This window comes from Acidicapsa dinghuensis (assembly GCF_025685685.1).
In the GTDB taxonomy this organism is placed as follows: domain Bacteria; phylum Acidobacteriota; class Terriglobia; order Terriglobales; family Acidobacteriaceae; genus Acidicapsa; species Acidicapsa dinghuensis.
In genome coordinates, this window is the sequence record NZ_JAGSYH010000002.1 from 1,094,508 (window position 1) to 1,152,178 (window position 57,671).

Here is a 57,671-nt window from a genome sequence, read left to right on the forward strand (position 1 = left end):
GCGGCATCGAACCAAGCGTCGCAATCAAGTTGCCGTCCGCGTATAGCTGATAGTTCGTGGCTACGGCTGGAATATAAAGAGCGAGTGGCGGCGGATGCTGTGGCAGAACGATGTGAACGCGATACCACGCTGAACCGCCGTAATCTCGATAGCCCTGAGCGGTCCATGATTTGTCGGAGCGGATGATGGACCACGAAGAATCGTCGTAAGTAGCGTCAGCCCAGCCACTGGTTCCGTACAGATCGTCGCCGGTGTGAAAACGCCATTGCCCATCGAGAGAAGTAACCGCGATGCGGCTGTCCTGAAAGTCGAATGTTGCCGGAGACGTCTGGGCACGAGTCTGAGGCGCGAATAAAAACAGTATGCACGCGAGGAGTCGGACGATTCGCGTAAGGTGTCGAGACATAACTGGGACCGCTTCGAACCGGGATCGTAGATGCAAGAGTTGCACACGAAGACGTGGCGGGCAAGCAGATTTGCACGTCGGCATGTGTGCGTGCGCAATCGGGTTGAAAAATTTTACTGCGCCTGCGTAGAAAGATTTATGGAAGGTTCAGACCAGAGGCCTCAAGCATCGTAGCCACCAGCGAAATCGGCAGCCCCACCACATTGAAGTAGCATCCATCGATACGCGGAATCCACCGCGCCGCATAGCCCTGAATGGCATAAGCCCCAGCCTTGTCCATCGGCTCGCCAGTCGCAATGTAGTCCTGGATCTCGGCATCACTCAACGAGAGAAACTGCACAGCCGTAACTTCCGCCGCCGTTTCCGTGCGCACCGAAGAGACCAGCGACACACCGGTGATAACGCGATGTGTACGCCCACTCAGAATACGCAGCATGCGCGCGGCATCCTCGGCAGATTCCGGCTTGCCCAGAATCTCTCCATCAACCGTTACAGTCGTATCCGCGCCCAGCACCACAATCCCCGGCTCGGCAGCCACAAGCTGCCCATAAACCGCCTCAGCCTTTTCCCGCGCCAGCCGGCAGACATAAGCAATTGGGTCCTCGTCAGGCCGAGGATCTTCTGGAATATGCGCCGGATGGATGCGATACGTGAAACCGGCCTGCGTAAGCAGTTCACGTCGTCGCGGAGATGCGGAGGCAAGAATAAGCTGCATTAAAAAGTATTTTAGCTATTGCTACTTCACCGATCGGTTAATGCAATCGAAATGAGTTTCCGATGCTTACCAAAATTTGGTTAACGAGCCGGCAACATGACGCTCAAGCCTGAGTTTGGCCCAGGCGGAAGCCCCAATGCTGTATCTGTGCCCTGGTGTATCCGCAAATCTTCAAGGAGTTTATCGACAAGCATCTTCGATCCAATTAATTGAATGGAGATGGAGCGGGGAGTTTCCACTTCTTTTGCTCTGTAAATTTCGAGATGAGTTATATCCGAGGCCATTGCCAGCAAACACAATCCTCTTGCATAGAAGCGATTGAACTCGCCTTCAGCTAAGGTTTGTGGAGCAGTAATCGGCACTGCCGCTGAAATGAGACCCTTCTTTGTGTTTCTTGTTTCAGACAAGTTCAAGCGACCGGGCACACTTAATTCTGACGCGAGAGACGAATCGTCTCCTCCGATTACTGAATCCCTGAGCAGTTGCGGATACTCCAAAGCACCTCGCGAACTCAGGCGCGAACTAATATAAAGCTTGCCAATTTGTATGTCGCGCTCGACCTCGACCAACATATATTTTCTGGTTAGTGTGTCGAGATTTCGCAGAACCAGAGCCATTGGATGCCTCCATGGTTTAGATGACACTGAGATCAGGTTTCGAATGATAGAGTAGCACTCATCTGGCGAGAGTGGTTCTAGCAGATAGCAAAGTAGCACTCGATCGCGAATTTTAGATAAGTCCAATGGTACGCCAGCACCCCTGATTCTTCTCTTATATTCTGGCTCATATAGCATCCGATATAGAGTCTTGGGAATTTCTTCGACACGCTAAACGCGTAAAAAATATTTCAAAAGCTAATATTTTAGATCACGCAAAGCAGTTGATTCTTCCTTAAAATCTAGTGCCTATGCGGCGTCGCCTTCACGCTGTTGCTCAACATCTCCTGATATTCCCCGCGCGCGACATATTCGCCAAAATTGCGCACCTGCTGGCAGATACCAGAGACATCGATCCGATGCAGCTCCAGCGGATCACCCAGCGCCAGGTTGATCACGATCGCGACGCAAGTGACGATCAGAACATACTTGAGCACGGCGATCCTCCGCAGGTCAGAGTCCACCGGGGAGGGATGATGGCGACGGTGACAAGATCATAGCGCGATTTCACACGCCACGGAAAAACTCAAAAACTAATTGACCGCCCGAAACTTCACCGGGCAATGCCCTGTAGCGGCGCACGAGTTCACTCGCGCCGTAAAAGCTGCAAAAAGGAATACGGCTTTAGCTGCCCGCAGACGCAGTGCTACCTCACGAAATTTGCCATCACATCAACTGCACATGTACCCGCGTTCGAAGCGCGTGAAGGCCTGGGTCAGCTTGCAGGGTGTCCCATATCTCTCCGAAATATAGAACCAAATTCACGTAAAACCGCGAACCCACCAGCTATTCCCTAAGTCCCCTAGTCCCTTGGTCCCTTTAGTCCCTCAATTACTGCTTCACCGCAATCGCCGAAATCTCAATCTTCGCGTCATCGATCAGCCCCGCCACCTTCACCGTAGCCCGCGCCGGCTTCGGATTCGGCATCAGCCGCTTGTACACCTCATTCATCTTCGGCACATCGTTCAAGTCCGTCACATACACTGTCACATTCACCAGATCCGTCATCTTGAACCCAGCCTTCTCCACCACGCGCTGCACCGCCGCAATCGCATGCTCCGTCTGAAACTCGATCGTCGTTCCCGTCACCTTCCCATGCTCATCCGGCCCCTGCTGCCCGGCAACATATAAAGTGTTCCCCGCCACAAACCCATCCGAAAACGGCATCTTCGGATTGAAATCAATCGCCCTGTTTTGAGCCTGAGCAGTCAATGGAGCAGCCACCAGCAAAGCCATCCCCACGCGAACAAGAAACTTGGTCATCGATGTAAAACCCTCCAGTTCGGAATGCCTCTATTCTCCCATCCCCCAACCGCCGGGTACCTTTACTCTTGCTTTTATCTCTGAACCCGCTTGACAACCGATAGTCGAATGTCTACCATCACCTTTCAACGAGGGTAGAACGTCTTCTATGGCGAAAAAAGAGCAACCAAGAGCCAATCTCCTCCAGGGCACGCTCGACATGCTCGTCCTGCGCACTCTTCTCTACGGTCCTGCGCACGGCCACGAGATCGGTAAGCACATTCAGCGGACGACAAATGACTTTCTCCAGATGCAGCACGGCTCACTCTATCCGGCATTGCACCGCCTCGAAGAAAGAGGCTGGGTCACAGCCAAATGGGAAAAGGGCCCTAACCAGAACCGCGAATTCAAGTATTACCGTCTGACAGAAAAAGGCCGGAAGCAGCTCCTCGTCGAAGAATCCCAATGGAAGCAGATGGCCGAAGCCGTGGCCCGCGTCATGTGGCCCGCCGCCGAAGAAAGCTGACCCCAGGAGATCGGACATGAAGTGGTGGCGGATGCGCGAGCGCAACGACGACTTGGAGCGTGAGCTTCAGTCCGATCTCGAGCTCGAAGAAGAAGAGCAGCGCGAGCGCGGATTGTCATCGGAAGAAGCACGGCGCGCTGCGCGGCGCGCGTTCGGAAATACGACACTGATCCGGCAGCAGACGCGCGAGACCTGGGCCGAGACCTGGGGATGGGCGCGCTTCGAACACATCCGCCAGGATCTTCAATTTGCGTTGCGGCAGTTCTCCCGAAATAGAAGATTCGCAATCGCATGCATTCTCACGCTTGGGCTCGGCATCGGTGCCGAGGCAACCATCTACAGCGTCATCCACGCCGTGCTCATCGATCCGTATCCCTATCGCGGCGCAATGCGTATGGTGCACCTGCATCTCTACGACAAAGACCCGGTTCCCGATGACCTCGCTCTAAACGGGCCGCAGTTCCGCGAGCTGGAGAAGTCGCCAGTGCTCGACGGAGCGATCGCTGAAGACGTCTACACGATGTCGCTCACTGGCGAAGAATTGCCGGAGCAATTGAGCGTGAGCCGCATGTCGCCCAATGCCTTCGAATACTTCGGCGTCTCACCGCTTCTGGGAAGGGAATTCAGCGCCGCCGACGGCAACCGGGTCGCGGTCCTGAGCTATCACTTCTGGAAGTCCCACTACGCCGGCCGCATCGATGTCCTCGGCAAACCGCTGCAATTGAATCGTGAGGATTACACGATCATCGGCGTGCTTCCTCAGCGGTTTGCGTGGATGTGGGGCGATGCCTATGTTCCCCTCGCCTATTCCACTGACCCTCGTCGGATTTCCAATGTGTTTGCACGCACGCGTGAAGGCATAAGTGATCGTGCAGCGGAGCTGGCGTTGCAGCCGCTCCTCGACACCTTCGCAAAAGAGACTCCTGCCGACTTTCCGCAGCATTTCAAAGTACATCTCGTCCACATCAATGAAGTAGCCATTGGGCAATTCCGGGGAGTGCTTGAAGTTCTCTTCGTTTCTGTTTCGTTTCTTCTCGTGCTTGCATGCGTCAACGTAGCCATTCTTATGCTCGCGCGCGGTGAGGCGCGGCAAACCGAGATTGCCATGCGGAAAGCGCTCGGAGCAGGAAAGCGGCGCATCGTCACGCAGCTTCTGACAGAATCAATCCTTTTATCCGCCGCAGGCGGAGCGCTCGGCATATTGCTGGCGTATGCAGGTGTACACGCTATATTGCGCCTGACCCAACCGCTGCCGACGCTCTTCCCCGCCGAGGCAAACATCGCAGTCAATCTTCCCGTGCTCCTGTTCTGTGCCGGAATATCGATGGTGACTGCAATTCTCTGTGGCGCGTGGCCTGCGCTTCGTGCGTCGCGCACTGGCTTCCGCCATGTCATGAACAGTGGAACCAACCGGCTTGCAGGCCGGCGCGGAGGGCGCAACGCGCAGATGTCGCTGCTCACGCTGCAGGTTGCAATCACTATTTTGCTGTTGGTGTGTTCCGGAAGCACTGTGCAAACACTGCTGCGCTTGCTCCATGCCAATCTCGGCTATGACCCGCAAAGCCTTGCCTCAGTTTCACTCGTTTCGCTCGAGGGCTCGCATAACAAGTGGGCCGATAGGGTCCACTACTTTGAACAGATCCGCTCGGCCATTGCCGCCGATCCCGACGTAGTCTCAGCGGCGATCGGCGCGCTTCCCCTCACGGGCTCTGAACCCACACCGGTCAGCATCGCGGGGCAAAAGGAATCGTCCGGATCGGTAATCGCGCAGAACGTAAACGAAGATTATTTTTCCACGTTGCGTATGCCACTACTGGCAGGCCGGATGTGGACCCGCAACGAAACAACGCGCGGCGCACACTTCGCTCTCATCAACGAGGCCATGAGTAAGCGCTACTGGCCGGCAGCCAACCCCCTCGGCGCCACCATCGTACTCAACAACGGCGTGGTGCACGGCACAATGTGGAAGCTCGTCGCACCCGGCAATGACGAGCACTTTCAGGTCATCGGAGTTGTCGGCAATGTGCTGAATCACGGCCTCGACGAAGCAGTCAGGCCCGCGGTGTACGTTCCTTATTCGATGACTCCCTTCGATGGTTTCACCATCTCCTTTCGGGCACGAACCAATCCCGCCAGCCTCCTGCATGCAATCAAGGAACGTGTGCACAGCGTCGAGCCCGACCAGGCAGTAGGCGAGATACTCACGGCAACGGACGTCATCGAGGGGCAGAGCCTTGGCCGCGAAAGCTTCGTAGCCAGCCTGTTTACAGCATTTGCATTTCTGGCACTGGCCTTTGCCGCAAGCGGGCTTTACAGCATCCAGTCGTATCTGGTCGCGCAGAGAACGCGTGAATTGGGAGTGCGCATCGCATTGGGCGCGCGGCGATCGCAGATCGTCGAAGAAGTCACGCGAGCGGCAGCAGTATCCGTCCTGACCGGCGCCGCAGCCGGTATTGTTACCAGCGTCGCATTGAGTGGCGTCTTCGCCTATTGGACAAACGGAAACGCACGCGATCCTGTGTTGTTAGCGATCGTCGCTGGGGTTCTGTTTTCAGCGGCAATGCTCGCATCGGTGGGCCCGGCCCTGACCGCGGCTTCTATCGATCCGATGCAGGCACTGCGCACCGAATGAGACAAATCTCAATGAGATAGATCAAGGAGAGCGAAGATGAAGTGGTGGCAGATCCGAAAGCGCGATGAAGACCTGCAGCGAGAACTGCAATCCGATCTTGAATTAGAAGCAGAGGAGCAGCGCGAGCGCGGCTTGTCACCGGAAGAGGCACGCCGCGCCGCCCTCCGCGCCTTCGGCAATCCCACGCTCATCCGCGAGCAGACCCACGCTTCCTGGTCCACAAGCTGGCTTGAGTCCTTCGCGCAGGATCTCCGCTACGGCATCCGCGGCATGTTTCGCAATCCCGGCTCAACCATATTTGCCATCCTCATCGTCGGCCTCGGCATCGGCGGCGCTTCCACCGTCTTCAGCGTAGTCAATGCGCTGCTGCTGCGTCCGCTACCCTTTCACGATCCCAGGCAACTGGTATGGATCGGCAATGGAGACTGCTGCACCGCGCAGATCGAACAATACGTGGACCTCCGCAACCAGAACAAATCTTTCTCCGATCTCGCCGGCTGGGCCGGTGACTACAGCGCTGGCAACGAAGAGCTGACCGGCAGCGGAGAGTCCCAGCGCATCACCGCCGTTGCCGTCACCGGCAACTTCTTCCCTTTGCTCGGAGTCAACCCAATCATCGGCAGATCCTTCACCGCTGCAGAAGCCGAAGGCATATACAGAGCCCCCACCGCCCTGCTCATAAGCAATAGTTTCTGGCGTCACCATTTCGCCTCTGACCCCGGCATCGTAGGCCGTAAGATCACACTCAACAATCAGCCCGTAACCGTCATCGGCATTCTGCCTGCGTCTTTCGACTTCTCCAGCATCTTCGACCCCGGCACTCCTGTTGATGTCTTCATTCCCTGGCCATTGATCGACCAGAAAAAGCCCAGCGGAAACACAACGAAAATCATCGGCAGGCTAAAGCCCGGAGTCACGGTTCAGAACGCCACAGCCGAGTTAACCACCCTCGCGCAGCAACTGAACACGCAGCATCCAGAGCGCAATCCCGTTCACCCTAGACTCGTCCCGCTTGAGCAATACGTAAGCGGCCAGGTCCGTCCTGCACTCATCGTCCTCATGTGCGCCGTAGGCGTGGTAATGCTGATCGTCTGCGCCAATCTCTCTCATCTGCAACTCGCCCGCATGAGTGCACGGCAAAAAGAGATGGCGGTACGAGCCGCTCTCGGAGCCAGCCGTATGCGCCTGTTGCGTCAGGTCCTCACCGAAAGCATCACGCTCTCGCTCTGCGGCGCAGCTCTAGGCCTCATCCTCGCCATAGCCGGCACGCGTGAGCTCGCGCACCTCACCGCATTCAATCTGCCACTTCTCGCCAGCATCCACGTCGACACCGGCACGCTCGCCTTCACCTTGTCGATGGCCGTCGCGGCAGGCGTCCTCTTCGGCCTCGCTCCCGCGCTCCAGGTTCCCGCGTACAGGCTCCGCGAAGGCCTTCAGGACGCAGGCCGCGAATCCAGCGGCGGCAGCCGGCACAACTGGTTCCGCAACAGCCTCGTCATCTCCGAGTTCGCCCTTGCCTGCATCCTTCTCGTCGGAGCTGCCCTGCTCATCCAGAGCTTCCTTCACGTACTCGACGTCGATCTCGGTTTTCAGCCCGAACGCGCCGCCACGCTGCGCATCGACCCAAGTTTTAAGATGGCCAATCTTCAGCAACAAAATTCCTTTCTCGACGATGCCCTGGGCCGCGTCCGAGCCATCCCCGGCGTCACGGCTGCCGGCGTCGCTGATGTGCTCCCACTCGACGGCGACCGCTCCTGGCAGATCACCGGCAAAGGACAGGTCTACGACAAGAACAACCACCCCGAGGCATATATTCGCGTCGTCACCGATGGATATTTCGCAGCTCTCGGCATCCAGTTAAAGTCCGGCAGGGAATTCACGCAGAGCGACCGCGCAACCACCGAGCCCGTCGTCATGGTCAATGAAACATTCGCGCGCACTCTCTGGCCCGGTCAGAATGCAGTGGGACAAATCGTCACTCAGGATGGCGGTCGTCGCGTCATCGGCGTCGTCGCCGATGTTCATCACGGCGGCCCCGAACTATCCGGCGGCCTGGAAATGTACATCCCCATGCGCCAGAGCAATGATTATCCGTCCATGCGTCTCATCGTCCGCACCGCGCTAACACCCGATAGTCTCGCAGCCGGCATCCGCACCGCACTGCGCCCCATCGATCCCAATCTGCCCGTCACCGAGCTTCAGACACTGCAGCAGTTCGTCGACAGACAAGTCTCGCCGCGGCGCTTTCTCGTCATGCTGTTGACCGGCTTCGCGGCATTCGCCTTGCTGCTCGCATCGCTAGGCATCTACGCGCTCATCTCCTACTCCGTCAGCCAGCGCACCAAAGAGATCGGCATCCGCATGGCCCTCGGAGCAAGCGCCAGCCTCGTTCAGCGCAGCGTCCTCACCCGCACACTGCAGCTAGCTCTCGCCGGTGTTGTACTCGGAACCCTCGGCTCCTTCGCATTAAGCCGGTGGATGACATCCCTGCTCTTCGGCACCACACCCACCAATCCTGCCGTCTTCACCGGAGTAAGCCTGCTTCTCTGCGCCGTCGCCCTCATCGCAGCCTACGTTCCCGCCCGCCGCGCCGCGCGCATTGAGCCACTGCACGCACTGCGAACAGAGTAATTCTTCTACGGATACAGGACCCCAGGTCCGGAACCCACTAAATTGTCATCCTGAGCGCACCGGGGTCCCCGCGGACAGGTCTTCGTCCGTGGGGTGAGAAGCGAAGGATCTGCTTTTGTAGTTGCCCTTGCTTTTCTGTCTGTCATTCCGAAAGGGAATCTCCTTCTCGTTCGAAGCCCTTACCGTCCGTGGGTGCCCCCGGTCTCGATTCTGAGACCGGGGGCACCACCACCGCTCGCGCCACCACAGTCCAGCTCTTGCTTTTGTCTTTGTAGTTGCTTTTCTGTCTGTCATCCCCAAAGGGGATCTGCTTCTCCATGAAGAAACGTCCACCTCCACATCCTCCGCACCGCGCATCAGCCAATGCGCCAAAGGCGCATCTCATACCAGCCCAGGGCAAAGCCAGCCTGACAAAGTCAGGCGCGACGCCCTGGGTTAGCATCCCCCAGCAACCACGCGGGCTGAAGGCCCGCCTCATCCACCCCAATTGGCTATGGCCCTCCAACCTCATCCCCGCTATAGTCAATCCCTAAGCGCTAGATCCCTCTTCCCGCAGGTGAAAGCCTTGGCCACCCTCCTTCAGGACCTCCGCTACGCCCTCCGCATGCTCGTCCGCTCCCCTATCTTCACCGCCATCATCATCGGCACACTCGCCCTCGGCATCGGAGCTAACACCATCGTCTTCTCGGTCGTAAACGGCATCCTGCTCAACCCCTTGCCGTATTCCCACTCCGGCCGCCTCGTCGCTCTCTACGAAAAGAACGCCGGCATCCCCGAAGCTCCCATCAGCTACCTCAACTTCCTCGACTGGCAGCGCGGCGCAAAATCTTTTTCCTCCATGGCCATCTATCGCCATGAGGATTTCAACCTCACCGGCGCCAGCGTCGCCGAGCGCGTCAACGGCCTGATGATCTCCTCCGACTTCCTCACTACCCTCGGAGTGCGCCCAGCGCTCGGCCGCGACTTCGGCACAAGCGACGATCATCTCGGCGCAGCTCCCGTCGCGCTCTTGAGCGATGGCTACTGGCATCGCCACTTCGCCGCATCGCCAGCGATTCTCGGCAACATCATCCAGCTCGACGGCCTCAACTACACCATCGTCGGCGTCCTCCCGCGCGGCTTCAGCTTCTACAACGTCGACCGCGACGTCTTCGTCCCCATCGGCCGCTGGGACGATCCTTCTTTCCGTGATCGCCTCGTCGACATCAGCTCCCACGCCATCGGCCGTCTGCAACCCGGCGCCACCCTCGCCCAGGCACAATCCGAAATGGACGCGATTGCCGACCATCTCGCGCAGGAATACCCCGAAGCCGACAAGAACGTAGGCATTAACGTCCTCTCCATGAAGCAGGACATCGTCGGCAACGTGCAGCCCATCCTCATCCTTCTGCTCGCCGCCGTCGCCTTCCTCTTGCTCATCGCCTCCGCCAACGTCGCCAGCCTTCTGCTCGCTCGCGCCATGCGCCGCTCCGGCGAATTCGCCCTCCGCGCAGCCATCGGCGCACGCCGCAGCCGCATCATCCGTCAGCTTCTTACCGAGAGCCTCCTGCTCGCGTGTACCGGTGGAGCACTCGGCACGCTCCTCGCCATCTTCGGCACCAAAACACTGCTCGCCAGCCTTCCCTCAGCCCTGCCGCGATCAGCAGACGTTGCGCTCGATCTCCGCGTACTTCTCTTCTCTCTCGTTGTGTCGTTGTTGTGCGGTATCGGTTTCGGGCTCGTGCCTGCCATTCGCTCCTCACGCGTCGATCTCCAGCAGGCTCTCCGCAAAAGCACTGCCGGAGCAGGCAACTCGCGCTCTCGCCTTCAGCGGCTCCTCATCTCCGGCGAAGTCGCCCTCGCTGTTGTCCTTCTCGTCGGAGCCGGCCTCATGCTCCGCTCCCTCGCCGCACTCTGGCGCGTCAACCTCGGCTACAACCCCGAGCACGCCATCACCTTCTCGCTCTCGCTGCCCACCAACACCAAAACCACTGAGGCTGAAACCCGCGCCCGCCTCCGCCAGTTCGACGCAGCCATGCGTGCCATCCCCGGCGTCGATGCCGTCTCCGTCACCCTCGGCTCCCGCCCCATGATCCACGACTCAGAGCTCCCGTTCTGGATCAAAGGTCAGCCAAAACCCACCAGCAATAACGAGATGCCGCAAGCCATGTTCTATCTCGTCGAAGACGGCTTCCAGCGCGCCATGGGCATCACCCTCCAGCGCGGCCGCTTCGTCACCGCCAACGACAAAGAAAACTTCCCCATCGTCGTCGATATCGATGACGCCTTCGCCCGCACTTACTTTCCCAACCAGAACCCCATCGGGCAGCACATCCACGTCGTCGGCTTTGATGTCGAGGCCGAAATCATCGGCATCGTCGGGCACATCCGCCAGTGGGGCCCCACCAACGATCCCAAATCAGCCGTCGAGCCGCAGTTCTTCTATCCCTTTATGCAGATGCCGCCCAAGCTCATGCATCTCGCCGCCAACGGAGTAGCCGTCGTCATCCGCACCCGCGAAGGCTCCGGCAACATCCTCCCCGCCGTCCGCAAAGCCACCACCGAATACGACCCCCGCGCCGTCCTCTACAACGAGCAGACCATGGATGAAGTCATCTTCAAGGCTCTCGCCGCCCGCCGCCTCTCCATGATCCTGCTGACCACCTTCGCCGCGCTCGCCCTCGCGCTCTCCGCCGTCGGCATCTACGGCGTCATCTCCTACCTCGCACAGGAACGCACCCGCGAAATCGGCGTCCGCATCGCCCTCGGAGCAAGCCGCGCCGACGTCCTCCGCCTCATCCTCAGCCAGGGAGCAAGCATGACCCTCTTCGGCATCGCGCTCGGCGTCGCGCTCTCGCTCGGACTAACACGCCTCATCAGCAACCAGCTATTCGGCGTCGCGCCCTGGGACCCGCTAACCTTCCTCAGCGTCAGCTTTTCACTGCTCGCCATCGCACTCGCCGCCTGCTATCTACCCGCACGCCGAGCCACCCGCATTGATCCCATCGTCGCCCTGCGCTGCGAATAGATCACAAACCACTGGATCAAATTCGCGCAAAGCGCGAACCCGCCTGTTATTCCCTGGTCCCGGCCCCACCGCATCCCACTCACTCCGCACGCAGCGCCTGCACCGGATCGACACTGCTCGCGCGCACTCCGGGCAGCCACACCGCCGCCAGCGCCACCACGCAAAGAATCACCGGAGCCGCAAAAAACGCCACCGGATCCCACGGCCTCACCCCAAACAGAAAGCTCGACATCAGCCGCGTAAGCCCCAGCGCCGCTGCCATGCCAACCACAATTCCGGCCATCGCCATCCGCATGCCCGACCACACCACCAGCCCGCGAATCGCCACCCGGTCCGCGCCCAGCGCCATCCGTATGCCCATCTCCTGGCTGCGCTGCTCAACCGTGTAGGCCATCAATCCGTAAATCCCAATCGACGCCAGCGCCAACGCCACTACGCCAAAAATCGCCAGCAGCAGCATGTTGAACTGCTCCCGCGCCGTCGACACACCCATCACCTCATCCATCGTCCGCATGTGCGCCGCTGGAGCTCCCGCGCTCGCCACGCGCAATTGTTCCGTCACCGCAGCCATCAGCGCATGCGGATCGCTCCGCGTGCGCACCACCCAAAACAGCGGCTGCACATTCGTGTAAGAAATCGTGTACGCATCCGTGACCTGGGCAATCGGAACCATCACCATCGGATCCGGTGGACGCCCCGGGCCCGCATTATGCGTATCCCCAACCACCCCAACAATCGTAGACGTGGATTCATTCATCCCCGCCCCCAAGCCCTTGCTGGTGATGATTCGCTGTCCCACCGCATCGCGCCCCGGCCAATACCGCTTGGCCAGCGCCTCATTGACAAGCATCACGCCCGGAGCCGACGCCGTATCGTTCTCATTGAAGCCGCGGCCGCGCAAAACCGGAATGTGAAACACATCCAGATATCCCGGCGAAACGCTCATCCACCGGCTGCCATATTCGTGATCCTTATCCAACGGCTGCCCAGCAATCTCAAACGGCAGAGCGTCACCCACATGATTCGGCAGCCAATACGCCACAGCCGAAACCTCTACACCCGGCAGCGCATTCAGCCGGTCGCGCCCATTCCGTGAGAGCTGCGCCACGCCCGCCGTCTTCAGATAGCGTTCTCCCGTCAGCGACATATCCATCGTCAGAACATTCTGCGCGTTGAATCCAGGATCAACCGCATGCAGAGCCGCAAAGGTGCGAATCAGCAGCACCGCGCCGATCAGCAGTACCAGAGCCAGCGAAACCTCGCTGATCACCAGCAGCGCACGCACCCGGCCCTGCCGCATCCCCGTGCCCGACCGTCCCGCACTTTCCTTCAACACCGTGTTGAGATCGGTGCGCGAAGCCGTCACCGCAGGAAACAAGCCAAAGAGAATTCCAGTTCCCAACGAAACCGCAAGAGTAAACACCAGCACGCGCCAGTCAATGCCAACCGCGGAGCCATTCTCCCCAAGACGCGGCAACCCCGCCGGACTCACTGCCAGCAGCGCCCGCACACCGGCAAACCCCAGCGCCATCCCGAGAACACCGCCCGCCACTGACAACAGCACACTTTCCGTCAGCAGTTGACGCACAATGCGCCCATGCCCCGCTCCCAGCGCGCTCCGTATCGCAAACTCCCGCTTCCGCGCCGTGGCCCGCACCAGCAGTAGATTGGCAACATTCGCGCATGCAATCAGCAGCACCAGGCTGACCGCGCCCAGCATCACCAGCAGCGATTTGCGCGCCTCGCCCACAATGCTGTCGCGCAATGGCTGAATATGAAATTCCTGCCTCTGATTCGACTGCGGAAATTCGCGGTGATATCTGACCGCTGCAACCTTCAGCTCGGCCTGCGCCTGCGCCATCGTAACCCCCGGCCGCAGCAGCCCCGCTACCTGGAAGTAGTGGTTCATGTCGCTGGTCACCGGCTCGAATTGAAACGGCAGCCAGATATCCGCCTGCGGATCGGAGTGAAAGTCCTTTCCCGTGACGCCGACAATCGTGTACGGCTCATTCCCCAGCAGCAGCGACTTGCCAACAACCGCAGGATCGCCCGCAAACCGCCGCTGCCATAGCCCGTAACTCAGCACCACGACCTTTCCGCCATTGGGAGAGTCTTCCTGCCGCGTAAACGTCCGTCCCGCAATCACCGGCGCGCCAAACAGACGGAAATATCCCTCCGTCACATGAATCCCGCGTATCTGCTCCGGATGATCGCCGGTAAGATTGAACCCCGGCCCCGCTGAATCATACGCGGCCACCTCCGAGAAGACGCTGCTCGCCGATTGATATGCGTGAAACTCCGGAACCGACGTAAAGAAATTGCCCAGCGTCGTCGAAAACGTCCCGAACTCAACGATCCGCTCCGCATCCGGATAACTCAACGGCTTCAGCAGCACGGCATTCACCACGCTGAAGATCGCCGTGTTCGCCCCAATACCCAGCGCAAGCGCAAGCACAGCCGCAATGGCAAAGCCGGGACTCTTCATCAGCCCGCGAACCGCATGTTTCAGATCGCTCCCCACGCCAGTCATCCTCCGGATGATCAAATCGGCGAAACATGCTTCTTGTGCCTGATCTGCTTCGTTCCTAGAGAGCCATCCTAACAACTTCTGACCGCGCTGCCGGATGCCCCATATCTAAAAGAGATGTAAGTCCAGATGCACGTCACCATGACGGCTACCCATATCTCGAAGAGATGTGAGTCCACATTCGTGCGCAAACACAAACTCACCCGCATCCCCACAAATCGGGGTGCCCCATCCTTTCGGCGTCCCGTGCCAAAAGGGTGGTAACCACCACTGTCCGCACACCACAGATCAGAAAACACCTTCGCGCAAAGCACGAACCAGAGAGAGCAGGGCATTTATGCTCCTGAAATTTCCGCACAACAAAACGCGGTCTCAGCCCTGGGTCCCTGATCTACCGTCCCTCTATGACTAACCGCCATCCACTAGCTCCCGAAATCCGATCAGCAGATAGTCAAAATTCTCCAGCACTCACTCAATCGGCCTGAACGTAGCCGGATCAAGCCCAAACAATTCGCATTGGCTTTCATAAAACCGCCGCACATCCAACTCCGCATCGTGCCCCGTGTTCGTGGCCAGCGCCACGAGCTGCCGGTCAAAATCCTTGAATCGCTTCCGCAATCCTTCAGCACTTTCTGTCGAAGACTCACCCGCCTGCCCCGCCACCAGCCTCAGATAATTCAGGAATCGTCGCACCTCGCGCGGCGCGCGGCAGTTCTCCAAAATTGATCCCGACTTCTCCCTTAGCGCCTCCGCGAAGCTCTGCGGATCCTCTGCCTCCGCCTGCTGCTTCGGTCTGCTGAACCAATAGATCAGAAACCCCGCCGCCAGCAAAACCGCAGTCCCACCAATCACCCACTTGCCGCCTTCCCATCCCACCTCGTCGCGATCAATGTCTGCTGCCACCGTCATAGGCTTCGCAACAGGCTGTTGCGCACTCGGACCATTCTCTGGCGCTGCAACTCCTGCCTCGCCAGGTACCGCCTTCGCTGGATGCTCCGGAACCGCCGCAGTCATCGTGCTTATCTGCGTCTTCTCCGCGTCACTGCCGCTCTGTGGATACAAGAATGCGAAGAACGCGATCGCGCCAAGCGCAATAGCGCCAACAGTCATCATCGCTCTCTGCTTCAGGCGCTCCCATCCGTGAAACTCCTGTGGTCTCGCGCTCAAAAAGTCCTTCAGGTCCAGCGACTCTGAGCGTTTCAGATTCAGCCGCAGGTTGATAATCTTCCGCATGTATAACCGCGCATAATCCACGCGCAGTTGCACCGGGTCCACTTCATTTGGTCCCCCCGCCTGCCTCCTGTTCTTGAACTTCTCCCGGTTCTCAAACTCCTGCACCGCGATCGCTTCAAACTGCTGCGCTGCCAGCGCCTCCACCTTCTCGTAATCCGCGCCTACAAACACGAAGCACTTCGACACAGAACTGAGAAAGTTGATCGCCTCCAGTATCTGAATCACCTGCTCCGGACGGCATCGATCCAGATCATCCAGAAAGATCACCAGCCGCTGCGGCTCCAGCGCCTCCACCACATCTTTCAGATTGGCCGCAAACTCCTCCCGCACATCCGTCTTGCCCACCAGCGACGGCAGCGTCAACAGATCCTTCACCGTCCGCCGCGCCCACTCGCCTGTTCTGTCCATCAGCTTCTCAGGGTCGGTCTTAAAGGCTCGCAACGGCTGCAGCACCAGCCACGTCAGCACCACGGCTCCGCCGCCCCTGGCCCAGTTCGCCCAATTCGAGTGGGGAACATGAAATATCGGCAGCCACAGCGAAGACGACGCCAGAGCACCCAGCGCAAGCACCGTAAGCGCCAGCCGGTCCCGATTCCCAAACAGCCGCACACGCAGCAGATCCAGGCGAAACGAAATTCCCACAGGCGTGAACCACGCAGGCACAGCCTGCTTCTGCACCGCTTCCATCAGGCATGCAAGCAGTTGATCTTCTTTCTGGTGATGCCATGCATTAAACCAAACCGTCAGCGCGGCGCGCTTCTCCTTCAGTTCCGACTCAAGCATCCGCATCATTGAGCTCTTGCCCATGCCCCAGGGAGCCTGCAACGAGAGAACAAGCGGTGGTGACGTTTTAGGATTCTGAATGAACCGCGCTAACCTCTTCACCAGCACGCCATAGTTAAGCGTGTCCTCTTTGAGCGTCGTAATCGGCAGATCAGAGTTGGCAATCTCCTCAATGCTCTCCAGCGCCGCAGGAGGCACAGGCCAGCATCCATAGACCATCCCTGCAGCGCAAATCGCCATCGCCAGATAAAACCACGGAGCCGGCCATCGCCGATACCCCATCCACCGCCAGTGCTTCCCCCCATCCTCCGTATGCAGGATCGTGCCTCCCCATCCCACAACCCATCCCGACTGTGACGTTACAAAAGCTACGGAATGGAGACCTTCCTTGGTATGGCCTGTTTGTCTCGACCAGCTCGCGCCCGCATCGTCGGTATGTAGGATCGTGCCATTGGTTCCCACAGCCCATCCTGACCGAGGCGTAACAAATGTTACGCAATCAAGATTTTCGGTATCAGGGCTTGCCTGTCTCCTCCAGCTCACACCCCCATCCTCGGTGTGCAGAATCATCCCTTCGTCACCCACCACCCAGCCCGACTGCGGAGTGGCAAAGGTGACCGAAGTGAAAATGTTCGCAGTATTGCTGATCTGCCTCTTCCAGCTCACACCCCCATCCTCGGTATGTAGGATTGTGCCGCCGGTACCCACTGCCGACCCCGACTGCGGAGTGGCAAAGGTCACAGAAATGAAATTGTTCGGAGCATTGGCCTGGCTCTTCCAGTTGACGCCCCCATCCTCGGTATGCAAGATCGTACCGTTCAGACCCACAGCCCAGCCCATCTGCGTCCCTGCAAAGGCCACGGAATCAAGACCGGCCGAAGTATAGCTGGCCTGCCTGGTCCAGCTCACGCCCCCGTTCTCGGTATGTAGAATCGTGCCGTTCCACCCCACCGCCCACCCCGACTGAGGCGTAGCAAAGGTGACTGAATTGAGAACGTCCGAATCATTGGTGGCCTGCCTCTTCCAGCTCGTGCCTCCATCCTCGGTATGCAGGATCGTGCCGTTGAAACTTACCGCCCACCCCGACTGAGGCGTAGCAAAGGTCACCGAATAAAGAGAGTCTGAGGAAATATCAGCCTGCTTCTTCCAGCTCGCGCCCCTATCCTCGGTGTGAAGAATTATCCCTTCGTCGCCCACCGCCCATCCCAACTGTGGCGTGGCAAAGTTGACCGAAGAGAGAAGGTACGGAGTTCTGCTGATCTGTTGGTTCCAGCTCACACCTCCATCCTCCGTGTGCAGAATTGTGCCGTTCGTGCCCGCCGCCCACCCTGACTGTGGCGTGGCGAAGGTTACGGAAGTGAGATGGGCCGAAGTATTGCTCGTCTGCCTCTTCCAGTTCGCACCCCCATCTTCCGTGTGCAGAATCGTGCCGCTGCTACCTACTGCCCACCCTGACTGCGGAGTGATGAAGGTTACGGAGTAGAGATAGTTCGAACCACCGCTGGTCTGCCTCTTCCAGTTTGCGCCTCCGTCCTCGGTGTGCAGAATCGCGCCGTTGCTGCCCACCGCCCAGCCCGACTGCGGCGTAGCAAACTTCACCGAACGGAGATCGTCCGAAGCATTGCTGGCTTGCCTTTCCCAGTTCGCGCCCCCATCTTTGGTGTGCAGGATAGTACCATTGGTTCCAACTGCCCACCCCAACTGCGGCGTGGCAAAGGTCACGGAATTGAGCTCGTCAGAAGTATTGCTGGCCTGCCCCTGCCAGTTCGCTCCTCCGTCCTCGGTGTGCAGAATCGTACCGATGCTACCCACCGCCCAACCCAATCGCGGCGTAACAAAGGTCACCGAATTGAGAACATTCGAAGCGTCGCTGGCCTGCCACTTCCAGCTCGCGCCTCCATCCTCGGTGTGAATGATCGTGCCGTTCTTGCCCACCGCCCAACCCAATCGCGGCGTGACAAAGGTGACTGCGGCCAAATTGTTGGAGGTAACCGCAGGTCGAAGCACAGAGCGCTCTTCGAGGAGCATACTCCACCACCGCCAGCTCAGTGGCGTCGGCCTCTCTTCAAATTGCGGTGGAACGGATTGCCTCCACGCCAGCCACGCAGCAAGCGCCAGCATCACCAGCGAACCGGCAAAGACAAAAAGCCGCCTCTGCCCAGCCCGGTCCGCAGGCATCAGCGCCGCACCGAAACTCCAACGTCTTTTCCCACTCTGGCTCGCCATACGTTCCAAGCTCCGCCAGCAATCGCAGATTCCGGTAACTCAGAAATAACAACGAGCCTAACCCGAACAAAGCCCCCGCGCAACGCCCCAATCATCTGGTCGCAGTTCTGCGTCTTCAGGAGAGAACAGGCCATTCACGAGCATGCATCGTCAACCTTGGCTTTTCACACTTCACACCCGCGGATGCCCCCATTCTCGATTCTGAGACCGGGGAACCACCACCGTGCGCACCACCACCAAGATTTGTCATCCTGAGCAAACCGGGGCCCCGCGGACAGGTCTTCGTCCGTGGGGTGGAGAAGCGAAGGATCTGCTTTTGTCTTTGCATTTGCCCTTGCTTTTCTGTCTGTCATCCCCGAAGGGGATCTGTTTCTCCCTCAAACAACATCAAACTCCACAACCGCGCATCAGCCAATGCGCCAAAGGCGCATCTCATACCAGCCCAGGCAGTAACAGCCGCACGGAAAGCCAAAGGCGTTCCGTGCGCGTGAAGGCCTGAGTTAACATCCTCCCGACAACCCACGCGGGCTGAAGGCCCGCCTCATTTTCATCTCGCTGAGTTCCCCATCTCCCGAAGAGATATGGGTCCACATTCGCGCGCAAACACAAACCGTTTTTGCCTTTCTTTCTGTCATTCCCCTCAGGGGAATCTGCTTTTTCCTGAAGAGGCAGGGTGCCCCATCCTTTCGGCTTTCCGTGCCGAAAGGGTGGGAACCACCACCGTCCGCACCACCACACATCAGAAAACACCTTCGCGCAAAGGCGAATCTCCAATATCTCTCTGCTGCGAACCAGGCCGATGCCGATTCACTGCGGCCAAATTGATCTCTGACCCCTGATCTCTGACCCCTGGCTCACACTAAAATCTCCTTATGGCTCCCGTCGCCCGCCTCAACCAACTTCTCGCCGAGGCCAACTCCCCACCCCTCACCGAAGACCAATCCGCAAGATTCACCGCCTACCTGACCCTCCTCCAGAAATGGAACGCCCGCACCAACCTCACCGCCATCCGCGACGAGGACGGCATTCTGAGCCGCCACTTCCTCGAATCCATCCTCGCCGCCCATTTTCTTCCTGAAAACGTTTCCAATTTACTCGACTTCGGTTCCGGCGCCGGTTTTCCCGGACTTCCCATCGCCATCCTTCACCCAGAGCTGCCTGTCACCCTCGCCGAGTCGCAGCACAAAAAAGCCGCCTTCCTCCGCGAAGCCGTCCGCACCCTCGCACTTCCCAACGTCACCATCCACGCCGCCCGCGCCGAAACCCTCCCCACAAAATTCGCCTGCATCACCCTCCGCGCCGTCGACAACATGCAACAGGCCATCTCAGCAGCCATCCAGCTCCTCGCCCCTTCCGGTTGGTTAGCCATCCTCACCACCCGCTCCGACGCCGCCACTATCGAGTTGCTGGCTGCACAATCCACTCAGCCCAAATCCCTCCGCTTCACCTGGCAGCCCCACCATTCGCTCCCACCCGGCACTGACCGAATCCTCCTCCAGGGTCAACTTCTCCCCTCTTCCTGATTGCTCCACATTTAATTAAAGAAAGCGTATTTACCGTTTAACCCAATATTTTCCCCATTCAATGCAGTTTATTGCCGTTCGCCGTGCATTGCTCTACGTAGAGCAATGCACTAGCCATCGTACCTCGTTCAGCCAGGCCACAAATTGCTCCACGTGGAACACTCCAACATCCAAAACCCAACTCCGGAATTGCTCCACGTAGAGCAATTTCACCTTTCGCATCTCTACGCAATTGCTTCACATGGAACATCACCCCTACCTGGATTGCTCCACGTGGAGCAATCCGTTCCGTTTCCTTCCACCCTTCCCTGTTTGCCAAAAATGTTCCCCATGGAACATTTCCCTGCCGTTGCATCTTTTCTGCGTCACAAGCAACCGACATTTCCACCGCCGTCCACAGCCCGGCCTGCGTTCCTGTGCGTTCCAGCATGCCCTGCAACTCACATCATTTCCATTACTTACAACCGGTCCGCCGTTAGTTACAGAAAGTTCTCCACAAAATTCGCAAATCCATCCAATGTCAACCCCTCAATCCAACCGGATACTCTGGATTCCCATGGGTAAAATCCTCGGAATCGTCAATCAAAAAGGTGGCGTCGGTAAAACCACCACCGCCATCAATCTCGCCTCGTGCCTCGCTCTCAACGGATTGAAAATCCTGCTCGTCGATTGCGATCCGCAGGCCAATGCCACCAGTGGCATCGGCTTTCCGCGCGACGATGAGCGGCACTCTATATATGACGTGCTCACCGGCGACGCCACTGCCAAAGAAGTGCTGCTGCCCACGCAGGTCGAAAATCTTACGCTGCTGCCGGGCAGCAAGAATCTGACCGGCGCCAACATTGAACTGGCCAACGCGGAAGATCGCGCACTGCGTCTTCACAAAGTACTGGAGCCATTGCAGGGAGAGTATGACCTGATCGTGCTCGACTGTCCGCCGGCATTGGATCTGCTGACCTTAAATTCGCTCTCCGCAGCCGACAGCCTGATTGTGCCCATGCAGGCCGAATACTTTGCACTCGAAGGCATTTCCGAACTAGTGTCGACCCTGGAGCGTGTTCGAGCCAGCTTCAATCCGCGGCTCACGATTGAGGGTGTGTTGCTGACGATGTATGACGACCGCACCAACCTGGCCCAGCAGGTGACGGAGACGCTGCGGGAGTTTTTCAAAGAACGGCTGTTCAAGACGGTAATTCCGCGTAATATCCGGCTGGCGGAGGCGCCGAGCCACGGGAAGCCTGTGGCACTGTACGATCCGCGGTCGCGTGGGACCGAAGCGTATTTTGAGCTGGCGGCTGAATATATGGAACGGAATAATATTCCGAATCCGAAGGCGGAGGCGCGCAAGGCGGCTGCAGCCGAAGCGGCAGCTGCCGGAAAAACGTCGAAGACGGTGCGTTTCTGGCCTTATGGATGATGGTCAGAGGCAAATTGCTCCACGTGGAGCAATTGATGGCGGGGCTGATGTTGGATTGACCCGAAAATGTTCCACGTGGAGCAAATTTGGTGAGGCTGCCCTTGGGAGAATGTTCCACGTGGAGCAAAATGAGGATTTGGGACAGGGGGAAATTGCTCCACGTGGAGCAATTTGGTTGGTGGGATCGGGAGGATAGAGCCGGTCCGGGGTTAGTTTAGCGGATTTTGGGGTAATTGCAGGCAAGTTGGAAGCGGATTTTGGATGAATTAGAAGAAAGCAGATCTCCTTCGGGGATGACAGACAGAAAAGCAAGGGCAACTCAAAAGCGACGGAACGGCAAGAACGATTCGCGCTTTCGCGCGAAGAGGGTTTTACGGCGTGGGTGTGCGAGCTTAGGCTGTTTCCCACCCTTTTGGCATAGAACGCCGAAAGGATGGGGCACCCCCATTTAGAGTTAGGCAGGATTTTGGATTTTGAAGCTTGAGATTTAAGGGTGAAAGGCGGAGCGGTGGCCGGTTTGGTGGCCCGGCTCCGAGGGTGATGTGGTGAGTTCGGTGGATGCGAAGCGTCGGGCGTTAGGTAAGGGATTGGATTCGTTGCTGCCGCGGGTTGCGCCGGCGGCGGGAGCGGTTACTGGTTTGAAGGCGGAGGCAGAGACGGGGAAGCCGCTGGAGATCCCTATTGGGGAAATTGAGCGGAATCCCTACCAGACGCGGACGCATTTTGACGAGAAGCTGCTGGCGGAGCTGGCCGAATCGGTGGCGGTGAATGGAGTGATCCAGCCGATCCTGGTGAGGACGATGCCGGGTGGGAAGTACCAGTTGATTGCCGGTGAGCGGCGATGGCTGGCTTCGCAGCGTGCGGGTAAGGCTACGATTCCGGCGATCTTGCGGCAGGTTTCGGATGAGCAGGCGATGGAGATTACGATCATCGAAAACCTGCAGCGTGCGGACCTGAATCCCATAGAACAGGCGCGGGCGTTTGAACGCCTGGGGCGCGAGTTTGGAATGACGCAGGAGCAGATGGCGCATCGGACGGGCAAGGATCGGGGAACGGTCTCAAATTTTCTTCGCCTGCTGAAATTGCCGGAATCGGTGCAGGACAAGGTTTCGTCGGGAATCCTGAGCTTTAGTCACGCGAAGGTTTTGTTGGCGCTGGAGCACGGAGAGGATGTTGAGCGGGCTGCAAAACAAATATTACAACTTTCGCTTAATGTTCGCCAGACGGAGACGATGGTGCAGAATATGTTGTTTCCGGAGCGGCCTGCGAGGCCGGACGAGATTATCAAGCAGCCGGTGATCGATCCGAATGTGCGGGAGGCGCAGGAGCGTTTGCAGCGGGCGCTGGGGCTGCGGGTGAAGATCGAGGACAGGAACGGGCGCGGGAGGGTGATTATCGAGTATGGGCGGCTGGAGGATTTTGATTCGCTGCTGGAGATGATCGCTTCGCGATAGTGTGGGTGTGCAAGGCCCTGGGCTGAAGCCGCTGTTTTCTCCGGTCCGCGCTTTTTTCTCTGTGGTGGTGCGGGCTTTGGTGGTTCCCAGGTCTCAGAATCGAGACTCCCCGCAGATAAGAAAAGGTGACAGCGGTTATCGGAGTGGACGCTCGGTTGAGTTGTACTTATGCTTGACGCATGTCCTTCGATCCGCGAATTGTTGAAGCAAAGCTTGCGCTGGGGATGATTGGTGCGGAGGAGATGCCGGAGCTTGCGTGCGATGCTCTGGAGGCCGGGCTGGATGGCGCGAACATTCTTCGGATGGCAGCTCTGATACGACCGTCGGGGTGGGAAACGGATCAGATATTGCCGCGGTTCATGATAGAAGCGGGCCTAAAGAGGATTTCGTACGAGGAGGCATGTATTCGCTTGGCCCGGCAACTGGCACGCAGGATTCTCGCGGAAGAGCTTGATCCTTTGGACTACACGCGCGACTTTGAACTGCTTTGGATACGAGCGAATTATTCAGCGGCTATACAGGATGCTGGATTACTCGATGATCAAAAGGCGACTGCGGAATATATTGGCCAAACGAAAGCCGAACTTCGAAATTACGCCACAGATATCCTTCGTGCGCTAATCACGCCAGGCGAGCCAGGGGTGGAAATTTTATGCTAGGTCAGGCTTCTTGAGGGATTGCGCACCTAGGGTGCCGCGATTCGTCGAACTCTGGCGCTCACGAATGCACTTTGTCCTGGGCTGGGATTGTACACGCCTTTGGCGCTTGGCCTCAGGCCATCGGTTGGCGGGGATTGGTGGTGAGTTTATGCGGAGGTTGAAACTCCTGCCTCTCTCTGGTTCGCGCTTTGCGCGAATTTGATTCCTGGGTTGGCGGTGGTGCGGAAGGTGGCGGTTCCCAGGTCTCAAAATCGAGACCTGGGGCATCCAACTTCCGAGGCTACTGAGACGATTGAGATGCTCGCCTCGGGGGCTGAAGCCCCTCGTTGATGGCGTGGGTTGATGCCGGGGATGAATCCCCGGCCTACCTTTTTGCTTTCTGTGCGGCCGGTCTTCTTCTTTCTGAGGGGTTTGAGTGCTGCTCGCTTCTTTGGGTTCGTGCTGCACATGAATCTGGGTTGTGAACGCCTGCGTTTTCCGGTGAAAATTCTTGAGTGGGCAGTGGGATGAGGCGGCCCTTCAGCCCGCTTGGGATTTTTGGGATGCTAACCCAGGGCGTCATGCCAGCCGAATCTTGCGATTCGTCTGGGCTATTTTGCCCTGGGCTGGTATGAGATGCGCCTTTTGGCGCATTGGCTGATGCGCGGTTGTGGAGTTTGATGTTGTTTTGGGGAGAAGCAGATCCCCTTCGGGGATGACAGACAGAAAGGCAACCGCAACTACAAAGACAACAGCAACTACAAAAGCAATAACAAGAACAAAAGAAAAAGCAGATCCCCTTCGGGGATGACAGATAGAAAAGCAAGGGCAACAACAAACCAAGTGCTGGACTGTAGTGACGCCAGCGGTAGTGGTTCCCCGGTCTCAGAATCGAGACCGGGGGCACCCTGCGCATCTTTGGGCTACGTCTGCGCTGATTTAGAAATGCTTTAGTGGCCGGCTGCTTCTGGTGAGGGGAGTTCTCTTGGCTGGGGTTTGCGCATGATGAAGGGTAGTGGGGCGAGGAAGAACAAGGCTGCTGCTAGGACGACGAAGGCGTTTTTGTAGCTGAGCATCGTTGACTGTAGTTGCAGCTCGCGATAGGCCTCACCTACTGCCGCTTGTCCTGCCTGCGCGACAGAGAGGCCGCGCATCACTAATAGCTGGGTGATGCGATCGATGTATCCCATGTACGCCACGCTGCCTTGTACCGCATGCGCGCCGAGTGACTGCTGGTGTGTCTGTGAGGTGCGGGCGATGAATGTGGTGAGCAGCGCTGTGCCGGCGCTGCCGCCGATGTTGCGTGCGAAGTTTGAGAGGCTCGAGATCTGGTTGTTCTTTTCGAGCGGCACGCCTACGTAGTTGAGCGTGCTGATAGGGATGAAGATGAAGGGCAACGCCATAACCTGCAGCATGCGCCACTCGGTTGCCGCGCCGAAGGAGGTCAGCAGGTCAAGCCGGGTGAGGTTAAACACGCCAATCGCCGTACAGAAGTAGCCAAAGGCCGCGAGTGCTCGCGCGTCTACCTTGCCCACGATGCGCCCTGCGACCATCATCATGAACATGAGCACAAAGCCTGCGGGCGAGAGGACCATGCCCGCCTGCTGCGCTGTGTATCCGAGCAGCGTTTGGAGATATTGCGGAATGAGCACGGTCGATCCGAAGAGGACCATGCCGAGGATCAACTGCAGAAATACTGCTGTGCCGAAGTTGCGGTTTTTCAGGAGACGGATATCGACGATTGGGTCGGGATGACGCCACTCCCACCAGACAAACAGGATGATCAGCACGATGGCTGTGGCAAATGTGGTGCGGATGCCGATGTCGCTGAACCAGTCTTTTTCCTGGCCTTTGTCGAGTGTGTATTCAAGCAGGCCGACGCCGATGCCGACGAGGCCGAGTCCGGCGAAATCGACCTTTAAGCCTTTTGAGGCCTTGCGCTGCTCGATGAGGTGCGGCGGATCTTCGACCATTCGATTTGACAGCCATAGGGAGAGCAGGCCTACGGGCAGGTTGATGAAGAAGATCCAGTGCCAGTTGAAGTTGTCGGTGATCCATCCGCCGAGCGTAGGCCCGATGGCGGGGGCGAAGACGACTGCCATGCCATAGACGGCAAAGGCCTGGCCGCGCTTTTCGGTGGGGAAGGTGTCGGCGAGAATGGCCTGTTCACTTGGCGCGAGGCCGCCGCCGCCCAGCCCCTGGAGTACGCGCGCGAGAATCAGGATGGGCAGCGTGGGCGCGAGGCCGCACAGCAGGGAGCAGAAGGTGAACATCATGACGCAGGCCATGTAAAACCGCTTACGGCCGAAGCGCGTGGCGAGCCATCCGGAGATGGGCAGGATGACTGCGCTGGCGACGAGGTAGCTGGTGAGCACCCATGTGGCTTCGTCTTCGCTGGCGCCGACGGAGCCGGCGATATGCGGGAGGGCTACGTTGGCGATGGAGGTGTCGAGCACCTCCATAAACGTGGCGAGCGTCACCGTCAGGGCAACGGCCCAGGGATTATGCTTCGGTTTCCAGTTGGCAAAGGCGGAAACGTGTTCAGGCATATCAGTCTCCTGATACTATATCAGGAGACTGATAATGACGAAACGAACGGCCGGTGAATTCGAAAACGAGTTGGACGAGGACGAGCGCAGGGTCACAAAGCTCATGAAGCGCATCATGACGGAGTTTCGCGCGCGGATGAATGAGCGGCTGCAGCCTTATGGAGTGACTACGGCGCAGGTGCGGCTGCTGGGGACGATTCGTCATGCGCCGGGCAGCTCGGGTGCTCAGCTCTCTCGTTTATGTGAAATTACGCCGCAGTCCGCGCAGGCGCTGATTCAGCGGGCGGAAGAGGCTGGGTGGATTGTTCGTGAGAAGGATCAGGTTAATGACCGCATCCTTACGGCCACGCTGACTCCCGAGGGGGAAAAGATTTTGAAGACGGCGGATCGGGTTTTGCGCAGCATTGAGTCGAAGCTGTGGCAGGATATTCCTCCGCAGAAGCTGGCGGCGGTTATTAAGGTGCTGGAGACCTGTCTTGGGAATCTGACCGAAGAGGGATGAGGCGGGCCTTCAGCCCGCTTTGGTTGATGGGGGATCTCAACCCAGGGCGTCGCGTCTGACTTTGTCAGGCTGGCTTTGCCCTGGGCTGGTATGAGATGCGCCTTTGGCGCATGTGTGCTGTGAGGGATCGGGAGAAGCAGATCCCCTTCGGGGATGACAGACGGAAGAGCAAGTGCAACCGCAAAGACAAAAGCAAATCCTTCGCTGCGCTCAGGATGACAAACGTTTGCGGGTGACAAGCATTAGTGGATGATGAACTTTTGCTGTAGTTGCTATTCGGCTCTGAGTGCTTCTACGGCGTTGACTCGTGCTGCGCGTATTGCGGGGACTGCGGCGGCGATTACGGCGCTGCTTAGAATCACGAGTGCGGAGACAACGAAGGCGAGCCATCCGGGCTGCTGAATTCCTGCTACGTAGCGCGCTACGATCTGGGCTGCCGCGAAGCCGGTCACTACGCCGACGGCTACTCCGATGGTTGCCATGGTTATGCCCTCGCTTAGGACATTGGTAAGAATGTCTTTTGGCTGCGCGCCCATGGCCATGCGTATGCCGAACTCGCGCGTGCGGCTGCTTACGGAGAAGGCGAGCACGCCGGCGACGCCGACGACGGAGATGAGCAGCGCGACGGCGGCGAATCCGCCGAAGACTACAGCATTGAGCTTGTCAGGCGTGAGTACTTCGGCGCGAATATCTCCGAGGGTGCTGGCGCGCTCGATGGGCTGGTCCTGATTCATCGAGTGAATGGTCTGGGTGATCTGCGGCACCATGGTGTAGGGATCGGCCTTGGTGCGGACGAACAGCCGACCGCTCCATCCCTCCTGATCGGAGGGTTGATAGATGGTCATGCCGGGGTTAGGGATGATGTTTTCGTCGTCGAGGTCGGGTACGATGCCGACGATTCTGCGCGGCTCATAGCCGATGCCGATGAACTTCATTACGCCATCGGTCCATCTGAGCTCGCGGTTGAGTGCTTCCTGCCCTGGAAACAGGGTCTTTGCGAGGCTCTGGTTGATGATGACAACTTTTTCTGTGCCGTCGCGGTCGGAGTCGCGGAAGTCGCGGCCCTCGATGAGGGGCATGCCGAGCGTGCCGAAGAAGTTTGGCGATACGGAGCGGAAATTCGCTCGCCAGTCCGCTTTACCGTTGAGCTGTTTCGCTCCATCGACGGCAAAGGCGAACTGAATGTTGAGTGCCTGCCCATCGCGCCACGGAACGCTGAAGCCGGTTGCTACATTTTCAACTCCGGGCAGATCGCCGACGCGCTGTTTGACGTCGCGATAGAACTGCTGCACCTGCTCGGGGGTCTTGCCATAGGAGAGGACGGGCAGATTGACTGCGAGTACCTTTGCCGTGTCGAACGGGGGTTGCACCTGCTCCAGCTCGTAGAGGGTGCGCAGCAGAACTGCTGCACCGGCGAGCAAGAGGAACGAGGCTGTAATCTGCGCTACCGCGAAGGTGCGCAGCTTGCGGTTGCTGCCGCTGGTCACTTTGCCGCCGACCGCGGCGAGTCCCGCGCTGCGCAGTGCGTCTTGTGCGGGCAGCCGCGGAATGTAGGCCAGGAAAAATGCAGCCGCCAGAGCCAGCGCGACGCCAAACCATACGAGGCTTGCATCGAGTGTGAGGCCGTCGGCGCGCACGGAGAACCGCGCGGCATACTTGCCCAGCACCCTGACCATGGGCCACGCGAGCAAGAGGGCAGCGGCTACTCCGCTTACGCAGAGCACGAGGCTCTCGGCGAGCAGCGACCGGCGCAGCGCAGCGGTTGTTGCGCCCAGCGCTGAACGTACTGCCAGCTCGGCCTCGCGGCGTACTGTGCGCGCGAGCACGAGATTTGCCACGTTGGAGCAGGCGATTACGAACAGCAGCCCCGAAGCAGCGAACAGCACCCAGAGAATCATGTTGGCGCGGGAGTTGATCTGGTCATGCATGCGCGTGACAGCGATCGTGTAGTGATAATCCGGCTTGTAAATCTCCGGATACGACTTCATCATGGCTTCGTCTGTTGCGGTCAGCTCTGCGCGTGCCTGCTCCAGCGTTGCATTCGGCGCGAGCCGGGCGAATATCTCGGTCATGCGGTGCTCGCGTCCCTGCACCATTGTTGCCGAGAGGTGATGCGGGCTGGTCACGACGTTGGCGATGATTTCGGTTGCGACGGGATAGGGAACCGAAGGCTCCAGGACGCCGACAATTGTCGCGTTCCGGGCGCCCATGGTGCTCTCAAGGCGCACTACTTTGCCCAGAACATTCGGGTCTGAATGCAGCGAGGTCTTCCAGAACTTGTATGTCAGCACGACCGCGCCCTGTGCGTTCGGGCCATCATCTCCGGGACCGAGCAGGCGTCCCAGAACCGGCCGCAATCCCATTACCTGGAAGTAGTTTCCATCGACGACGCCGGCAGGTACTTCGCGCGGGGTTCCCAAGCCAACGATGGTGAAATCGATCTCGGAAAAAGTGCCTACCTGCGAGATGGTCTTCAGCCCTTTGCTGAGGTCGGCAATCTCGGGTATCGAAAAGTCTGTATTTGCCTCGTGCAGTCCGGGGGCGCTCTGACGTACGTAGAGCAGACGGTCCTCATCGCGATTTGCGAGCGGCTTCAGCAGCACTCCACGCACTACGCTGAAGATGGCTGCATTGGCGCCGATGCCCAATGCGAGCGTCAGCGCTACCGTTACCCACACTGCCGGCACGCGCGCCAGCGAACGAACCGCAATCTTAAGATCCCGCAGAAAGCCCATGTCAATCTCCAATGTTTGGCTCCAACGTTTCGCTCCGAAGCGTTGCTTTGCCGTTATAGCTCCGCCGTCATATAAGGGGAAGAAATTTGTGACAAGCTTATTCGGGCAGCTTCTGGAAGCTGCCTGACCGGACTTTATGTTGATATCAACTGAATGGGCTGATGTCAATCGCCGATTTCGTATGCGCCGGCATGGCCACCGGAAGTCTATCGACTACGGATTTCTCTTCAGGAACTCATTTCGCATCGAAGCTGAGAGGCGAAAGTTTGTTGTTTCGAGCTTTGCGAGAGCGGTTCGAAAGTCGATAAGTCCGCGCGGTCCTGTTCGAGATCTTCAAGACCATACGCATGCTCCCACACGTTATGAGCCTTTAAAAAACCATCGAACTCATACCGTGTCGTAAATCCCAGCATGCAACGCGCCTGGAAAGCGGATAAAACTCCAGAGCGGTATCCCTCAAGCGCAACGGCCTCCAATGCCGCGCGCGAAGGATACTGTCCTTGCGCCACAAGCTTTTGCGCAAAGTCTTCCGGAATTTCTAGCGTTACCTGCATATCCAAAGGGTAGTCTGTTCACTGTGCCAAGTCCATAAATCCGACCAGTAGAGAGGCGCTTCAGCTCACCCGTAAATCGCTCGTCACGACTCCAAACGCAGTTCGCAGGCGCTGGGTTTCGTCTACTGGTGAATAGCCGAAGAGGCGCTTGAACTCGCGGCTGAACTGGGAGGCGCTCTCGTATCCGACTCGATCGGCGGCGAGCGCCACGGGCAGCGATTCCTGCACCATGAGCATGCGCGCTTTGTGCAGGCGCACTGTTTTCAGATATTGCAGCGGCGAGCTTCCTGTGACTTCTTTGAAGTGGTGATGCAGGGCCGAGACGCTCATGCCTGCATCCGAGGCGAGCTCGGGCACTTCGAACCGACGGGTGTACTCCGAATGCATCTTGTGCAGAATGCGGTGCATCTGCAGCTTAGTGCCATTCATCTCCAGCAGCGCGTGCAGTGCGCCGCCGCGCCGGCCTTGCAGCACGCGATAGATAATCTCCCGCACTATCTGCGGTCCAAGGACTGCCGCATCGACGGGGGACTGTATGCACTCGAGCAGCCGCACGGCGGCGTCACTCAGCGCCTCGTCGATCTCTGTCGCCGTGACGCTGCTTTCACCTGTTCCCATGGCATTGCGTCCTGCTGTCCCGAGCTTCATGGTCAGCTCGCTTAAGACGGACAGATCGATCCGAATGCCGATTCCGAGAAATGGCCCATCCTCGGCCATTTCGGTCGAGCACTCAAAGGGCAGCGGCACGGTGAGCGTGAGATAGTGCCTGGAGTCATAGACAAACCGCTGATCGCCCAGATAACCACGTTTTCTTCCCTGCGCCACAATCACGATGCAGGGCTCATACATCACCGGAATCCGCTTTGTGGCGCAACCTGCCCGTAACAATTTCACCCCGTCCAGCAGGGACTCGCGTATACCGTCCTGCGTGGCCATCTGGCGCAACAGCTCTGCCATTCTGCGCCGGTGTTTCTCCAGTCCGTCCATGTATTCCAGCCTATTGCATTCCGATTTCTCATGCTGAATCATGGGCGCACGGCCGGGAAGGCCGTAGCCGGCTTCTACCAACCGGCCACAGCCGTCTCCGCGAGCCTCGGCGGTGTTTTATTGTCTTGCTTCGAAAATCAGATTGAACGGCGTCTGCACGGCTTTGCGGAAATGCGTGAATCCACCCTCGGCAACCACATGGCGCAATCGTTTTTCTCCCGCCTGTGCGCCCAGCGCCAGCCCGACCTCCTGCGACAATGAAGCCGGCGTGCATAACAAGGTGGACGCTCCATAAAACGCGCGTCCGATCGGATGCAGGTTGTCCTCCAGCTTGTCTCCCGCGCATGGCTCGACAATCATCCATGTGCCATCTTTCTTCATCGTGCTGCGGACATGCGCCGCGGCGCCCGCGGGATCGCCCATGTCGTGGAGACAATCGAAAAAGGTCACAAAGTCGTAGTCGTTGCCGGGATACTCCTTTGCCTTGGCTATCTTGAATTCAATGCGGTCTCCGACACCCGCATCTTTCGCGCGCTGCCTTGCTGTTTCGATGGATTTGTCGTGGTAGTCAAATCCGAAGAAATTCGATTTCGGATACGACTTTGCCATCAGAATCGTCGATGCTCCCAGGCCGCAACCGACGTCCGCCACAGTGGCTCCCTGCTGCAGCTTCTCCTCGACGCCTTCAAGCGCCGGAATCCACGAACTGATCAGATTTGCTGCATAGCCAGGACGGAAGAATCGCTCCGTGCCAATGAACAATTCCGGATGATGCTCGTGCCACCCCAACCCTTCGCCTGTCTTGAACCGTTCCGTGATCTGCTCTTCTGCCTTCACCGCCGCCAGCGCCACCTGGAACATCCCCGGCAGAAATGCGGGACTATCTTCGTTCGCAAGCGTGAATGCCTGTTCTTCACTTAGATAGAACTTCTCTGCCGCGCTGTCATAGGTCACATATCCGCCGGCCGCCTGGTTGCACAGCCATTCCCGGACATACCGTTCTTTGGTGCCTGTGCGTTCCGCCAGCTCCGCGGCGGTCTGCGGTCCGCCCGCTGCCAGCGCCTTGTACAACCCGAGCTTGTCTCCCACCCGCGCGAGCGCAGCGTGAAACGTCGCGCCGAAATCGACAACCGCTTTCCCCAGAAGTTCATGCAGCTTATCCATGTCAATCGCCATGATTAAAGACTCCTTTCATGCAATCCTTCGTACCCGCATGGCACACCCATCTTGTTGCGGCCGTCATCTGGATGCCAACTGCTTGTTACCGCAAATTCATGTCATCGGCAGGCGGTGGAATTATAGCCTTCGCCCACGAATCGCACGAATCGGCAAAGAAAGGATCTGGAGAATCAGGCAAGAAACAGGCAATTTCAGATATGGCGCAACTTGCCCCTCGTGCGTTCTGATGTAATTCGTGACTGAATGCCCGCCGGAATTCCCCGGCCATTGCGCGACACCTGAGGGCAAAGCCTGTCACAAGGAGAATTTTCAGTATGTCTACTCCAGCGAAAGCTTTTGCTGCTCAGTCTGCCACCACTCCACTCGGCCCATGGAATTTCGAGCGCCGCACTCCGGGCCCAAACGATGTGGCCTTTGAAATCCTCTTCTGCGGTGTATGCCACTCCGATCTGCATCAATCCCGCGACGAATGGCACGACTTCGCGCCTACGACCTATCCCTTGGTTCCCGGCCATGAGATCGTTGGCCGTGTCACTGCCGTCGGCTCAGAGGTGAAGAAGTTCAAGGTGGGCGACACGGTGGCGACTGGCTGTATGGTCGACTCCTGCGGCGTCTGTCCTCTGTGCAAGGCAGACATGGAGATGTTCTGCATTCAGGGCATGACGCTCACCTATAACTCGCCGGACAAGCACACGGGCAAGGTCACCTATGGCGGTTATTCCGATTCGATCGTCGTCGATCAGCGCTTTGTGCTGAATGTGCCTGAGAATCTTGATCTGGCCGCGACCGCGCCGCTGCTGTGCGCGGGCATCACGACGTATTCACCGCTGCATCACTGGAAGGCGGGTCCGGGGAAGAAGGTTGGCATTATTGGACTCGGTGGACTTGGCCACATGGGTGTGAAGTTTTCTCATGCTCTCGGCGCGCACACTGTGCTGTTTACGACCTCGGCCAACAAGGTGGAAGACGGCAAGCGCCTCGGCGCGGATGAAGTGGTGATCAGCAAGAATGCGGATGAGATGGCGAAGCATGCATGGTCGTTTGACTTCATCCTCGATTGCGTTTCGGCTGAGCATGATGTGAACGCTTATCTCAGTCTGCTTAAGGTGGATGGTACGCTGTGCACTGTTGGCGCGCCGCAAAAGCCGCTGCCTGTCGCGGCCTTTAACCTCATCTTTGGACGCCGCAGCTACTCAGGGTCGGCCATTGGCGGTATTGCAGAGACGCAGGAGATGCTCGACTTCTGCGGCAAGCACAACATCGTCAGCGATATCGAAATTATTCCGATTCAGAAGATCAACGAAGCTTACGACCGCATGCTCAAGAGCGATGTGAAGTACCGCTTTGTGATCGACATGGCTAGCCTGAAGGGGTAAGTGAGAGATGAGCCCGGGCCTCGTTTTCGAGGTCTGGGCTCCATTCACGCAGCACCAGACGGTATATGGGTATGAGGCGGGCCTTCAGCCCGCATGGGTTATTGGGGGATCTCAACCCAGGGCGTCGCGCCTGACGTTCGTCAGGCTGGCTTTGCCCTGGGCTGGTATGAGATGCGCCTTTGGCGCATTGACGCGTGGTGGGCGCCTCTTCAGGGAGAAGCAGATTCCCCTGAGGGGAATGACAGACAAGAAAAGCAACTACAAAGACAAAAGCAAGAGCTGGACTGTGGTGGTGCGAGCGGAGGTGGTTGCCCGGTCTCAGAGTCGAGACCGGGGCACCCGGCACCCGGCACCTGCCTCAAGGGCTAATTGAGAGTGGAGTTCCAGGTCTCATGGATGAGGCCTGGAACTTATTCGCACAGGGTAAAACTGTATCGCCAATTAATCTGCTGGATACATCGCCGTATATCGCTTCGAATCAAACTTCTTTCCGGTTGATTCGCCGGACATGTAGCGGATGAGGCCGAAGACCGGGCGGTCGAACCATGGCCTGTCATGCTTGCCGACGATGGCCCATGCGATGCCTGAGTAGCCGTTGGGATCGCGACCGTCGAGCTCGTATTTGTCGTTGAGCATGACGGCCCATTCGAAGGCCTTTGCGGGGTTGGGCGACCACTCGAGGATTTTTTTTGCCCAGTACATGCGCATGTAGTTGTGCATCCATCCGTCGCGCGTCATCTGCCGCTGCGCGGCGTTCCATAGCTCATCGTGGGTTTCCGCGCGCTCCAACTGCTGCAGCGTGTAGAGCCACGGACGCTTGTCTCCTGCGTGCTCGATGAGCGTTTTGCGCGCCCATGGTTCGGCGCACTCCCAGTTGTCGTAGTTGGGGTTGTGCTTGCAGAAGAGGACCGACAGCTCGCGCCAGCCGATCAGCTCGTCGAGGTATTTGTCGGCCTCGTCACGCGTTGCTTTGTTTTCTGTGACGGCGTCTTCGATGGCGAGTGCGATCGTTAGCGGGGAGATGTGTCCGTAGTGCAGATACGGGGACATCTGGCTGGTGCCATCGAGCTCCGGATGATTGCGCTGTTCGTCGTAATTTGCGAGCTGCGAATGGGTGAAGCGGCGCAGGCGCTTGAGGGCGGCCTTTGTTCCGCCGGTGAAGGTATCTGCGGGGGCGACGGTGCGGTCGAGTTTGTTGAAGCCCTCTGTGATGTCTTTCTTCAGGGAATAGCTTTTGAGCTTTTTATTCCACTCGTAATCGGGCTTCACTTTTTTTATTGGCTTCAGGTACTCGGGCAACGCTCGTTTGAGATGAGGCCGGAAGTGATGGAGCAGAACGTAGGTTTTGCCGAAGATGGCGGAGGGAACAACTACGTCGGCATCGACGGTGAGATAGGGAATTTTGAGCTTGCCTGCGAGCACTTTGCGCCATCGCTCGGGCTCGCGGCAGACGTTTTCGTCGCCGATGAGCATGGCTGCGTTTACTTCTTCGAGGAAGGCCTCGAGCGAATCGCCGTCGCCTGGCCGTCGCACTGCGAATGCTACGCCGCGCTCGGACATCTCTTCGGCAACATCGTGCAGGCCTTGCTGCAGGAAGTAGTAATGGCGGTAGTTGGCATTCGGGTAATTGGAGATGACGAAGAACGCGGCGATTACGGGCAGTCCCAGTGCGTTGCCGCAGGCGATGGCCGCTTCGAGAGCTGGGTTGTCGAGTGCGCGCTGGGCGTGCTGCATCCAGTAGACGACGCATTTGCCGTCCGCTCGCGGCTCGCCGCCGCGCCGCATCTGGACGCGCTTGTCGTTGGCGATCTCCTGCAATGCTGCGGGTAGTTTCTGCGCCATTCATTTCTCCAACCGAAAGCTTTATCGTAGCGACACGACGGCATCGAACCTGTCCGCAAACAGGCCTTTTACTGCTCTGTTCTGATTGCACGAAACAATCGGGCTGCAATCTTTATCTCATCACTGCAGGGTCTTCTGGAGTTTGCGTGAGGACTCGGGTTGAAGGATTGGTTTCCGAGGCCCGTGGCTGAAGCCACTTCTATGTTTGGCCTTGAATTCAGCAGCCTGAAGGCTGCTGCTCCCTCCGGTTCACGCTGGGGCGTGAATTTGGTCCCACATCTCTTCGAGATATGGGGCACCCGGCGATTGGATGAAATGAGAACAGTGATTTGAAGTTAGCTTTGGTCGCAATACGAGCCCGTCCGACGTGTCCGTGCCACAAGCGAAATCATTGGATCGGGATCTTGTTCTAGTTTGAGAAGAATCTCTGAGGGAACCTTGCGATTACGCACAAGCCGAGCGCGAACTTCATAAGATGGGTCATCTGCCAAAAGAGAGAAGAGTTCTAGTGAAAGCTTGTTCTTTGTCGCGACGCAAGCTCTCACCTCAGGATCAGCATCCTTTTGTAGAATCTCTAGAATATCCAGAGGTATCGTCCTGTTATGCGCGACCCACTTTCGCATATCAGGAAATTTTGAAATGACATCTAACCAGACGGTGATAGGAGCTTCATCTCTAGCTGCGCGTAAATACTCCTCGGGATTCTTACTAGACCTGAGTGATGCAAACTCTTCTGCGGAGTGGATCATAGATTCTTCGCTATTTGAAAAACCTCATCTTGAGTCAACGAAAGAAGTCTCCTAATCCCGCTCTCTTCGCATGCTCCGCCATGCCGCGCTGGATTTCGAGGGCGAGGGCGAGGGCTTCGCGGGCTTGCTCGCCGGTTACGCGGGGCTTTTGTCTTGTTCGTACGGCGTGGAGGAAGGACTCGATTTCGAGCCGCAGGGGCTCGCCGGGTACTATCTCCGGCTTAGTGAATGACAGGCCCGGCAGGCCGTCCTGGAAGCCTGAGGCGGCGCCGAGAGCCATTGCCTTTTCGATTGAGAACTCGGGATCGACTGCGATCACGAGTACATCGCGGCGCGCGTAGTCGATCGACACGTACTGGCGCGGCTCGAAGAAGCGTAGCTTGCGTACGCGCTCTGTCGAGACGCGTGAAGCTGTGAAGTTTGCGACGCAGCCGGACTCGAACTCGACGCGCACGTTGGCTATGTCGACCTTTTCGGAGAGTACGGGCAGGCCTACGGCGCGCACTTCTTTTACATGCGATTTGGAAAATGCCAGAACGACGTCGAGGTCGTGGATCATGAGGTCGAGAACGACGTCGACGTCGAGGCTGCGCGGCGTGAAGACGCTCAGGCGGTGCGTTTCGAAGAACATGGGCCGCGTCAGCTTCGGCTCCATGGCGACTACGGCGGGGTTGAAGCGCTCCAAGTGGCCGACCTGCAGTATGCGCTTGTTGTGCGCCGCTGTGGCGATCAGCGCGTCGGCTTCCGGCAGCGTTCCGGCAATCGGCTTTTCGACCAGGCAGTCGACGCCAGCTTTGAGCAGCTCACTTGCGACGGCTGCGTGGTGGACTGTGGGCACTGCGACCGAGGCCGCGTCGAGATGCAGATCCGCGCTTAGCGCGGCGCCTACGCTTGCAAAGACTGGAATGCCGTATTGCTCTTCGACTTCGGCTGCGCGCGCGGCATCGGCCTCAATTGCAGCGGCCAGCGTGACGCCCTGATCCGTCAGCTCGCGATAGACGCGCAGATGATTGCGCCCGAAGGCGCCGGTACCGGCGACGGCCACGCGCAGCGTCGATGCAGCTCCGGAATGGTCTTCCGGCGCTATGCTTTCACTTCCTTGCCATCGACGACGTGCAGGCAGCGGCTGTAGAGATCGAGTAACTGATTGACCTGCTCCTCGAGTTTCGGGGCAGCCGTCCCGCTGAATCCAGCCGAAGGCGTCGTTGGCCGGCCAAACCCGGTCGATCCAGCCACAAACTTCAACAGATCCAGTGCGATGTCTTCGTTCCGCCGAGCGCCCAGACCGCCATTTCCAATTGCTTCCATGCCATCCTCCAAAGCCGATGCTACCAAACCTGCCTTTGGCCTTAGCAACCGCCTGCTACTCCCGCTCGATGGTTGTTTGCAGGACTGCTACCACGCGCCCGACCAGCAGCTCTTCGAGGATTGTCTCCTCGCCGAGCCGGATCAGTTCCGCATCCGCGCTGCCCGCGTGGCCGAGCAGGACCGCAACGTCCCCCAGCGCCATACCGTGCCGGATCGACAACTGCGCCTCCCTCGTCCGCGACTCGCGCCGCTGCGCCATCCGTCGTACAGCGTACAGATTTACTTCGCCTTCGCGTATGGGATCGAAGACCAGATACTGCCGGTCCAGGACCACGATTGCGCCCGGCATCACGACGGGAGCCATCCCGCGCGCCTCCTCGGCATTGACCTGCACGGCGACGTAGCGATCCCAGCTCCTGCGAAAATTGGAGCACCGCGTTTCTCCTGTCCCGAGCAGTTCGCGGGCCAGCTTCAGCTCCCATTGCAAGCTGCTCGCGCGTATATATGCGTCGTGCATGGCGACGTATGAGGGCACCACCGGCACGGTCTCAAGCCGGTCCGTTTTGTGCGCACTTGCCTCCCTCGGTCTTGGGAAGAGATCTTCGACTCGCATCCGCAGCGCATCGAGCACCAAGTCCAGCGCATCGAGCGAGAGCCGGCGGTGCTGGCGGAGAAAGTTTGAGACATGAGGCTGCCCGAGCCCCGTCTGGCGTGCCAAAAGCGACACGCTCATCGTGCCCTTGCTGATTCGGCGCAAGACCTCCAGCCGAATTCGCTCGTGCAACTGACCAAAGTCCATGTGGAAAGTTCGCGGACGGCAATAAGAAAGCTAAGTGGAACATTGCGCAGGGAAATCGCAGAATCGCCAGAAATGGGGATACCGTGAGCCTATGCCGTCACCCATGCAAGGAATCGCAACGATCCACGTACGCATCGTTGACGCATTACACCCCGACACGTAGATTAAGTTCACTTTCTCAAATTACTGGCGGTGGAAAAATCTGGAACTCAAATTGCCTGTAGTGGATTACATGAACCAGGAGTCATATTGCACGTTGTGCTGCTGGTCATTACAGGTCGAGGGCTCCGTGTCTTTCTCTCGCAAGCAAGGTATCCAGGATTTGAGTTTCCAGGATCTGTGCGTCACAGACATGACAAAACGGCAGCAACGAACGAGGTCCATCCCCCAGCCGGGCATAAGAAACCGGCACGGACTTTGCTGGTTGCAAATTTGCTCGCGGTGGGCAATCCGACCGGATGGAGTCGCCGGTCGAATTACCGATCTGGACGCGAGAGAAGACGCACTTCGGAGAATCAGTCATGGATTTGCGCGTGCACTTGAAAGTTTGCGAGGGATGCGGTTGCTTGTGGTACCGCTCTCAGTTTGAGGCCGGTGTTTATTGTGTTTCGTGTGACCGGCGTTTCCAGGAATTTCCCGCGCCACAGAGCAGAAAACGCCGTGGCCGACCGAGAAAAGCCATCCTGCCGACCGTTCATGCGGTCGAGGATACGACGCGGAATTCCACCGCCAGCAACAGCCCTGCTTCGGCCTTCAACAGCCAGAGCCGCCATCATCGCGCTACCTCTTCCGGCTCGTGGAGCATGACTACGCCGCCACGCAAGCCCGTCGCTGGCATATGGTCTCTTGCTTCGCGTCATGCGAGCGTCCGTAAGCAGGAACCGGCAGCCGCTTTGGCAAAAGGCGGTGCTCAATGAGCGCGGCCCTGCAGTTTCCTTTTCTGCCGGCACGGCATTCCGGACCCATTGGGCCGGTTGGGCCGATTGCATTCACTACATCGCTGCAGGCATCGGCTCAGCCAGGGAATTTGCAACGCGGCGCGGCGCCGCAATCGAAGCCTGCGGAGGTCGAGTCATCGAAGCCTCTAGCGTCTGGGCCTCATACTTCCTGGGCCTTCTATCGCAAGCACACGGAAAGCCTGCTGCGCCGTTACCTGTATGCGTCCATGCAGGTGGGCCGCGCTCCCAATATCCTCGGCGATCCGGTCGGGCGCGGCTGGGTTTCAAGCCGCCGCATCCGCACCTTTGAAGATGCATTGATTTTTGTACTCGATGTGGAGCGGTGCCTGAACCGGCTCTCACCACTCGACCGCAAACTTATCAGCCGCATTCTTCTGCAGGAGTACACACACGCAGAGACAGCCAGCCTCGTGGGTATAAGCGTGCGGTCGGTTTGCAACAAGCTGCCTGACGCCATCGACAGGCTTACGGAACTACTGGTCAACGCAGAGCTGCTGGTGATCACAAGCTAACCTTCCAACAAACGGCCCTCCCCCGGCAAAGCCCCCGGAGACTCGACGGTCTCCGGGGCTTTTCTTCGTGATCAAAAGAAACAATTCCGAAAAGAATTCGGGTTCAATCTATGCGATACAACTTCACCTTGTGATACAGGCCGCGTTCGTGGATTCATCCAGGCCCTTGTATCCTTGCATTGCCGTTGACGGATCGGTTTCCCCGGAGATTTTTGTGAGCTTTCGTACCAAGGTAGGGCGACAACGTATTCGACAAGGAGTATCCTTTCGCTTTCTTCGAGGGGACTGCTCACCTGCGCTTGGCATAGATGCTTCAGCAGGGCATGACACGAAGCGGGAAAGCGAATCACCTTTCGAAGAGAACGATTTTTCTGACCTTGGTTCGACGACTATGTTTGCCCGCGCCAAACCCACGCTGCTGGTTCATGGGGGAGCTTGGGCCATCCCTACGGAAATGGCCGAAGATCACGAGCGCGGTGTCAGGCGCGCACTCGAAACCGGCTATGCGATTCTCAACTGGGGCGGCACGGCTACCGATGCTGTCGAAGCCGCCGTCACCGTTCTTGAAGACGATCCGACATTCGACGCGGGCCGTGGCAGCTTTCTCACCTCCGATGGCCGCGTGCAGCTGGATGCACTGCTCATGGATGGGGCCACGCTTCGCGCTGGCGGCGTCGCCTGCGTCGAGCACATCCGCAATCCCATACAGGCAGCCCGTCTGGTGCTGGATAAGAGTCCCCATGTCTACTTCGTAGGCGCAGGAGCGGAGGTCTTCGCCGCAAGCCACGGCATGCGCCTCATCGACAACGAAGAGCTCGTGCTCGACCGCGAGCGCGAGCGGCTCAAAGAGGCACAGGCTCGTCTGGCCGCCGGTCTCGCCGATATCACCTTCAGCGGTCCTCTGGCTCAGGATGACAAAAGCCCCGAGACCCCTGCGGGCGCGCAGTCTGGTTCCTTGTCTCATGACACTGTGGGCGCTGTGGCGCTGGATCAGTATGGCAAGCTTGCAGCGGGCACCTCCACGGGCGGCACTCTGAACAAGACGCCGGGCCGCGTGGGCGACAGCTCGCTCATCGGCTGCGGCTGTTACGCGGATAACGCGTCCGCGGCCGTCTCACTGACCGGATGGGGAGAGCCGATCATGAAGCTCGTGCTGGGCAAGTGGGCTTGTGACCGCGTGGCCCAGCAAGTGGCTCCGGCAGTTGCTGCGCGCGAAGCGATCGATTATCTCTTCAATCGCCTCGGCGGTCATGGAGGCATCATCCTTCTCGGCCCAGACGGCCGGTTCGGCTTTGCTCACAACACGCCGCATATGGCGTGGGGTATCGCTACAAAGCAAGGGCTGCGGGTAGGGCTTACGATCGAAACAGCGTCGTGAGGCAGGGTACAGCGACGATGGCATAGAGGGTTCTGGGCGGGATGAGGCGGACCTTCAGTCCGCGTGTGGTGTTTGAATACTGTAACCCAGGGCGTCGCGCCTGACTTCGTCAGGCCAGCTTTGCCCTGGGCTGGTATGAGATGCGCCTTTGGCGCATATGTGCTGTGGAAGCCTGATCGGGAGAAGCAGATTCTCTTCGGGAATGACAGATAGAAGAGCAAGCGCAACTACAAAAGCAAAAGCTGGGCTGTGGCGACCGCGGCCTTGGTGGTTCCCCGGTCTCAGAATCGAGACCGGGGGCACCCCGATTGGTGGGAGGATGAGCAAAAGCAGATCCTTCGTCGCTTTGCTCCTCAGGATGACAAGTAGCGGTGGGCTTTAGTTGGTGGTGATTAGTTTGGGGCGGTATTCGCTGGCCCATTTTGAGGGGTTGGGGCCCATGGTGAAGTGCAATGTGCCGCCGGACTGGATCTGTTCCCAGGTTAGGACGGGGATGGTTAGGGGCTTGCCGTTTAGGGTGGCGGACTGGATGTAGACGTTCGTCGCTGAGTTGTTATCGGCTTCGATGCGGAAGGTTTTGCCGTTGGCTAATGTCAGCGCGAGGTGCTGGAGCATGGGGCTGCCGATCATGTAGTCGCCGCTGGCGGGGTTGACGGGATAGAAACCCATGGCGGTGAAGAGGAGCCATGCGGACATCTGGCCGCAGTCGTCGTCGCCGTCGAGGCCGCCGGGGGTGGCGTCGTATTCCTTATTCGCGATTTCACGGACTTTGGCCTGGGTCTTCCAGGGCTCGCCGCCGAAGTCGTAGAGATAGCCGTAGTGGTGGCTGGGCTCGTTGTTGTGGACGTTGTGTCCGCCGGCGAAGTGCTGGTCGAGTTTAGCGTCGTATTTCTCTGCGCCGCCCATTAACTCAAGCAGGCCGGCCTGATCGTGGAGTGGGGACCAGGTGTAGACCCAGGCGTCGCCTTCGGTCCAGCCGGAGGCAGAGCGATTGTTGTTGTCATCGCGTCCGCCGCCGATGGGGGCCCATTTGCCGTCGGAGGTTTTGCCGTTCATCAGGCCGAGGGCGGGGTTAAAGAGGTTGCGGTCGTTGAGTGAGCGCTTGAGGAAAAACTTATAGTCTTGTTCGCGGCCGAGAGCTTTGGCGATCTGGGCGACGCACCAGTCGTCGTAGCTGTCTTCGAGGGTGCTGGAAGCGGCTTCGTCGGTTTTGTCGGTGGGGATGTAGCCGAGCTGTTTGTAGTAGGTCAGTCCGGCGCGGGCTTCGTAGGGGGTGTGCTCTTCGCGGTCGAGCCAGCGGCGGGTGGTGTCTCCGTCGGGCGGGGTCATGGCGTCTTTGTAGACGGCTTGCCAGGCGAGGTTGCGGTCGAAGCCGTGGAAGCCTTTGCGGATGGCTTCGGCGACGAGCGAGTCGGCGTGGGTGGCGATCATGATGTTGGTGTAACTGGGATTGGGCCACTTGGGCATCCAGCCGCCCTCTTTGAAGTTTTGCAGCAAGGCGGTGATCATGCCGTCGACGCGCTCGGGAGCGAGAAGGGTGAGCATGCTGTTTTCGGCGCGGAAGGTGTCCCAGATGGAGTAGGCGGTGTAGCTGGAGCCCGCGTGGATTTTATCGTCGAAGGCGCTGTAGTAATGGCCGTATTCGGAGAAGACACGTGGATAAAGCAGGGTGTGATAGATGGCGGTGTAGAGCAGGGATTTGTCCGCGTTGGATGCGCCGGAGAGCTGGAGGCGGGAGAGCTTCTGGTTCCAGGTGGAGCGGAGGTTTTGCTGGACGGTGTCAAAGTTCCACGCGGGGATTTCGCGGCGGAGATTTTCGCGAGCCTGGTCGATGCTGAGGAAGGATGTGCCGACGCGAACGAGAATGATTTGGCCGGGCTTGAATTCGGCGTAGGCACCGCGGCTGGTGGTGGCTTTGGGATCGTCGAGGCCGTAGGTTTGCATGGCGGTGGAGGCCTGCTGGAACTGGACGACGAAGTAGCCCTTGAAGTTGGGCAGGGCGAATGGGCCGAGGTGGGCGTCCATGCGATGGGGGTTGTAGCCGGTGATCTCGTGGGTGGCTGGATTGACGGAGGCGCTGCCCTGAATGCCGGGGCGTGAGGCTTCGATGAGGATGCGGGCCTGTCCGGTTTTGGGGAAGGTGAAGCGGAAGATGGAGCAGCGCTCGGTGGCGGTGAGTTCGGCGTGGATTTTGCCGGCTTGTCCGTTACTGCCTGGGCCAGAATCGAGGGTGACGCCGTAGTAGTCGGGGCGGGCGGTTTCGGTGCTGTGGCTGAAGGCCATTCTGCGGTCGAGGGGTTTGGTGCGTAGTGCGCCGACCTGGGGTATGACGGTGACGTAGCCGTAGTCGCCCATCCAGATGGCTGGTTGATGGGTGCCGATGAAGCCGGAGATGGTTGGGTCGTCGTAGTTGTAGGAGACGATGCTGATCTTGTTCTGGCGGGTTTGCGGGGTCCAGTTGGTCATGCCGAAGGGAGGGGTGACGAAAGGCATGGTGCCGCCATAGCCGATGGCGCTCTTGTGGGTGCCGATGAGCGGGCTGACGTGGGAGACGGCGTCGTTTTGCGCGGCGAAAGCGGAGAGAGAGCCAAGGGTCAGCAAGAGGGCAACAAGCTTCTTCATCACGGGGGAATTTTATCGTGCGGGTGGGAGACTAGTGTGAGTGTGAAGTTTGAGTGTGAACCGACATCTCTTCGAGATATGGGGTACCGCCCAACGATAAGTTGCGTTCCAGCGAGTTTGTGTCATCGCGTCTTTGAGTTGCTATCTGCATCAATCGATGGGATTGGCGTATGGAAGAGACTTTGGATATCAGTTCCCCTGGGTGCCAACGAGGCTGGATAAAAGTTGGGGGCGGGATATGAAATGCTGCGCCGGGGATTCTCTGGAAAGTACAACACGCATATCGTTGTGCCGGTTTCGATGAAATCGGGAGACGAGCCTCTTCCCGTCCTGGTTGTTCCATCATCTGTCTGGAATAGGTAACGGAGCAAATAGCTGTTTTTGCCCTTATAACAGCTCGTAACTTTGCCGGAGGTGGGTGTGCCAAATCTCAGTAGTTGTCGCTCTCGGAATAGCAAGGTGAGCAACCATACCGGCACTATCGTGAGGACTGCTGGAACTAGAATGTTCCCCCAATCTGACCAGATTGAATATTGCCACGCCGCTGGATGGTTTATGCGCGGGTTCTCGGAAAGATAACTGATGGTGATGGGGCCAAACTGCTGGAGTTTGTGCGCCATTTCTGATGGTGCTTGCGAATCACCCTTGTAGACCTTGCCATCCACGATGAAGGTGTAGCTCACGCTTGGCGCAGACGAGCGCCGGAAATACCACACTCTCTGCACTGTGCCGTCAGCTTGTCGTGCGCCAGCGCGCAATGCAGATGCTTCTCGAATCCGCTGCGGTACAGTCACGCAAAGTGGCGCGAGCGCGGTGGTTTCTCCGAAACAAATCAGCGCAAGAACAAGCAATAGAAATACGGCGTTGCCCGACAGGCGTAGTCTTCGCGGTAGCGGGCTTATCAATTCCACTGGAATGGTGAAGGCTTCGGTGAGGTTGGGGTCTGGAGCCATGATGTGAGATTGAGGGCAAGTGTATCGCAGACCATGATGAGGCGAACTTGTTGATCGCGAGGTGTGGTGGTGTGAGGGCAGGGACCAGGGAATAACAGGCGGGTTCGCGCTTTGCGCGAACTTGGTGCCACATTTCTTCGAGATATAGGGTATCCGGCGAGATGAGGCGGGCCTTCAGCCCGCGTGGGTCGTTGGGGATGCTAACCCAGGGCGTCGCGCCTGACTTTGTCAGGCTGGCTTTGCCCTGGGCTGGTATGAGATGCGCCTTTGGCGCATGGACGCATGGTGGGATTGGTGCCTCTTCATGGAGAAGCAGATTCCCCTGAGGGGAATGACAGATAGAAAGGCAAAAGCAAATGCGATTGTGGCGACTGCGGCGGTGGTGGTTCCCCGGTCTCAAAAACGAGACCAGGGCACCCGGCGGGTTGGAGGCTAGTGTGAGTGTGGAGTGTGAACTCACATTTCTTCGAAATATGGCGCCCGGCAGAGCCTTGCTGTCAGTTCTTTTCGCGGCTTTTCTTTTCTTTTGTCAGATCGAGAAGAGCCTTCATGCTGCGGTCGAAGGGGCCGAGATTGCCGGTGGCGGCCTGCAGTATTAGAGCGCCCTGCAGGCGGGCAACCCAGTCCTCTGCGAAGTTGCGGGCGCGGGCGGGCGAGATTCCGCTGTCGGCAGCGAGCCTGGCGATAGCGCCGATCCAGTCGGAGAAGGCCTCACGCAGATTGTGACGGGCGGCGGCACCGATAGCGGCAGTGGAGAGCTGTCCGAGAACGCAGGGAGTGCGGCCTGAGGCATACATCTGTTCGAGCTCGGCAACGATTTTTCGAGTGCGCACGCTGAGCGGCTCGGCAGATTGGGCGGCGGCGACGAGTGTCTCGCCAATGAGAACGACGGCCCGGTTGAGCACCGCTTCGGCCATCTGCTCTTTACCCCCGGGAAAGTAGTGGTAGAGGCTGGATTTGCCAAGTCCCGTGGCGCGGGAGAGGTCGGCAAGCGACGCGCCGTCGAAGCCGCGATCACGAAAAACGGTAAACAGGCGGTCGATGATCTCTTCTCTGGAAGCCAGTGCGGCGGGCAACGGTGTCTCCTTGCAAACAGACCGTTCGTTACAAATCAAAGTATAGGATTATGCACAAACATTCACAATTATTCTATTGACTCCGCACCTTTGCTCGCTGTATTGTACCGATTGTTCGGTTCAATACAGCGAACTGTTCTATTTTATTCATTTTGGGAGATTTCATATGTCAGCACTGACCACGTATCAGACGGTCTCAATTGACGATCGCCGCACCGGATCGACGCTCAATCTCTTTTACCGCGAAGCCGGGCACAAGGACGCGCCGGCGGTGCTGTTGCTGCACGGATTTCCCACGTCGAGCCATCAGTACCGTGGGCTGATCGACCGGCTCTCGGACAAGTACCGCGTGATTGCGCCGGATCTGCCGGGGTTTGGCTTCTCGGATGCACCGGAGGCGAAGAGTTTTGGCTACACGTTTGACCATCTGGCTGAAGTGATCGAGAGCTTCACCGACGCGATCGGGCTGACGCGCTATGCACTGTATGTCTTTGACTATGGCGCGCCGACGGGTTTCCGTCTGGCTGTCTCGCGGCCTGAGCGGGTGACGGCGCTGATATCGCAGAACGGCAATGCGTATGAGGAGGGACTGAGCGACGGGTGGAATCCGATTCGCGCGTACTGGCAGGACCCGACGGAGGAGAATCGCGGCAATCTACGGGCGTTCCTGCAGGCGGGTACGACGCAGTTTCAATACACGCATGGCGAGTCGGATACGAATCGGATTGCTCCGGAGAGCTACACGCTCGATCAGCATTTTCTGGACCGGGCGGGTAATGACGAGATCCAGCTCGATCTTTTTGGCGACTATAAGGCCAATCTCGCGCTGTATCCGAAGTTCCAGAAATATCTGCGCACTTACCGGCCGCCGACGCTTGCGGTGTGGGGAAGGAACGATCCGTTCTTTCTGCCACAGGGCGCGGAAGCATACCGGCGAGATGTTCCGGACGCGGAGATTCATCTGCTCGAAGCGGGACATTTCGTTCTCGAAGCGCATCTGGACGAGGTTGCGGGAATCATTCGCGGGTTCCTGGCCCGAACACTGGATACCGCGCAGGGGAAAGCGCTCTTTGGAGAACTCAATGATGCATCGGTGCCGGAGGGTGCGAAGGAGCTGGTTGCGGGGATGAAGGGGATGTTCGGTTTTGTGCCGAATCTCGGCTATGCGCTGGCCGCGGAGCCAGCGGTGCTGAAGGTGTACATCGGAATGCTGCAGACGCTGGGCGAGACGGTGCTTGATCCGGTGGCGCAGCAGGTGGCGCTGGGAGCGGCAAGCCGCGCGAATGCGGGCGAATACGCGGTTGCTGTGCATGCGACTCTTGCGGCGAAGCTGGGAGCGTCCGCAGAGGTGGTGAAGACGATTCGAGATGGCGGATCGTTTCAGGATGCGAAGCTCGAAGCGGTTCGCCGCTTTGCCGCTGCTATTGCGTCGAAGCGGACTCAGGTTTCCGACAGCGATGTGAACGCGTTGACGGCCGCCGGGTATGACCGCCGGGCGGCGGTTGCGATTGCGCTGGCCGCGGGCGCGAAGGCGCTGGCTAACACGGTTGCGCATCTGTCGCGCGTGGAGACGGATGCTGGTTTTATGGATAATTAACCCTCAACGGCCCGTAGCTAAAGCCACTTTCTTGTTTTGCGTCGAATTCAGCAGCCTAAAGGCTGCTGCTCCCTCCGGTTCGCGCTGACGCGCGAGGGTGATCCCATATCTCTTCGAGATATGGGCACCCGAGGATAGGGTGTCGGGCCATGCCAATTTGGAGGTATGAGGCGGCCTTCAGCTCGCATGGGGTGACTGGGGGATGCTAACCCAGAGCGTTGCGCCTGACATTCGTCAGGCTGGCTTTGCCCTGGGCTGGTATGAGGTGCGCCTTTGGCGCATGAGAACGGATGCTGAACTCGCTACTGGAATGAAAACGACCTCAGCCTTTGCGGCGCATGCGATAGTGCAATTTCAGAAGTTTGGCGCCAAAGAACCATAGCTGGTGGTCCGTACGAACCGTTCCGGGGCCATCGGGATAGACGTGAATCCGCTCTGTGAGAGCTTTCAGATAACGAGCGGAGACGACACCGCTGTCTTGATGAACAACAAAGTAGAATCCTGGATCTCCGAAGGATCGTCCCAATGACCAGAGGCTTAATGAGCCGTCGGGGTGAGCCTCTGTGCGGAGCACGACGATGGCGCTTCCGTTGGGCAAGGGAAAGATGACCCTGACACAAGGGCTTGCATCACCCGGGACGCAACATACGGAATAGGCTCCGGCGTAGAGAACGTTGCCTGTGGCGTGCAGCTCTCGAATCCAGGCGGTATGAGTGATCTCGCCCGTTACCGGATCTCGAAGCGGAATAACTTTGCTGGTCATTCCGCGCGAGGTATCCAGGGAGGATAGCGGCAGGTTCAGTTGCTGGAGGCGCCGCGAAAAGATGAGGCCCAGAGCTCGCCCGAATGGTTTGAATATGCCGCTCCACTCGGACCATATATCAAATTCAAATTCCGAGGTCTTCTCGTAGAAGTCTTTGACAGGCTGCGCGACGGAAGCGAGTCCGGAGTTCTGCTCCAACGCCTGAAAGGACGGAATGAGGCCATGGCTGCCTGTCTGGACTGATTCATAGCCGTGTCGCTCTGCGTAACGTGCAAAGAAATCCGAACCGATGGAGCGGGTGTCACCGACCGGCCCGTCGAGCCAGGGATGATCGGCAAGGGAGATGTTCCGGCCGGTTGCGCGGACCCATTGCTGGGTTACCCAATCGGAAAGCTGACCACGCTTCTCTCCTAACCAGATCATGCAGCGATTTTACTGACACTTTGGGGGCTTCGCGTCAGATGCGGGACTATGGGATGAGGCGGGCCTTCAGCCCGCGTGGGGTTGACGGCAATCGAACCCAGGGCGTCGCGCCTGACTTTGTCTGTCTGGCTTTGCCTTGGGCTGGTATGAGATGCGCCTTTGGCGCATTGGCTGACGTGCGGTGTGGAGGATGTGGAGATGGATGTCTGTTCATGGCAAAGCGGATTCTCTTTGGGGATGACAGACGGAAAAGCAGGACAAAGACGGTTCGCGCTTTTCGCGCGAATGAGAGTCGCGGAGTTGGTGGTGCGGGCTTGGGTTGTTTCCCACCCTTTCCGCAACAGCGCGGAAAGGATGGGGCACCCCGAGTTGTGGAAGGGTGAGCAAAAAGCAGATCCTTCACTGCGTTCAGGATGACAAACAGAAAAGCAAAAGCAACTGCGAAGACAAAGCAAAAGCAACGACAGAAGCAAGGACAACCTGATGGTGCCGATTTGCGGGCTATTCGTTGCGGAGGGCAACCATTGGCTCTACTGTGGCGGCGCGGCGGGCTGGGACGATTGAGGCTACCAGGGCTGCTAGGGCCAAGAGGATTGTTGCGGTTGCGAGCATTGCGGGGTCCCAGGGGCTGACGCCGAATAGCTGATCTTTCATGAGCTTGCCGGCGAGGATGGCGAGTGGGATGCCGATGCCTAAGCCGATGCCAATCTGAAGGAATGAGCCGCGGAGGACCATGCGGATGACGGAAGCGCGGTCGGCGCCGAGGGCCATGCGGAGGCCGATTTCGCTGGTGCGCTGTTCGACGGTGTAGGCCATGACGCCGTAGAGTCCGACGGCGGCGAGGATGAGGCCGAGGATGCCGAAGAGCGAGGTGAGGGTGGCGATCATGTTCTGCTGCTGGAAGTCGCCGCTGACGATCTGCGTGTAGGGATTGACGTTGTAGAGGACGAGGCTGGGATCGACGCTGGCGAGGGCATGGCGCACCTTCTCCTCCATGCCAGGAGGATTGCCCGGAGCCCAGATGATGATGCTGTAGAGGAAGTGCGACCAGCTATCGCCGAGGGTGAAGACGGGATCGTCGTATTTGACGGTCTGGGTTTCTGGCACGAAGAACATGGGGCCGATGGGGTCTTTGTAGCCCCAGGTCATATAGCGCATGTCTTTGACGACGCCGATGATTTCGAAGGTACTGGCGTATTTCAGGCGGTCCATGCCGAAGTGGTGGCCGATGGGGTTCTGGTCTTTGAAGAAGCGCTTAACGAAGGCTTCATTGACGACGGCTACAGGACGAGTGGCGGCGGTGTCGTCTTCAGTGAAGGGACGACCGAGGACCATGGTGGCCCCGATGGTGTCGAAGAAGCCGGGCATGGCGCGAACCCAGCCTGCGCTGTCATCTTCTTTTGGACCCGGCTCGGGTTTTCCCTGGATGCGGATGCCTTCGTTCCAGCTATCGCCGGTCATGGGGCCATAGAGGGCGGGAGAGACCATGCGGACACCGGGGATCTGGCGGATGCTGTCGTCGATGCGGCGGTAGAGCTGCTCCATCTGCTCGGGCTTGTAGTTGCTCAGCGTCGGATTGATGGACGCGACGTAGCGGCCCTCGGTCTGGAAGCCGAAGCTTTGGTGCTCAAGGTTACGCAGGCTTTGCGCCAGCAGAGCTGCGGCCGATAGCAGGACGAGGGACATGGCGGCCTGGGCGATGACGAGGGATTTCTGAGCCCAGGTGCGGCCTCCACCGACGGAGCGGTTGGCTCCGCGGAGGGCTTCGACAGGATCGGCGTGAGAGGTCATCCATGCGGGGGCGGTGCCGAAGAGGATGCCGGTTAACACGGATATGCCGAGGGCAAAGAGCAGGACTGGCAATGAGGGTGATGGGCTGATAGGGACGTGGTTGTTGGGAGAGCCCATCTCGAAGGCGAGATAGAGGATGAAGCGCGTGCCGCCGTAGGCGACGGCGACGCCGAATACTCCGCCGATGAGGGCGAGTAGGACGCTTTCGACGAGGGCTTTGCGGACGAGGCGGAGGCGGGATGCACCGAGAGCTACGCGGATGGAAATCTGGGCACGCTCTTTGAGGCCTCGGGCGAGCATGAGGTTGGCGAGGTTGCCGCAGGCGACGAGAAGAACGCAGGCGGCGGCGATGAGGAGGATACGAAGGCCGTCCTCGTAGTTCTCACGCATGGAGGCTACGCCTGCGCCGCCGGGGATGATGTGGAGGGTCTGCTGCTGCCAGAGCTGCTTTTCGCCGGGCTCCATGTCACCGACGTGGCTTGCCAGCCAGTCATGAAACACGCCGCGTAGCTTGGTTTCGAGCGCTGCTGGATTCACGCCGGGACGCACGCGACCGAGGATGTCGAGGTAATTTTCCTGGGCGCGCTTGAGGCGGGAGACGTCTCCGGCGAGGGTGTCTTCGGCGGTGATGGGCAGCCAGAAATCGGGCATGCCGCCACCGTCGAGCTTGGCTCCGTAGAAGCCGGGGGGAGTGACTCCGATGACGGTGAAGGCGTGACCGTTGATCTGGAAGTTAGATCCGGCGACAGAGGGATCTGAGCCGAACTTCTGCTGCCAGACGCGGTAGCTCATGACGGCGACGGAGGGTGCGCCGCGCTGGTCGTCAGCATCCGTCAAAAGACGGCCTACCCAGGGCTGAATGCCGAGGGTGCGGAAGAAGTTTCCGGAGACTTCCTGGCCGTTGTAGGTGTCGGCTGAGGCTTGCGATCCGGCGCGACGGACGCCGAGGGGCGCGTTGCCTGCCTGGAGGGCGGCCAGGTCGCTGAACTCGGGAGTGTTCTGGCGGAAGTTTTTGTAAGCCTCCCAGGAGAAGAGAGAGAAATCACCATCATCGCCCTGGTTGTAGCCGCCCCAGTTGCAGCAGCGGATCTTGTCGCCGACGCGCCAGAGCTCCTCTGGTTTGGTGACGGGGAGGGACTTGAGCATGACCTGATCGACGAGGGTGAAGATGGCGGTGGTGGCTCCGATGCCGAGGGCGAGGGTGATGACGGCGGTGGCGGTGAAGCCGGGGGCCTTGCGGAGCTGGCGCATCGCGTCGCGGAGGTCATTGAACATGGCGTACTCCCTTGTGAAGGAGTACGGATGCAAGCAGGCGACCGTTCACGGGAGAGATCGCGGTTGATAAGAAACGAGTTCGCGGGCGGGTGGGGTATTGGCGTTGTCCGCTAACGGGATTGTGCTGTTCGGAGGTGGACAGTGGGATTGAACGGGAAACAGATCCTCTTTGGGGGTGACAGACGGAAAAGCAAGAACCGGACGGTGGCGCCAGCGGTGGTGGTTCCCCGGTCTCAGAATCGAGACCGGGGGCACCCGCAAGAATAAAAGCAGATCCTTCGCTCCGCTCAGGATGACAAATTCGTGATGAGGCGGACTCCTATTGCTGATTATTCGAGGCTGGGGGCTGGCTGGTTTAGGGTGGCGCGGCGCAGGTCTCCTGTTTCTTCTTCAAGGAGCCAGCGGCGGAGCTGGAGGATGTCATTGGCGCGGACTACGCCGAGGACCTTCATCGTCTGCCGGGATTGAACGACTACGACGTTCTCGACATCCTTGAGCATCATGGAACGATGGACCTGGTCGACGGATTCGCCGGGATAGGCGAGGACGTAGTCCTGGCGCGCCAGCTCCTGCATGGTGAAGTGATGATCGGGCGGCTCGATGCGCATGAGGTCATGTGCATCGACGATGCCGAGAAGGGTTTCATCGGAATTGACGACCGGCATGAAAGCGACCTCACTCGGCTTGTATTTCTCGACGACGGAGTGCAGGGTATCGGCGGCGTGAACGACGTTGAACTCTTTTTTCATGACCTGGTCGACGCTGGCGCGCATGAGCACGGGGACTGAATAGTCCTGGCTGATGATGAGGCCGCGCTTGACGAGCTTGATGGTCATGATGGAATCGCGGCTGAAGAGGCGGACGAATCCATCGGCGATCATGACGGAGACGACGAGCGGGAGCAGAGCGTTGGGATTGTGGCTTAGTTCGAAGAGGAAGACGATGCTGGTGAAGGGGGCGCGCGCGATGCCACCGAAGACGGCGGCCATGGCGACGAGCGAATAGAAGCCTGGGTCGCTGACAAGATGCGGGAAGAAATGCTGGCAGGCTGTGGCGTAGGCTGAGCCGAGTCCTCCGCCAACGACGAGGGAAGGCGCGAAGACGCCGCCGGTGGTGCCGGAGCCGAGCGAGATGACGAGCGCCCAGAACTTGGCGACAGCGATGCTGATGAGGCTGGCGACGCTGAGATGGTCGTTGAGCATTTCGCGGATGGTGCCGTAGCTGGTGCCGAAGACCTGCGGAACGAAGTATCCGATGACGCCGAGGATGAGCGCGCCGATTGCAGGAGACCAGATCGCCGCGTATTTCCAGGGGAGCTTGTCGAAGAAGTCTTCGAGCCAGTCGAGGGTGCGGATCATGCAGAGGCCAACGACGCCCATGAGGATGCCCATGAGAGCGAAGAGCCACAGCTCGGTCATGCCTGTGAGCTTGAATGCGGGGGTGGGAAAGAGCGGTGTCCATCCGGCGAAGTAGATGCGCACACCGGTGGCGGCGGCGGATGCGAGCGCGACGGGAATGAAGGAGCGGGCGCGGAGTTCGAATAACAGCAGCTCGATGGCGACGAGGATGCCAGCGAGCGGAGCGGTAAATGTGGCAGCCATGCCAGCGGCTGCTCCGCAGGCGAGAAGGACGCGGCGGTAGTAGGGTGTGAGCCCGAGCACCTGGCCGAGCAGAGAGCCGATGGCGCCTCCGGTCTGGATGATGGGACCTTCCGCACCGAATGGGCCTCCGGTGCCGATGGCGAAGGCCGTGGCCAATGGCTTGAGGATGGCGACGCGAAGGCGCATGCGGCTGTGGCCGAAGAGGACGGCTTCCATGGCTTCAGGGATGCCGTGGCCTTTGAGCGTGGGCTCAAGGAAGTAGATGAGAAGACCTACGAGCAGACCACCGATGGGCGGAATGAGCATGACCCAGAGGCCGAGATGGTTGTTCGTGGGATCGGTTACGGCAAAGGATGCTCTGCCGTAAAACATGAGGTTGGTGAAGAAGTAGATGAGCTCAAGCAGGCCCTGGGCGACTAGTCCGCCGATGATGCCTACGACGACCGCGATGCAGCATATTTTGACGACCTGAGGCTCGAGAGCTACGCCGAACTGGTGTTTAGCGAAGTCTCCCGAGCTGAGCTCTGCTGCATTTGCATTTGAAACCGGACTATCCGCCATGAAGATTTCCTCTTTGTCCGCAAAGAAGCTCTCGCAGTGGCAGATAACCGAATCGGCGGAAGATCAGCTTATTGAGCGGATCTAACAGCCGGTGGAGACAAGCGGCCTTTCTTCGGTCTCCGTCATACTTTCTCTGCGCAGCTTCAATGCCTGCAATATGTCTGTCTTTGTTACAACTCCAACTACCTTGTCCTTGTCTGTTTTGCCGGCGGCGTGAACCGCCAGGAGCATAGGCTCGCTGTCTTGCGCGAGCAACAATCGAAGCGCTTCTGTTGCGTTTGTGTCGGACGGAACTTTCTGCACCCGACGCTGCATGATGTCGCGTACGTGCGTAGTGCTCCATTTTTCCGGAGGCACATGACTGAGCGCCCAGAGACTCAGGGCGCCGACGATTTTTCCTCCGTCACAGACGGGATAGATCTCATGCCGTATATGCGGCGAGAGCGTGGCGGTGAACTCGCTCAATGTGATGGCGGCAGAGGCGGAGATCAGTTCGGTCTGCATGATCTGGCTGACCGGGAGATCCTGCAGTTCGGTGACGCGCACTGCCTCGTGGAGGCGCTGATCGCCGGATGCAGAAGCATCGCCGGAGACGGCATAGGCCACGGCCGAGCCGATGAGCGCGGGGATGATGAAGGCGTGTCCGCCGGTGGCCTCGGCGACGAAGACGACGGCGGCTAGCGGTGTTTTGTATCCCGCGGAGATGAAACATGCCATGCCTACGGCTGCATAGAGCGCAGGCGTGGCGCTGTGGGCGATGGTCTGCGAGAAGGCCAGGCCGAGAGCTCCGCCGGAGAGGAAAAGCGGCACGAACATGGCGCTGACGCCGCCCGCGCCGAGGGTGAAGATGGTAGCCGCGAGCTTGAGAACGGCGAAGGCTACGAGCTCAAGGCTGCTATGTGGTTTCGAGAGAATGAGCCCGACGGCCTCGTAGTTGGCGCCGATGGGAACGAGGCTGCCGTTGTAGAACTGCAGGAATGCGAGGCCGCACAATCCGGTGAGCAGGCCGCCGGTAGCCATCTTGAGCCAGTGAGGCCATGCTAGATCGACACAGAAGCTGCGAACGCGGCGGAAGGTGATGACGAAGGCCATGGCGATGAGGCCGATGATGAGGCCGAGGAGCGCGCTCCAGACGAGGTCTTTGCGCGTGAAGGACGTTGCCGATATGAAATCAAAGAGAGGGTCGCTGCCGAGAAACGAACTCAGCGTCATGAAGGAGACGACGGAGGCGATGAGGGATGGCAGGAGAGCCTCATGCGCAAGATCATCCTTGTAAGGCATTTCAAGCGCGAAGACGATGCCGGTGAGCGGAGCGCGGAAGACGGCGGACATGCCCGCGGCGGCTCCGCAGATGAGCATGATGCGGCGGTCGCGCGCGTCGAGATGGAACCCGCGAAGGGAGCGGAAGCGTGTCCAAATCCATGATCCGATAGCGCCGCCGCCGTAGATGCTTGGGCCTTCAAGAGCGGCGCTGCCGCCGAGACCGACGGTCGCGGCAGCAGCAAGAATCTTGGCTACGAACGGACGCAGATTGATGTGGCCCTGATGCTCGTGATACGAGCGAATGATTTCTTCGGTGGAGTGCTCGTCAGGGTCAGGCGTGAAGAACTGCATAATGAGGCCGGCAATCAGACAGCCGAGAACGAGTCCGGGAACGATGGCCCAATGATGGGCGAGGTAATACTGCAGGACGGGCGGCCACACCTTCTGCAGAATGAGCACTGCGATTGCAGTAATGGCGAGGCCGGTGATGACGCCGATGATGGGCGCGATGATCAGCCACTTCTGGAGATCACGCGCGTAGACGATCGTGAGGTCTTCATGGACGAGCGGAGCGTATTTGCGTAACAGCGGATGCCGGAGGAAACTTCTCCAGCCTTGATGTTCTTTCATAAATCAGTCGCAGTAAAAAGACTTTCCTTATCAGATGTATGAGTCGATGATGGCCGGGAAGCCGGCTTCAGTTTGCCCTGGGTTGCGAATCGGAGCAGCTCTTCGCGCAGCCGATTCAGTTCGTCGCGATGCCGGAGCGACAGCTTTTTCAAGATGCCACGGCCGCGCGCGGTGAGGGAGACGACAACGACGCGACGATCGGATGGGTTGCTTTCGCGGCGCACCAGGCCGCTCAGAACAGCGCGATCGATCAGGCCAACGACGGAGTGATGGCGTTCCTGCAGGAACTCCGCCAACTCGGATACCGTGGCTTTGCCGCTGCCGGTAAAGCCAGCGATGCCAAGCATGAGCTGATGCTGTTGCGGCGTGATATCAAGCTCACGCGCGGCGCTCTCGCTGAAACGAAGGAACTTGCGGAGCAGATAGCGGAAAGATGCGAGTTCGGAAAGTACGTGATCGAATTGCTTTTCGTCTGCTTCAGCGATAACTTTCGATCTTTCCGTCACATATCCAACTATATCGCAATGCGATGTTTTTTGCAAGTGCGAGGGAATTGCAATGGAACACGATACATGGCGGTTGCTGACCGGAATGAGGCGGGCCTTCAGCCCGCTTGGGGTTGAGGGGAAATGAACCCAGGGCGTCGCGCGCCTGACATTCGTCAGGCTGGCTTTGCCCTGGGCTGGTATGAGATGCGCCTTTGGCGCATTTATGCTGCTGCGAGGCGTGGCAGATGCATGGACATCGCACACGAGAGAGATTGCGTGTGCTGTGGCAGCTCTTTACGTGAGCCGTCGCAGCTTTCGCTAGTGCTGGGCGTCTCTTGTTTTGCTGCCGGAAGAGTTCGTTGACGGTTATTGAGGCAGCTTGCCCGTGTAATGAGCGGCGATGATGTTGGCCTGGAGTTTGTCGAGGGTGGCGGCGCTGGGCATGCCTTTGGTCATGACGCCCTCGAAGAAATAACCCTTGGCCCAGTTGCTGTTGTCTCCACCGATGCCGAGGATGATGGCGCCTTCCTGCTTCATGGGCTGATAGCCCTTGGGCAGCGGAATGACGCCGGTGGTGGTGAGTGCTCCGTGCTGTGCGTTGCCCTGATAGATGGCGTAGTTGTGCTGGCCGTCACTCGCGCCAATATCAGTGACGAAGGTAGTGCTGGCGGGAACTTTGAGATGGCCGTAGATGCCATCTTCCATGTCTAACCCTTCATCGGGGCTGCATGGATCGCGGTGACACATGATGTTGATGGCGTCCATGTGTCCGGCTTTGTTGTCGAGGTTGTTGGCCTCGGCGTTGCCGAAATCGAAGCAGCATTTGCCATTGAGATTGAGGGCTGAGGTGACCATGTAGACGCCTTCGGGCTCTCCGTTGACGGCGGTCTGCTTTGGCGTGTCGTTGCGGTAGCCCATGCCGGGAACGATGGCAACACCGTAGGCTTTATGTCCGTCGACGGTGACGGGTAGAGCGTCTGCCACGGCGGGAATGTCATAGCCGTTTGGGCCGGGACCCTTGGCTGCGCCGCCCGGAGGCGCGGGAGTGAGGTCGTTGTGATTGGGGGACTGGTCGTAGATCCTGGTGATGGTGCAGGTAGTACCGGCGCAGAAGGCATCCTGCTTTTTGGCATCGGCGTAGCCATCGCGTAGAAGGCCGATGTTGGTATGGGCCTGATCGGACTTGCGTGTCACTTCATAGAGCGGACCGGTGTATTTGCTGTAGAGAGCGCGCGTGGTGCTGATGGCCGCGACGCATGGCGTGGTGGAGGCGAGCACATCGCAGGGGCGCGATGTGACGGTCTGCGCGGATGTGAGGCAGGGCGCAATGCTTGCGAGTGCAAAAACGGCAAGACATGAAACGGCAAGGCAGCGAAAGGAGTTGCGTAGCGATGACTGCGATTGGAAAGGCATGATGTTCGTGAGTCCTTTAGTGAAGTGGTTTTGCTTCTCTCGAACGTGCTGTTGCAGGCATCGGAATTCTAGCATTCGGTGGGAAGGTGATTTGTGTTTTATTGGACTGCCGGTAAGGCATGGCTGGGTGCATCGAGTGACGCAATTCCCCATCGCTGCCTTCAGCGCGC

40 protein-coding genes (1 of these 40 only partly in view) are annotated in these 57,671 nt (G+C 58.7%); 14 read left to right on the forward strand and 26 right to left on the reverse strand.

The features are described 5' to 3' along the window. The 5 genes from OHL22_RS08190 to OHL22_RS08210 form a co-directional block, all read right to left on the reverse strand. Positions 1-406 carry the 5' portion of a PP2C family protein-serine/threonine phosphatase gene (locus OHL22_RS08190; RefSeq protein WP_263335286.1) on the reverse strand. It extends 1,583 nt beyond the left edge of the window, so 406 of the gene's 1,989 nt are visible here — the first part of the coding sequence; its start codon is at positions 404-406; its stop codon lies beyond the left edge, outside the window. 136 nt (positions 407-542) lie between these two features. Then, complete coding sequence (locus OHL22_RS08195; RefSeq protein ID WP_263335288.1) at positions 543-1,121, reverse strand: Maf family protein; 579 nt, start codon at positions 1,119-1,121, stop codon at positions 543-545. A gap of 80 nt (positions 1,122-1,201) precedes the next feature. After that, positions 1,202-1,738: a hypothetical protein gene (locus OHL22_RS08200; RefSeq protein WP_263335291.1), complete on the reverse strand. Its 537-nt coding sequence runs from the start codon at positions 1,736-1,738 to the stop codon at positions 1,202-1,204. 281 nt (positions 1,739-2,019) lie between these two features. Continuing rightward, entirely contained in the window at positions 2,020-2,214 is a 195-nt protein-coding gene (locus tag OHL22_RS08205; protein WP_263335293.1) for a hypothetical protein, read from the reverse strand. A gap of 394 nt (positions 2,215-2,608) precedes the next feature. After that, positions 2,609-3,040: a RidA family protein gene (locus OHL22_RS08210; RefSeq protein WP_263335296.1), complete on the reverse strand. Its 432-nt coding sequence runs from the start codon at positions 3,038-3,040 to the stop codon at positions 2,609-2,611. A gap of 148 nt (positions 3,041-3,188) precedes the next feature. On the opposite strand from OHL22_RS08210, the gene OHL22_RS08215 reads away from it, so the two are divergent. The 5 genes from OHL22_RS08215 (at position 3,189) to OHL22_RS08235 (ending at position 11,815) form a co-directional block, all read left to right on the forward strand. Next, entirely contained in the window at positions 3,189-3,545 is a 357-nt protein-coding gene (locus tag OHL22_RS08215) for a PadR family transcriptional regulator (RefSeq protein ID WP_263335297.1), read from the forward strand. A gap of 16 nt (positions 3,546-3,561) precedes the next feature. After that, entirely contained in the window at positions 3,562-6,177 is a 2,616-nt protein-coding gene (locus OHL22_RS08220) for an ABC transporter permease (protein ID WP_263335300.1), read from the forward strand. Between the two features lie 36 nt (positions 6,178-6,213). Beyond that, a complete protein-coding gene (locus OHL22_RS08225; RefSeq protein ID WP_263335304.1) occupies positions 6,214-8,808 on the forward strand; it encodes an ABC transporter permease in 2,595 nt (864 codons plus the stop codon). Positions 8,809-9,125: 317 nt separating this feature from the next. After that, positions 9,126-9,341: a hypothetical protein gene (locus tag OHL22_RS08230; protein ID WP_263335306.1), complete on the forward strand. Its 216-nt coding sequence runs from the start codon at positions 9,126-9,128 to the stop codon at positions 9,339-9,341. Between the two features lie 32 nt (positions 9,342-9,373). Then, a complete protein-coding gene (locus OHL22_RS08235; protein WP_263335309.1) occupies positions 9,374-11,815 on the forward strand; it encodes an ABC transporter permease in 2,442 nt (813 codons plus the stop codon). 79 nt (positions 11,816-11,894) lie between these two features. Here OHL22_RS08235 and OHL22_RS08240 read toward each other — a convergent pair whose 3' ends face one another. Then, a complete protein-coding gene (locus OHL22_RS08240) occupies positions 11,895-14,336 on the reverse strand; it encodes an ABC transporter permease (RefSeq protein WP_263335312.1) in 2,442 nt (813 codons plus the stop codon). 474 nt (positions 14,337-14,810) lie between these two features. After that, positions 14,811-18,584 carry a YCF48-related protein gene (locus OHL22_RS08245; RefSeq protein WP_263335314.1) on the reverse strand — a complete coding sequence of 1,258 codons (3,774 nt, stop codon included), beginning with the start codon at positions 18,582-18,584 and terminating at the stop codon, positions 14,811-14,813. 872 nt (positions 18,585-19,456) lie between these two features. Between OHL22_RS08245 and rsmG the strand changes: the two genes are divergently transcribed. Further along, complete coding sequence (rsmG, locus tag OHL22_RS08250) at positions 19,457-20,107, forward strand: 16S rRNA (guanine(527)-N(7))-methyltransferase RsmG (protein ID WP_263335316.1); 651 nt, start codon at positions 19,457-19,459, stop codon at positions 20,105-20,107. Between the two features lie 58 nt (positions 20,108-20,165). Here the strand turns inward: rsmG and OHL22_RS08255 are convergent, their stop codons facing one another. Beyond that, on the reverse strand, positions 20,166-20,537 hold the full coding sequence (locus OHL22_RS08255) for a hypothetical protein (protein ID WP_263335318.1): 372 nt from the start codon (positions 20,535-20,537) through the stop codon (positions 20,166-20,168). Between the two features lie 126 nt (positions 20,538-20,663). On the opposite strand from OHL22_RS08255, the gene OHL22_RS08260 reads away from it, so the two are divergent. The 3 genes from OHL22_RS08260 to OHL22_RS08270 all read left to right on the forward strand — a co-directional run bounded on the left by OHL22_RS08260 (position 20,664) and on the right by OHL22_RS08270 (position 23,637). Continuing rightward, positions 20,664-21,524 carry a ParA family protein gene (locus OHL22_RS08260; RefSeq protein ID WP_263335321.1) on the forward strand — a complete coding sequence of 287 codons (861 nt, stop codon included), beginning with the start codon at positions 20,664-20,666 and terminating at the stop codon, positions 21,522-21,524. 545 nt (positions 21,525-22,069) lie between these two features. Further along, complete coding sequence (locus tag OHL22_RS08265) at positions 22,070-22,978, forward strand: ParB/RepB/Spo0J family partition protein (RefSeq protein WP_317890888.1); 909 nt, start codon at positions 22,070-22,072, stop codon at positions 22,976-22,978. 410 nt (positions 22,979-23,388) lie between these two features. Continuing rightward, positions 23,389-23,637 carry a hypothetical protein gene (locus OHL22_RS08270; RefSeq protein ID WP_263335326.1) on the forward strand — a complete coding sequence of 83 codons (249 nt, stop codon included), beginning with the start codon at positions 23,389-23,391 and terminating at the stop codon, positions 23,635-23,637. A gap of 929 nt (positions 23,638-24,566) precedes the next feature. Here OHL22_RS08270 and OHL22_RS08275 read toward each other — a convergent pair. Beyond that, on the reverse strand, positions 24,567-26,165 hold the full coding sequence (locus tag OHL22_RS08275; protein WP_263335329.1) for a DHA2 family efflux MFS transporter permease subunit: 1,599 nt from the start codon (positions 26,163-26,165) through the stop codon (positions 24,567-24,569). A 34-nt stretch (positions 26,166-26,199) separates the two neighbouring features. On the opposite strand from OHL22_RS08275, the gene OHL22_RS08280 reads away from it, so the two are divergent. Beyond that, positions 26,200-26,667: a MarR family winged helix-turn-helix transcriptional regulator gene (locus OHL22_RS08280; protein WP_263335332.1), complete on the forward strand. Its 468-nt coding sequence runs from the start codon at positions 26,200-26,202 to the stop codon at positions 26,665-26,667. Between the two features lie 272 nt (positions 26,668-26,939). On the opposite strand, the gene OHL22_RS08285 is transcribed toward OHL22_RS08280, so the two are convergent. The 4 genes from OHL22_RS08285 to OHL22_RS08300 all read right to left on the reverse strand — a co-directional run bounded on the left by OHL22_RS08285 (position 26,940) and on the right by OHL22_RS08300 (position 32,119). After that, positions 26,940-29,402, reverse strand: a complete 2,463-nt coding sequence (locus OHL22_RS08285; protein ID WP_263335334.1) for an ADOP family duplicated permease — start codon at positions 29,400-29,402, stop codon at positions 26,940-26,942. A 227-nt stretch (positions 29,403-29,629) separates the two neighbouring features. Then, on the reverse strand, positions 29,630-29,956 hold the full coding sequence (locus tag OHL22_RS08290) for a UPF0175 family protein (protein ID WP_263335335.1): 327 nt from the start codon (positions 29,954-29,956) through the stop codon (positions 29,630-29,632). Between the two features lie 60 nt (positions 29,957-30,016). Then, positions 30,017-30,913: an AraC family transcriptional regulator gene (locus OHL22_RS08295; protein WP_263335339.1), complete on the reverse strand. Its 897-nt coding sequence runs from the start codon at positions 30,911-30,913 to the stop codon at positions 30,017-30,019. 147 nt (positions 30,914-31,060) lie between these two features. Then, positions 31,061-32,119 (reverse strand): class I SAM-dependent methyltransferase, encoded by a 1,059-nt coding sequence (locus OHL22_RS08300; RefSeq protein ID WP_263335341.1) that lies wholly within the window; start codon positions 32,117-32,119, stop codon positions 31,061-31,063. Between the two features lie 317 nt (positions 32,120-32,436). Here OHL22_RS08300 and OHL22_RS08305 point away from each other — a divergent pair, with 317 nt between their 5' ends. Next, positions 32,437-33,498, forward strand: coding sequence for an NAD(P)-dependent alcohol dehydrogenase (locus tag OHL22_RS08305; RefSeq protein WP_263335344.1), 1,062 nt, complete (start codon positions 32,437-32,439; stop codon positions 33,496-33,498). 441 nt (positions 33,499-33,939) lie between these two features. Here the strand turns inward: OHL22_RS08305 and OHL22_RS08310 are convergent, their stop codons facing one another. The 4 genes from OHL22_RS08310 to OHL22_RS08325 all read right to left on the reverse strand — a co-directional run bounded on the left by OHL22_RS08310 (position 33,940) and on the right by OHL22_RS08325 (position 38,130). Further along, the gene (locus OHL22_RS08310; RefSeq protein ID WP_263335346.1) at positions 33,940-35,340 is read right to left on the reverse strand and encodes a deoxyribodipyrimidine photo-lyase; all 1,401 of its coding nucleotides are present in this window, start codon (positions 35,338-35,340) and stop codon (positions 33,940-33,942) included. A gap of 783 nt (positions 35,341-36,123) precedes the next feature. Next, positions 36,124-37,134, reverse strand: a complete 1,011-nt coding sequence (locus OHL22_RS08315) for a Gfo/Idh/MocA family protein (protein WP_263335348.1) — start codon at positions 37,132-37,134, stop codon at positions 36,124-36,126. A gap of 38 nt (positions 37,135-37,172) precedes the next feature. After that, a complete protein-coding gene (locus OHL22_RS08320) occupies positions 37,173-37,397 on the reverse strand; it encodes a hypothetical protein (protein ID WP_263335350.1) in 225 nt (74 codons plus the stop codon). A 55-nt stretch (positions 37,398-37,452) separates the two neighbouring features. Beyond that, complete coding sequence (locus OHL22_RS08325) at positions 37,453-38,130, reverse strand: helix-turn-helix domain-containing protein (RefSeq protein WP_263335351.1); 678 nt, start codon at positions 38,128-38,130, stop codon at positions 37,453-37,455. A gap of 979 nt (positions 38,131-39,109) precedes the next feature. On the opposite strand from OHL22_RS08325, the gene OHL22_RS08330 reads away from it, so the two are divergent. Further along, positions 39,110-39,667 (forward strand): RNA polymerase sigma factor, encoded by a 558-nt coding sequence (locus OHL22_RS08330; protein WP_263335353.1) that lies wholly within the window; start codon positions 39,110-39,112, stop codon positions 39,665-39,667. Positions 39,668-39,881: 214 nt separating this feature from the next. After that, the gene (locus OHL22_RS08335) at positions 39,882-41,045 is read left to right on the forward strand and encodes an isoaspartyl peptidase/L-asparaginase (protein ID WP_317890889.1); all 1,164 of its coding nucleotides are present in this window, start codon (positions 39,882-39,884) and stop codon (positions 41,043-41,045) included. Between the two features lie 378 nt (positions 41,046-41,423). Here the strand turns inward: OHL22_RS08335 and OHL22_RS08340 are convergent, their stop codons facing one another. The 3 genes from OHL22_RS08340 to OHL22_RS08350 form a co-directional block, all read right to left on the reverse strand. Next, positions 41,424-43,667: a GH92 family glycosyl hydrolase gene (locus OHL22_RS08340; protein ID WP_263335355.1), complete on the reverse strand. Its 2,244-nt coding sequence runs from the start codon at positions 43,665-43,667 to the stop codon at positions 41,424-41,426. A 122-nt stretch (positions 43,668-43,789) separates the two neighbouring features. Further along, entirely contained in the window at positions 43,790-44,620 is an 831-nt protein-coding gene (locus OHL22_RS08345) for a DUF3592 domain-containing protein (protein ID WP_263335358.1), read from the reverse strand. Between the two features lie 497 nt (positions 44,621-45,117). Further along, positions 45,118-45,696 (reverse strand): TetR/AcrR family transcriptional regulator, encoded by a 579-nt coding sequence (locus OHL22_RS08350; protein WP_263335360.1) that lies wholly within the window; start codon positions 45,694-45,696, stop codon positions 45,118-45,120. A 166-nt stretch (positions 45,697-45,862) separates the two neighbouring features. Between OHL22_RS08350 and OHL22_RS08355 the strand changes: the two genes are divergently transcribed. Continuing rightward, positions 45,863-47,293: an alpha/beta fold hydrolase gene (locus tag OHL22_RS08355; RefSeq protein WP_263335362.1), complete on the forward strand. Its 1,431-nt coding sequence runs from the start codon at positions 45,863-45,865 to the stop codon at positions 47,291-47,293. Between the two features lie 322 nt (positions 47,294-47,615). Here OHL22_RS08355 and OHL22_RS08360 read toward each other — a convergent pair whose 3' ends face one another. The 6 genes from OHL22_RS08360 to OHL22_RS08385 all read right to left on the reverse strand — a co-directional run bounded on the left by OHL22_RS08360 (position 47,616) and on the right by OHL22_RS08385 (position 57,501). Continuing rightward, the gene (locus OHL22_RS08360) at positions 47,616-48,479 is read right to left on the reverse strand and encodes a hypothetical protein (RefSeq protein WP_263335365.1); all 864 of its coding nucleotides are present in this window, start codon (positions 48,477-48,479) and stop codon (positions 47,616-47,618) included. Between the two features lie 501 nt (positions 48,480-48,980). Then, a complete protein-coding gene (locus OHL22_RS08365; RefSeq protein WP_263335367.1) occupies positions 48,981-51,545 on the reverse strand; it encodes an ABC transporter permease in 2,565 nt (854 codons plus the stop codon). 329 nt (positions 51,546-51,874) lie between these two features. Further along, the gene (locus OHL22_RS08370; RefSeq protein WP_263335369.1) at positions 51,875-53,707 is read right to left on the reverse strand and encodes a chloride channel protein; all 1,833 of its coding nucleotides are present in this window, start codon (positions 53,705-53,707) and stop codon (positions 51,875-51,877) included. A gap of 81 nt (positions 53,708-53,788) precedes the next feature. Next, positions 53,789-55,600: a chloride channel protein gene (locus OHL22_RS08375; protein WP_263335370.1), complete on the reverse strand. Its 1,812-nt coding sequence runs from the start codon at positions 55,598-55,600 to the stop codon at positions 53,789-53,791. Further along, positions 55,597-56,106 carry a MarR family winged helix-turn-helix transcriptional regulator gene (locus tag OHL22_RS08380; RefSeq protein ID WP_263335374.1) on the reverse strand — a complete coding sequence of 170 codons (510 nt, stop codon included), beginning with the start codon at positions 56,104-56,106 and terminating at the stop codon, positions 55,597-55,599. Before OHL22_RS08380 ends, OHL22_RS08375 begins: the two co-directional genes overlap by 4 nt. Positions 56,107-56,454: 348 nt before the next feature. Beyond that, on the reverse strand, positions 56,455-57,501 hold the full coding sequence (locus tag OHL22_RS08385) for an arabinofuranosidase catalytic domain-containing protein (RefSeq protein ID WP_263335376.1): 1,047 nt from the start codon (positions 57,499-57,501) through the stop codon (positions 56,455-56,457). Positions 57,502-57,671: the final 170 nt, after the last annotated feature.

Bases quoted from the DNA above. Each gene is read 5' to 3' on its own strand.
- OHL22_RS08310 (WP_263335346.1), bottom strand. From the start codon at position 35,340: ATGGCGCAGAAACTACCCGCAGCATTGCAGGAGATCGCCAACGACAAG.
- OHL22_RS08220 (WP_263335300.1), top strand. From the start codon at position 3,562: ATGAAGTGGTGGCGGATGCGCGAGCGCAACGACGACTTGGAGCGTGAG.
- OHL22_RS08290 (WP_263335335.1), bottom strand. From the start codon at position 29,956: ATGCAGGTAACGCTAGAAATTCCGGAAGACTTTGCGCAAAAGCTTGTG.
- OHL22_RS08385 (WP_263335376.1), bottom strand. From the start codon at position 57,501: ATGCCTTTCCAATCGCAGTCATCGCTACGCAACTCCTTTCGCTGCCTT.
- OHL22_RS08330 (WP_263335353.1), top strand. From the start codon at position 39,110: ATGAGCGCGGCCCTGCAGTTTCCTTTTCTGCCGGCACGGCATTCCGGA.
- OHL22_RS08210 (WP_263335296.1), bottom strand. From the start codon at position 3,040: ATGACCAAGTTTCTTGTTCGCGTGGGGATGGCTTTGCTGGTGGCTGCT.
- OHL22_RS08370 (WP_263335369.1), bottom strand. From the start codon at position 53,707: ATGGCGGATAGTCCGGTTTCAAATGCAAATGCAGCAGAGCTCAGCTCG.
- OHL22_RS08325 (WP_263335351.1), bottom strand. From the start codon at position 38,130: ATGAGCGTGTCGCTTTTGGCACGCCAGACGGGGCTCGGGCAGCCTCAT.
- OHL22_RS08245 (WP_263335314.1), bottom strand. From the start codon at position 18,584: ATGGCGAGCCAGAGTGGGAAAAGACGTTGGAGTTTCGGTGCGGCGCTG.
- OHL22_RS08200 (WP_263335291.1), bottom strand. From the start codon at position 1,738: ATGGCTCTGGTTCTGCGAAATCTCGACACACTAACCAGAAAATATATG.
- OHL22_RS08255 (WP_263335318.1), bottom strand. From the start codon at position 20,537: ATGCTGGAACGCACAGGAACGCAGGCCGGGCTGTGGACGGCGGTGGAA.
- OHL22_RS08365 (WP_263335367.1), bottom strand. From the start codon at position 51,545: ATGTTCAATGACCTCCGCGACGCGATGCGCCAGCTCCGCAAGGCCCCC.
- OHL22_RS08300 (WP_263335341.1), bottom strand. From the start codon at position 32,119: ATGGCGATTGACATGGATAAGCTGCATGAACTTCTGGGGAAAGCGGTT.
- OHL22_RS08195 (WP_263335288.1), bottom strand. From the start codon at position 1,121: ATGCAGCTTATTCTTGCCTCCGCATCTCCGCGACGACGTGAACTGCTT.
- OHL22_RS08355 (WP_263335362.1), top strand. From the start codon at position 45,863: ATGTCAGCACTGACCACGTATCAGACGGTCTCAATTGACGATCGCCGC.
- OHL22_RS08285 (WP_263335334.1), bottom strand. From the start codon at position 29,402: ATGGGCTTTCTGCGGGATCTTAAGATTGCGGTTCGTTCGCTGGCGCGC.
- OHL22_RS08275 (WP_263335329.1), bottom strand. From the start codon at position 26,165: ATGCCTGAACACGTTTCCGCCTTTGCCAACTGGAAACCGAAGCATAAT.
- OHL22_RS08225 (WP_263335304.1), top strand. From the start codon at position 6,214: ATGAAGTGGTGGCAGATCCGAAAGCGCGATGAAGACCTGCAGCGAGAA.
- OHL22_RS08340 (WP_263335355.1), bottom strand. From the start codon at position 43,667: ATGAAGAAGCTTGTTGCCCTCTTGCTGACCCTTGGCTCTCTCTCCGCT.
- OHL22_RS08295 (WP_263335339.1), bottom strand. From the start codon at position 30,913: ATGGCAGAGCTGTTGCGCCAGATGGCCACGCAGGACGGTATACGCGAG.
- OHL22_RS08375 (WP_263335370.1), bottom strand. From the start codon at position 55,600: ATGAAAGAACATCAAGGCTGGAGAAGTTTCCTCCGGCATCCGCTGTTA.
- OHL22_RS08230 (WP_263335306.1), top strand. From the start codon at position 9,126: ATGAAGAAACGTCCACCTCCACATCCTCCGCACCGCGCATCAGCCAAT.
- OHL22_RS08305 (WP_263335344.1), top strand. From the start codon at position 32,437: ATGTCTACTCCAGCGAAAGCTTTTGCTGCTCAGTCTGCCACCACTCCA.
- OHL22_RS08360 (WP_263335365.1), bottom strand. From the start codon at position 48,479: ATGATCTGGTTAGGAGAGAAGCGTGGTCAGCTTTCCGATTGGGTAACC.
- OHL22_RS08280 (WP_263335332.1), top strand. From the start codon at position 26,200: ATGACGAAACGAACGGCCGGTGAATTCGAAAACGAGTTGGACGAGGAC.
- OHL22_RS08260 (WP_263335321.1), top strand. From the start codon at position 20,664: ATGGGTAAAATCCTCGGAATCGTCAATCAAAAAGGTGGCGTCGGTAAA.
- OHL22_RS08215 (WP_263335297.1), top strand. From the start codon at position 3,189: ATGGCGAAAAAAGAGCAACCAAGAGCCAATCTCCTCCAGGGCACGCTC.
- OHL22_RS08320 (WP_263335350.1), bottom strand. From the start codon at position 37,397: ATGGAAGCAATTGGAAATGGCGGTCTGGGCGCTCGGCGGAACGAAGAC.
- rsmG (WP_263335316.1), top strand. From the start codon at position 19,457: ATGGCTCCCGTCGCCCGCCTCAACCAACTTCTCGCCGAGGCCAACTCC.
- OHL22_RS08345 (WP_263335358.1), bottom strand. From the start codon at position 44,620: ATGGCTCCAGACCCCAACCTCACCGAAGCCTTCACCATTCCAGTGGAA.